This window comes from Mesorhizobium sp. M1409, from assembly GCF_040317535.1.
In the GTDB taxonomy this organism is placed as follows: Bacteria; Pseudomonadota; Alphaproteobacteria; order Rhizobiales; family Rhizobiaceae; genus Mesorhizobium.
The window spans coordinates 1-57,671 of the sequence record NZ_JAMYKV010000009.1 but is presented as its reverse complement, the minus strand read 5'-3'; the positions used below and the strand labels follow the sequence as shown (position 1 = coordinate 57,671).

Here is a 57,671-nt window from a genome sequence, read left to right as displayed (position 1 = left end):
TTCGAGGCCGAGCGCATCGAAGCGCTGGGCTATCCGAGCTCGGCCCTTCCCGATGCTGCCTCATGGCTGATCGATGAGGAACGGCGCGCGGCCTTCGAGGGCAAGGTCGCGCATTTCGAGAGCATCTATCATCTGACCTTGGTCTTCCTGCCTGGGCCCGATGGCCAAGCGCGCGCGGAAAGTGCTCTCGTCGACTCGCATCACTTGGGAGGGGAAAGAGACTGGCGCCAGGAGCTTGCCCGGTTCCGAGACGAGACTGACCGCGTTCTCGATCTTCTTTCGGGCTTCGTGCCCGAGGTGCGCGCGCTCGACGATGCCGAGAGCCTGACGTACCTGCATGGCACGATCTCGACCCGCCGTCATCCCGTTGCCGTGCCTGAAACGCCAATGTATCTCGACGGCGTCCTGGTTGACGCGCCGCTGACCGGCGGCCTAGAGCCGATGCTGGGCGAACAGCATCTGCGCACGCTGACAGTTCTCGGCTTTCCGAACGTCACCCGGCCAGGAATCCTCGATGCGCTCAATAACCAGGATTTCGCCTATCGCTGGGTGACGCGCTTCATTCCACTCGATAAGGCGGAAGCCACGAAGACGCTGACTCGGCTCCGCCGACAGTGGTTTGCCAAGCGCAAATCGATCGCGGCTATTCTGCGCGAGGTGGTGACCAACGAACCGGTGCCTCTCGTCGACAGCGACGCCGACAACAAGGCGCTCGATGCCGATGCAGCACTGCAGGCATTGGGCGGCGATCATGTCGGCTTCGGCTATCTCACCACAACGGTGACGGTGTGGGATCAGAACCGTAAAGCCGCCGCGGAAAAGCTTCGCGCCGTCGAGCGGATCGTCAACGGGCTCGGCTTCACCACCATTCGCGAAAGCATCAATGCCGTCGAAGCGTGGCTTGGTTCATTGCCGGGTCATGTCTACGCCAACGTTCGCCAGCCGCTCGTTCACACGCTTAACCTTGCCCATCTCATGCCGCTGTCGTCCGTGTGGGCAGGTCCAGCGGAGAACGAGCATCTTGCCGAGGTCACCGGCGATTACGCTCCGCCGCTTCTTTTCGCCGAAACCAGCGGCTCGGCGCCGTTTCGGCTTTCGACCCATATCGGCGATGTCGGCCACATGCTGATTGTCGGGCCGACCGGTGCCGGCAAGTCGGTTCTGCTTGCCCTGATCGCTTTGCAGTTCCGGCGCTACGCTGGCGCGCAAATCTATGTCTTCGACAAAGGCAATTCGGCCCGCGCCGCCGCGCTTGCCATGGGCGGCGACCACCATGCGTTGGGTGCGAATGGTGCGCTTGCTTTCCAGCCGCTGCGCCACATCGACGACCCGGCCACACAGAGCTGGGCGGCCGAATGGATCGCCGGCCTCATTGCCCACGAGAATGTCACCGTCACCCCGGAGGTGAAGGAGGCAATCTGGTCGGCGCTCACCAGCCTCGCCACCGCGCCGGCGCAGGAACGCACGCTGACTGGTCTGTCGGTCCTGCTTCAGTCCAATGCGCTCAAATCGGCGTTGATGCCCTACACGCTCGACGGTTCATTCGGCCGGCTGCTCGATGCCGATGACGACCGGCTGGCCATCTCGGATGTGCAGTGTTTCGAGACCCAGGAGCTGATGCACAGCCAAGGCGCTGTGCTGCCTGTGCTCACCTATCTGTTCCATCGTCTTGAGGACCGGTTTGACGGGCGGCCGACGCTGCTCATGCTCGACGAGGCCTGGGTCTATCTCGACCACCCGCTCTTTGCCGCCCGCATCCGCGAATGGCTTAAGGTGCTGCGTAAGAAAAACGTCTCCGTCATCTTCGCGACGCAGTCGCTTGCCGACATCGCCGGCTCTTCTATCGCACCCGCAATCATCGAGAGCTGCCCGCAGCGCATTTTTCTCCCCAATGATCGTGCGGTGGAGCCGCAGGCACGGGCAGCCTATGAGCGCTTCGGTCTTAATGAGCGACAGATCGAATTGGTCGCCCGCGCCACGCCGAAGCGCCACTACTATCTGCAGTCGCGCCGCGGCAATCGCCTTTTCGAGCTCGGGCTAGGCCCGATCGCTCTTGCGCTTTGCGGCGCCTCCGACCCGGCCGCGCAGACCCTGATCGACAATATTCTTTCCGAAGAAGGGCGAGGCAGCTTTGCCGCCCGTTTCTTCAGTGCGCGCGGCCTGGATTGGGCTGCCGAGCTTCTCCAGCAATTTCCTCAACCTAACAAGGAGCAATCGTCATGATCGGACGCCGCCTTTTTACTAGCCTGGTCACCGTTTCCCTGATCGCCAAACCGATGGCTGACTACGTCCAGCCGGCCTATGCGCTCATCGTGTTTGACCCGTCCAACTATACGCAGAATGTGCTGTCGGCAGCACGCGCATTGGAGCAGATCAACAACCAAATCCAGTCGCTTCAGAACCAGGCGACCATGCTGCAGAACATGGCGCGCAACCTTCAGCGCCTGGATTTCTCTTCCGTGGGCCAGCTTACCGGCTCGCTCCAACGGATTGACGGTCTGATGACCCAGGCGAGCGGCCTGAGCTTCGATCTCGATAAGCTGCAGGACCAGTGGCGCCGGCAATATCCGGAAAGCTACGACGCCACCATCAAGGTCAGCGATGTGGCGAGCGCCGCGCGCGAGCGCTGGCAGAGCGCCATGCAGGCGTTCCGCCAGACCATGAGCGCGCAGTCGCAGATCGTCGAGAACGTGCAGGCCGATGGCGACCTGCTTACCGACCTCGTCCATCGCAGTCAGGGCGCGGCAGGTGCCCTCGAGGCAAGCCAGGCCACCAATCAGCTGATCGCGCTTTCGACCAAGCAGCAGATGCAGATCCAGACGCTGCTTGCGACCCAGTTCCGGGCCGAGGCCGAGGATGCGGCGCGCAAGGCGCAGTCCGAGGAAGCCGCTCGCGAGACGACGAAGCGTTTCCTGGGCACCGGCACGGCTTATCCCGGCAACTGATCGGCAGTTCTTCAAGACAACGGAGGAAGGCGGCGACATGAACGACCTCGGAGTCATCGATCGCTTCATGGAGACCTTTACCCGCTACATTGACAGTGGGTTCGGTCTGCTTTCGGGCGACGTTGCCTTTCTCACCACCATTCTGATCGGCATTGACATCACGCTCGCGGGCTTGGTCTGGGCGTTCGGCGGCGAGCCCAACATTCTTGGCCGGCTTGTTCGCAAAGTGCTCTATGTCGGCGCCTTCGCCTTCGTCCTGAACAATTTCAAGAACCTCGCCGACATAATTTACCGCTCCTTTGCCGGTCTCGGCATCAACGCATCGGCCGGCAACCTGTCCGCCGACAGTCTCCTGCGGCCAGGCCGCATTGCCGCGGCCGGCTTCGAGGGCGCCTGGCCGCTCCTCAATCAAGCGAGCCAGCTAGTAGGCTTCCCCGAGATCTTCGGTAACGCGCTCACCATCTTCGTGCTGCTTCTGGCCTGGTTCCTGGTCCTCATCGCCTTCTTCATTCTTTCCATCCAGCTCTTCATCACCATCCTCGAGTTCAAGCTCACCACGCTGGCCGGCTTCGTTCTGGTGCCCTTCGCGCTCTGGAACCGCTCGGCGTTTCTGGCCGAGCGCGTGCTCGGCAATGTGATTTCGTCGGGCATCAAGGTGATGGTGCTTGCCGTCATCGTCGGCATCGGCTCCACGCTCTTTGGCGAGTTCGCTTCCGCCCTGCAGGGCCAGGAGCCGGACCTGGCGGCGGCCATGTCTCAGGTGCTGGGTGCGCTGGCGCTGCTTGGGCTCGGCATTTTCGGCCCCGGGATTGCCTCGGGTCTTGTTTCCGGCGCGCCGCAGCTTGGAGCCGGCGCGGCACTTGGAACAACGGCGGCCGCAGCTGGATCAACGCTCGTTGCCGGAGGCGCTGCGTTTGCCGGCGCGCGCATGGCAACAGGCGGCGGCCTCGCCGCAGTCCGTGCCGGCACCGCCATGGGGTCCGCTGCCACCGTCGCTTGGCAGACGGGGCGCGCGACATCGCCCGAGTCCGGGCTGTCCGGGGTAGCTGCTGGGCTGCAGGGGGTTGCGAGTGCCGCTAGCGGCGCCGCGATGCGGGGAATGCGATCCGCAGCAGAACCATTCCGCCGTAGTGCCGACGCCGGTCGCGATGCCGGCTGGACCGCGACCGGCGGCATGCCGACCGCGTCAAAGACAGGAACCTCGCCCGCTGCAGCCTCTGACCCTGCGCCGGTCTGGGTAAGGCGTCTGCGTTCCGAACAGACCGCACGCGCCCATCGCAATGCTGCCACGCAGGCGGTGCGCGATGGAGATCGGGGCGGAAGCGGCGCCAATCCCTCCCTCAATGACAAGGAAGACTAGATGCTCTTCAAGCGACCCGTTCAGCGTTATGGAAAGACGCCCGAACCCGTAACACCCTACCAGAAGGCCAGCCAACTCTGGGATGAGCGCATCGGCACGGCGCGCGTCCAGGCCAAGAACTGGCGCTTCATGGCCTTTGGCTGCCTGGCTCTGACGACGGGGCTTTCCGGTGGGCTTCTGTGGCAGTCGATGCAGGGCCGCGTCGTGCCTTATGTCGTCGAGGTCGACCGCTTTGGCGAGGCGCACGCGGTCGCGCCGGCAGTCCAAAACTACCAGCCCGACGATGCCCAGATCGCCTGGCATCTCAGCCGCTTCATCCAGAATGTTCGTTCGGTTTCCACCGATGCGGTTCTGGTGCGGCAGAATTGGCTGTCGGCCTACGACTTTGCCACCGACCGAGCGGCGCTCTTCCTCAACGAATATGCCAAGGCGAACGACCCTTTCGGCCAAATCGGCACGCGCAGCGTGTCAGTGCAGGTGACCAGCGTGGTCAGGGCTTCCGACAGCTCGTTCCAGGTCAAATGGACCGAGCAGGTGTTCGAGCGCGGCAGCCTCGCCAGCACGACGCGCTGGATCGGGATCCTCACCATCCTCATCCGCCCGCCTAGGACAACCGAGCAGCTGCGCAAGAACCCGCTCGGCGTCTTCATCAACGCCATCGACTGGTCGCGCGAGCTCGACAGCGCCGCGCCAACCCCCGTTTCCCCTAAGGAGCCCGCCAATGACAAATAGAGCCCCATTGCTTCGTGCTGCCTTGATCCTGTCGGCGTCTGCTGCGGTTCTTTCGGCCTGTGCCTCGAAGCCAGTGCCGCCGCCTCAGATTTCCTATGACCACGAGGACTTCAAACCAGCCGCGATCGAGAAGGCGCCGGAGAAGCCGGTCAAGGTCGTGGAAGTGCCGAAGCCGTTACCGTTGCCTGGTCAGTTGATGCCCGGACCCGGCAAGCCCGCCCCAGATAAGCGCTCGCCGGAAGAACAGGTCGCCGATGCCAACAAGGCGGCGACGCAACAACCCACCAAGTTTGGCTATGTCAATGCGGTGCAGGTTTACCCCTTTGCCGACGGCGCGCTCTACCAGCTCTACGCCGCGCCGGAGCGCGTCACCGATATCTCATTGCAGCGGGGCGAGAAGCTGACCTCGGTCTCAGCCGGCGATACGGTCCGTTGGGTGATCGGTGACACCGTTAGTGGCTCAGGCGATGACCAGCGCACTCATGTGCTGGTGAAGCCATTCGCGCCGGGGCTTGCCACCAATCTGGTTATCACGACGGATCGCCGATCCTATCACCTGCAGCTTCAAAGCACGGAGAAGACCGCCATGGCGGCCATCTCCTGGACCTACAGCGAAGACCAACTCGTGGCGCTTCGGCGGCGCAACGCTCAGGCCGAGGCTGAAATGCCCGCGGCCTCGAACGTAGCACTCGAAAACATCCGCTTCCGCTATTCGATCGCCGGCGACACGCCACCGTGGAGACCGACGCGCGCCTTTGATGATGGCAGCAGGGTCTATATCGAATTCCCGCGCCGTATCGACCAAGGTGAGGCGCCGCCGCTCTTCATCGTCGGAGCCGACGGGGACAACCAGCTCGTCAACTATCGCATGCGCGGCAACTACTACATCGTCGATCGCCTCTTTGCTGCGGCCGAGCTAAGGCTGGGCACCAAACAGCAGCAGGTGGTGCGCATTACGAGAACCGACGGTCAGCAACCGCCGCGCCGGGTTTCGCTGTTTTCGCGTTTTGGCAGGTGAGGGGAGGCTCATGACCGATACTTCCCATCCGAATGCTCCGCCGAAGCTCAATCCCGAACAGCTGCAGCTGCGAGCCTCGCCCCGCCGAGCGGTGCGGTTCAGGCGCGGCATAATCGTCGCGATCGCTGCTGTTGGTTCCGGCGCTGTTTTTGGCGTCACGATGATGGCGCTGCGGGGACCCGCATTGCGCCTGAAACAGCAGGCCGAAGAGCTCTACAGCACGGACCGCAAGCCGACCGCCGAGGGACTTGAATCGCTGCCCAAGGACTATTCCGGGAGCAAGCCGAAGGCTCCGGTGCTTGGACCGCCGCTGCCCGGGGATCTCGGCCGTCCTATTCTCGAGCACCAGCGCCAGCTTGGCATCGCCCCTGGGCAAGACGTTTCCGCCGAGGCGCAGCGGCTTGCACAACAAGCGATTGAGGCGCGCGAGTCGCAAGTCCTCTTCCGCGTCGAAAACCGGCCCCAGCAGACGGAAGCTTTTGGCAATGGGCAGGGCGGACGTTCACCTTTCGAGACGGCGTCTCCGCAGCCAGACACTGAAGGCCAGCGAGCTTCCGTCGCGCCGGCTGAGGGCGACCAGAACAACCAACAGCGCAAGCTCGATTTCATCGATCAACGGAACACCGGCGGGATCTACAACCCGCATGCACTGCAGACGCCGGCTTCGCCGTATCAGATCATGGCCGGCAGCGTGATTGCGGCAAGCCTGATCACCGGCATCAATTCCGATCTGCCCGGCCTCGTCGTCGCGCAGGTTACCGAGAATGTGCGCGACAGCGTCACCGGCAGCATCCTGCTCATCCCGCAGGGCTCCCGGCTGATCGGCACCTACGATAGCGTTGTAGCCTTTGGCCAAAGGCGCGCTCTGTTGGTGTGGCAACGCATTGTGATGCCGGACGGCTCATCGATCGAAATCGACAATCTGCCCGTGACCGACGCGGCCGGCTACGCCGGGCTCGAGGACAAGGTGGATTTCCATACTTGGCAGTTGATCAAGGGCGTCGCGGTGGCCACATTGCTGGGGGTTGGTACCGAGTTGAGCTTTGGGGAAAATGAAAGCGACTTGGTCAAGGCAATTCGTGAATCCACCCAGCAGAACGTCAGTCAAGCGGGCCAACGGATCACTGAAAAGAACCTGAACGTCCAACCCACGATCACCGTGCGCCCTGGTTGGCCGTTGCGCGTCATCGTGCACAAGGACCTCGTGTTGCGGCCATACACGGGGTGAACAGGAGGACTTCATGGCTAACCTGAAACTCGGAAAACTTCCGGACCGGACACCTTCGAAGATCACCATCACCGTTGGCGCCGACTTGAGCCAAGCACTCAACGACTATGCCGCACTTTACCGTGAGACCTATGGCGAGTCCGAAACGGTGGCGGAACTGATCCCCTTTATGCTGGTCGGGTTCCTGGAAGGCGACCGGGCGTTTGCCAAGGCCAGAAAGGAAGGTCTGCCGGGCGCCGGCGCGTCGGAGAAACCACGAAGGCAATCATCTTCCACACTGGACAACGGTTAGCGCTTGGTGTCGTTTTGGAGCACGCTAGGTTCTTGATCCTACCGCGTTGCCGCCGGTCCGTACTCCACCAGTTCGAGTGCCTCCTCCTTTGTGCAGGAATTCGCCTGAGCGAGTTCGAGCGCCTCTTCAAGCAAGCGATGATTGCGCTCCTGTACATCGAGGTGCGCCGGCGTCGGAAAGCACGCGACAATCCATTGCCAGACGCGGTGTTGAAACGAGCCTGAAGGCATGTCTAATTCCCAGCGGTTACCCTGAGAAGACACTGAGTCTGAGGGAGATTCAAGTTTCAGGGGAACAACTAAGCCTGCTAGACAATAAGTGCATAAAAGCCGTGGCTTTTTCTTGCGGCCGGCCTCGTTCTCTTCGGAATCGATCTTGTCACGATGCCGCCAGACCGGATGCTGAATGACAGCTTCTCGCCAACAGTAATTGAATAGCGGACCAGACCGCTCCCGGCCCCGACAAGTTGTTGAGTTCTCGACCAGCGGTCATTCTCGATTGTACCGTAGCGAAAGGTCGATCGCACATTGTTGCGTGGCGCAATGATTTTATATAGGTTAGTATATGAAGGTCGCCGATATGTGAACCTATATAGCGTTAAATTGATATAGTGACGTATATTGACACCCGTCATATACGAGCCTATATCAGGCTAGCTCATACAGAAATCGTATACGCCATGAAGATCAGAACAGCTCGCGACATTGGAATCCTGATCAAGGAGGCCCGCACCCGGCGCGGCCTGTCACAGGCTGCCTTGGCCAAAATGATCAACACGACGCAGACGTGGGTGTCGTGGATCGAGAACGGCAAGCCCAGCGCCGAGATCGGCAACGTGCTGCTGGCGCTGACCACGCTTGGTGTGGAGATGGACTTTCAGATCCCGCCGGCGCCGACGTCGGCTGATCATCATCATAATGCCGATGAACGGCATGTCGACGATGACGACGACGAGATTCCCTACAAGCTCTAGATGACGATGATCATGATGAACCCGATCGACACCCTCGACGTCTATATCGCTGGCAGACCGGTTGGGGGGCTCCACCACCTGCAGGGCGGCAAGCTTTCGTTCTCCTATCACGAGGCATGGATGGAAGGCCGGGTGGCGATCCCGCTCTCCCTGTCCATGCCGACGATCACCAGGACCTACGAGGGCAAGGTCGTCGAGGCATTCCTCTGGGGCCTACTGCCGGATAATGAGCAGACCCTCGCCAGATGGGCGCAGAGGTTCCAGGTCTCCACCCGAAACCCGTTTGCCCTGCTCAAGAATGTCGGCCGCGACTGCGCCGGCGCCGTCCAGTTCCTTTCGCGTGGCGACCAGATTTCCCGCGGCGAGAACGTGGAGTTGCTCACCGAGGCGCAGATCGGCGACCGCCTGCGCGATCTGCGCAAGGATGGTGCAGCGACCCGGCGAATCGGCGATCCTGGTCAGTTCAGTCTCGCTGGTGCGCAGGCAAAGACGGCGTTCCATTTCGACACGGGCAGCAATCGCTGGGGTATTCCTCTAGGCGACACGCCCACGACACACATCTTAAAGCCGCCTTTGCCGCACTTGCACGGGCATACTGAGAACGAGCATTTCTGCCTGCAGCTTGCATGCAAGCTCGGCATGGACGCTGCACACAGCCAGGTTCTCGACTTTGCAGGCGAAAAGGCGATCGTTCTCGAGCGCTACGACCGCCGCAACATCGACGGCAAGACCATCCGCATCCATCAGGAGGACATGTGCCAGGCCCTGTCGGTGATGCCGACGCTAAAGTACGAGAACCAGGGTGGGCCAGGTATCACGACGATCTCCAAAAAGGTGCTGTCGGCCTCCCTCGACCCCGTCCAAGACCGTCAGACCTTCATGGCCGCGAACGTTTTCAACTGGATCATCGCCGGCACGGACGCGCATGCAAAGAACTACTCGATGCTGCTCGGTGCCCAGGGCGAGGCCCGCCTAGCTCCGCTCTACGACATCTCCTCCATTCTGCCGCACCTCGGCGAGGGAGAGATCCAAGCTGAGATGCGCGACCTTAAACTGGCGATGAAGATCGACAGAGTCTACCCGATCGACGAGATCATGCCGCGCCACTGGGGGCGCTGTGCGTCCTCAGCAAAGGTCGGCGCCGAGTACACGGTGCGGACGATCCGCCATCAGCTCGCGGTGATGCCCGATATGGCATCGGAGTGCGCCCAAGAGCTTCGCCAAGAGGGGATCATCCATGAGATCGTTGCTCGCCTCGTCGACGCGATCGCGACGCGCATCAAGAGCTTGTCCCGGATCTATGGAGAGGAAGCCGCCGCGGAGCCCCTGGAGGTTGTGGAGGTGAAAGTCGGGCGGGGATAGCGGATCCACGGACTAATGCCGGCGAAACGGACGGACCGCACACTGCCCAAGGGATTCTCGCTCTAGTAGCGCGGCCCCGGGCCGGGTAGATGGCCGGTTTCGGAACCGGCCATCCGGCATCTTGAATGACGGGAATGGGGTCGGCTGCAGAACGGCAGCTTCCCGCCGAACGTTGCCCAAGAGCGGCCAGTCCAGTCCGCTCTCGGCCAACCGTCATCATTCACGAACCTTATTGATTCCCCGGAGAGAAAGTTGATCCTCCGGGCCGACGATTTGGCGCGAGTTTCGGCGTTTTTCGACGGTCAGTATGATTTCCGGCGGTTAGAGATTTGCATCGGCGTTTGGTGAACGGCCGCTGTTGGGTTCAAAGTGGATGGTCGCGTTGGCTTGCGGCGTCCCTCGATTGAGATCACCCGCGGGTTTTTGCTCTTGAGTTCATCCAGATAGTCGGCCCACCATTGCATCATTTTCACGCGCTCGTCCCAGTGCTCTGCCCGGGCGTAGGCGCGCCGAACGTCGTTGTTCTCAATGTGGGCCAGCTGCCGCTCTATGGCGTCCGGATGCCACTTGCCGCATTCGTTCAGCAGAGTTGATGCCGTTGCTCGAAAACCATGCGCGGTAGCTTCTTCCTTGCTGTAACCCATACGACGCAGTGCGGCGTTAAGGGTATTGTCGGAAATCGGACGCGAAGCCGATCGAACACTAGGAAACAGCAGCGATCCATCACCAGAGATTTCTCTCAGTGAAGTCAGGACGCTGATCGCTTGCTTTGATAGGGGTATGCGGTGCGGCCGTCGCATTTTCATGCGTGCTTCAGGGATCGTCCACACCGAGCTTTCAAAATCGAACTCTTCCCATTCCGCGGCGCGAAGCTCGCCTGGGCGGGGAAACAGCAGCGCTATCAGCTTCAGACCGGCTCGGGTTGTAGGCTGTCCGTCAAATGCATGGATCGCCCTCAGCAAACCGCCCAAGGCCTTCGGATCGGTAATCGCGGCGCGAGACGTTACCTTCGGACTGATGAGTGCGCCTCTGAGGGCGAAGGTCGGATCTGTCTCGGCGCGTGCGGTCGCGATCGCGTATCGAAACACGCTGCCGATGGTGGAGCGCAGTCGCCTGGCCGACTCATACCGACCGCGAACCTCCACGCGACGGAGGGCGGTAAGGATGCTGGCCGGCTCGATCTCCCGAATGCACTTGTCGCCGATTATCGGATAGGCAAAGTCGAGCAGCCATTTGACCTTGCTGATCGTCCGGTCGGCACGTCCCTCCTTCTTCAACTTGTCAACATATTCGTCCGCGATTGAGCGAAAGGAGTCCTTTGCCGAATCGGCCTTCCGCAAGCTGCGTTCCTTTCCAGGGTCGACGCCAGCTAGCAGGAGCCTTTTAGCATCATCGCGCGCCTCCCGTGCCTCGGCGAGAGAGATAAGGGGATAGCTGCCCAGCGCGAGCAGTTTCTGCTTGCCGTCAAAGCGGTAGGCGAGCCGCCAGAGGCGAGAGCCCGTGGGCTGTACCCATAGCTGCAGCCCGCCCCCGTCAGACAATTTCGCGAGTTTGGAAGCAGGGCGGGCGTTTCGACATTTCACGTCGGATAGGGCCATTCGTCAGGTCTCCCTTGGCTGTTTCGATACCATCAGGATGTCGAATACCAACGGAAATACCATCCCCCCGCCTCGTTGGATCAAATGCGCCCGAAGCGCTCTCTGTCACGCCTAAATGCGCAATGCGACAGCAAAAGATCAATAATTCCAGTCGCTTGCAGAAGCTGCAGCGTAGACGGTTCGGCTAAACGGAGTGTCGGGAGAAGAGGGGATGGTGCCCAGAGGCGGAATCCAAGTGAGGAAAGTATGCCAGTACTTTCAGGATGTTACTACCCACGTAGCCTGCGAACAACCAACATAAATACCAACAATATATTTCTGTGGATTACTATCATTCCTCGTGGAATGCCCGACTGATTTGGTCCGACAGCGGCTTCACAAAATAGGAAAGCGCCGTACGCTCGCCCGTCTGGACCATCGCTTCGGCCGGCATGCCGGGCACGAGCGTCAGGTCCTTGAGCTTCGTCAGTTCCGCATGCGGAACCGATAGACGCACCAGGTAATACGAAATGCCGTTTTTTTCGTCCGTCGCCAGATCGGCTGCGATCCGGCTGACATATCCGTTCAATTCCGGCGTGGTTCTCAGATTGAAGGCTGACATCCGCAGCACGGCCTTGTGACCAAGCTGGATTTGGTCGATGTCCTTCGGGGTGATCCGTACTTCCAGCGCAAGATCGTCGCCTTCCGGCACGATTAGCATGATCGGATCGGCGGGCGTAATCACTCCGCCTAGCGTATGAACTGCGAGTTGTTGAATGGTGCCTGACTGCGGCGCGACGATATCGATCCGTCGCAGTTCCTGTTCAGCCGCCACCTTGCGCTCACCATACTCCCCGATCTGCGCCTGAACCTCTCTGAGCTCCTGGCCGACTTCGGTCTTGAAATCCTGATCGATCTGCGGGATCTGCAGGCGCGTTTCGGCTATGCGGGCTGCTGTCTGTGCCTGATGTGCGATCTTCTCACCGCGTTCGCCACCGAAAGTGGCAACCTGGATCTTCAGGCTGTTCAACCGTTGGTCCGAGACAATGCCTTGGTCGCGCAGCCCACTCAGAACAGCAATTTCCTTAAGGAGAACCTCGATCCTTTTTTCACAGGCAATTTCCTGCGCCTCGAATCCTTCGATCTCGTGGTGATATTGAGTAATGTGTTCCGCCAGTTGCGCCTGCTTTCCGTCGCGGGATTGTCTGCGGAATTCGAACAGCAGCGTCTCGCTATGTATTGCCGAAGCTACGTCCGGAACATCTCTTCGGACGAGCAGCCAGTCCGGGAAGGCGATCTCCGCGAGATCGTCACGTTCAGCATCGAGTCTTGCCTGGTAGGCGGCGAGCTCATCGAGCCGCTTGGTGACTATGGCGAGATTGGCGCGCGTCTGGGTGGCATCGAGCCGCATGAGGATGTCGCCGGCTTTCACTTTATCGCCTTCGCGCACCAGGATTTCTCCCACCACCCCGCCGGTCGGGTGCTGCACCTTCTTGACATAGGAATCGACGACAAAGTGTCCGGACGCGACAACCGCACCGGAGAGATTCGTGAAGGCCGCCCAGGCTCCGGCTCCTCCCACAAAGATTACGCTCGCCAGAAGGCCCGCCACCAGGTGGCGGCGAATGGAGCTGGAAACGTCATTGTTCTGATGAATGCCGGACACCGGGATCCTCCATGTCAGCGCGCTCTCCCACATGATCCTGTGTAGATTCGATGGCCTTGACGCCAGCGCCTCGTGCCATCGCTGTCCCCTTCAGGACTTTGGAAAGTGCTTCATCACGCGCACCGAATGTTCGCTGCCGTCCACCTTCCATCACCAACACCAAATCCACGGCGCGGATGGCGCTCGGCCGATGGGCGACGACAACCGCAATGCCCTTGCGCTCGCGCACGGAGGCGATCGCCTTAACGACCGCAGCCTCGCCTTCCGCATCGAGATTGGCATTGGGTTCATCCAGCACAACAAGGAAAGGGTCTCGATAAAGAGCACGGGCAAGACCGATACGCTGGCGCTGCCCGGCGGAAAGTGCCGATCCGGCCTCACCGATCGGAGTTTCGTAGCCGTGCTCAAATCGGAGGATCAGTTCGTGCGTGCCCGCTGCTTTCGCCGCGGCGACAATAGCCTCAGGGTCAGGATTATCTTCAAAACGAGCAATGTTTTCGGCAATGGTGCCGTCGAACAGTTCAACACCTTGCGGCAGATAGCCGATATGACGGCCTAGTGCTTCCCGGTCCCATTGATCGAGGCTTGCGCTGTCGATGCGAACCTTTCCGGCGACCGGCGCCCATGCGCCGACGATGGCGCGCGAGAGTGTCGACTTGCCCGAGCCCGATGCACCGATGATCCCGAGTGCGCTTCCCGCCTGAATGGCAAACGCAAGGCCGGTCACGGTCGGCTTCCTTTCGCCGGGCGGAACGATTGTCACGCCTTCGAGGCGCAGTTCGCGTTCAGGTGCAGGCATTGGCATAACAGGAGCGGATTCAGGAACCTTTTCCAAGAGGTCCTCCAGCCGCGCCCAACCCTGGCGCGCCATGAGGAAAGGTTTCCAGCTTGAAATGGCCAGATCGACCGGAGCCAGCGCACGCCCCATCATGATCGAACTGGCAATCATAACCCCGGCCGTAGCCTCCTGTCTGATGACAAGGTACGCGCCGACGGCAAGAATGGCCGATTGCAGCAGCACGCGCAGCGATTTTGAAATGGCACCCAGCCCACCTGCCACGTCCCCAGCTTTCCGGTTGGCGGCCAGATACTTGGCATTGGCCTTTTGCCATCGGGCAGCGATCCGCTTTCCAAGGCCGAGAGCTTGCACGACCTCGGCATTGCAACGCGCTGCTTGCAGCAGACCATTGCGTGCCATGTTGTGGGCAACGGTATCGCTTATTGGCCGTTGCGAGAGAGTGTTGGCAAGGAGTGTCAGAGATGTGAGGCCGACCGCCCCGATAAGTGCCGTCATGCCGATCCAGAAATGAAGGAGGAAGCAAATGCCAAGATAAAACAGCATCCATGGCAGATCGAAGAACGCTGTCGGACCGTTTCCACCCAAGAAGCCGCGAACATTGTCGAGATCGCGAAGCGGCTGCAAGCCGTCGCCCGGCATGCGCGTTGAAAGCGGAAGGCGAACGATCGCATCGTGAACGCGTCCGGAAAACTCTCCATCGAAACGCTCGCCAATCCGCAGCAGCACGCGGGCGCGCAAAATGTCGAGCAGGCATTGGAACGCATAAAGCCCCGCAGCAAGCACGACGAGCCCCACCAGCGTCGATACGCTGCCACTTGCCAGAACGCGGTCATAGACCTGAAGCATGAACAGCGGCGAGATCAGCGCAAGCACGTTGACCGCGCCGCTGATCAACACAACGCCCCAAATAGCGGAACTCAGAGGGAAAGGTCTCAAAGCTGAATCCTTCAAGGAATGGCTTCTCACGTAAGTTCCGGAGGCTGGCGACTCAGCCCCATATTGCTCCCCGACCGGCGACCGACTGCATCCGCTCGCTGGTTCAGGATCAGTGCTCCCGCCGAATATGTTTGGTCCCGGCATTTAATGGAGCGGGTCAACAAACCGTCCGGCTGAAGGTTTGGAAGGGCAACGTCATCGTGGCCGGCCGCAAGGGCCCGGACAGGCTTCCGCCTCCACACTTTCAGGAGATTTCGGTGCACGACCAGCGCGACGCGCAGGGCTTCGTCAAGCTATCCACGCTGCAACTGCTCCCGGGCGCCCCTCGGCCGCCCCGGCCCATGGCAAGTAGCGGAAACGGGAAAGCGCCCGCCCAGGGGGGCGGGGCGCGGTTCCGTATCGGTTTTCTGGATCAAACGAAGGTGAAGTCCGACGCGGTCAGGCCTAGGTCGGCCACGGTGACCACACCGCCCAGGTGGGCGAACTCGTGCGCGCTGCCGTCGGCGGTGACATAGGCCAGAGTTGCGACTCTGTCGGTGTAGCTGCTTTGGTAGACAATGATGTCGCCGGCGTGCTCGCCGGAGATCGCACTCGCTGCCTCATTAGCAGAGTTGAAAGATTCGCCAGTGATTACCACGACATGTTCGCCGTTCGCACCCGAGGCCGCGCCACTGTAGAAGCTGCTCACCGGGTAGCCGGACTGTATGCTGGCGTTGTTGACGAAGTTCGCGCCAAAACCGTCGTTGTAGAGGCCCACCGCATCGAAGGCGAACTTGTCCTCCGCCGGGTTGAAATCGGTGATAGTGGTAATGTCCGGCTTCGACCCGACACTCGGATCGACCCCAGGCACCGGATTGTGGAACTGGAACACGAACGTGTCATTGTCGGTGCCCCCGGTCAACGTATCCTGGCCGTCACCCACGTAGAGGACATCCTGGCCGGGACCGCCGCTGAGCCTGTCATTGTCCTCACCGGAGACGCGCGCGTTGAAGCGGCCGTTGTCGCCGGAGAGATCGTCCCAGCCATCTCCGCCGAAGATGCGGTCGTTACCCTCGCCGCCAAGGGCTCGGTCACTGCCCGGGCCAGCCGAGATCTCGTCGTTGCCGCCACGACCGTCAATCCAGTCACCGCCCTGGAAACCCTCCATCCAATCTTCACCCTTGGTGCCGAGGAGTGTTTCGGCATCCCGGCTACCCTCGATAATGTTTGCCATCGAAAAATACTCCTAATGATGCACCCTGCCTGACGCGTTCATATTGCCCATCGGGTAATTAGAGAAATCGATTGCTTGGATAGACACACATTTACGAAATGGATGCATTCACGTTCACTTCGCCCTTCCGCTGAGCAGTAGCGGGCTCGCAGGCGGCGGGGACGCGCCCAGACGATCGACCCGAACATTCACACTCAAGCGGACGAGGAAAACTTGGTAACCGGCCGCCCTGGTTGGGCCCAAACCTCTCTCTGTTTGCTCGACGCCGGCATACCCGCACCGTAAGCGCTGGACGTGGACAAGTTCCGGTGGCGGCGGGTACGGCGCGGCTCAGCGATGAATGGGGGCCGGAGACGGTTCCTTCCCCGACACGCATGCTGCTACCGCGCAACAAGGGGAGGGCAATTTGCCGCCAATGGTCTCGTGATAGCGCCTTTCGCCGACAGGCTGTCGAAGTTGACCGAAGCCCAGCTGAAACGACAACTGACGGGTCCTCACAGCTGCGTTACGCATTCGCTCACCGTCAAGCCGGCCTCGGAAGAACAGGCATAGGGCTGTGTTGCCGAGTATCTCGCCAGCACTGCCCATTGCGAGCAATGGAACATTAGGGAGCGCGTTCGCGCGAGCCGAGAGTTCAAGGATCTCGGAACGACAGCTTCCGCACGTCGGCCGCACGGGCTCTACGCGACGCGGCCTACGCCAAGCTAACAGAATTACTTTCATTACTCGTGGAATGCTCGACTGATTTGGTCCGACAGCGGCTTCACAAAATAGGAAAGCGCCGTACGCTCGCCCGTCTGGACCATCGCTTCGGCCGGCATGCCGGGCACGAGCGTCAGGTCCTTGAGCTTCGTCAGTTCCGCATGCGGAACCGATAGACGCACCAGGTAATACGAAATGCCGTTTTTTTCGTCCGTCGCCAGATCGGCTGCGATCCGGCTGACATATCCGTTCAATTCCGGCGTGGTTCTCAGATTGAAGGCTGACATCCGCAGCACGGCCTTGTGACCAAGCTGGATTTGGTCGATGTCCTTCGGGGTGATCCGTACTTCCAGCGCAAGATCGTCGCCTTCCGGCACGATTATCATGATCGGATCGGCGGGCGTAATCACTCCGCCGAGCGTATGAACTGCGAGTTGTTGAATGGTGCCTGACTGCGGCGCGACGATATCGATCCGTCGCAGTTCCTGTTCAGCCGCCACCTTGCGCTCACCATACTCCCCGACCTGCGCCTCGCTGGACGAGGACAAGTTCCGCTGGCCGCGGGTGGAGAACGGCGTGATCCGGCTTGCCGCGCCCAACTGATGGCGCTCGTCGAAGGCATGGACTGGCGCGCTTAAGCCGAACGGAGACGGCGTCCGACGTCGGCCGGATAGGCCGTGGCGAAGTGACTCAGGCGCAAAAGGCGGGCCTCTGGCCGTGCAAAATAAGCTTTTGTCGGCGTCATGAAGAGAAGCGCTTTGGCCCGTCTCCACGAAATCGTTCCGCTCAAGGCGATATTCGTCCCCATGGCGGCGGAGAAGGCCGAACTGCAACAACTCCGGAGCGAACACTCAAGGCCGAGATCGTCCGGATGGCGACACTCAACGAGCGTGCCCAGGAGAGGCTCGCCGACCTTCAGGGATCGTCAAGCAGCTGGAGCGCGGCGCTTCGGTCGCAGCTCCGAGAAGCTCGAACGTGCCCAGCAGGCCTTCGCCTTCGAATCCAGACCGGGCTCGGCGCGATTGAGTCCGAACTCGAGGCCGCAAGGCCGCAAGACCGACAGGCGAGCCGCGACGTGCTGCGCGACCGCGCAAGGCGTTCCCGGTGCATCTGGAGCGGGTCGAGATCGTCATCCGGCTCGACCCATGGGGGAAGAAGCGCTCCCGCAGCCAATCGTCCAGCCCGTCAAACGCCGTCGGCCGCACGGGCTTGCGAAACGGAACAGTCCCGCCCTCGCTTAGATGCCGATGCACGGTGTTGCGCGCGCCCCCGAATTCCTTCGCCCGTCGGTTCCCCGCCAACCTCATGCCGCCGCAGCATCGCTGCCACCTCTTCAGGCTGAAGGATCTGCTCTCCCTGCATCGTTCTCGACAATGCAGGAATCGCCCAATCCCAATCGCCATCCATGCCTCCTCTCATAACCGAGGGGTCAGTTTCTCAATTCGGCCGACAACTGAGACGTCCGGTGCTATTAGGCAGGGCAATCATACGAGATGCCTCCTGCAACATCATTTCCCGCATCCATAGGCTTGCCGGATCATTATTGTGAAGCGCAGGCCATTGGACGGCCTCCGTGAATGCGGCAGGAAGTGGCGGCGGAAGTTCGACAATCCGCAAGGGTGTTAATTTCGCGAAATGCTGCGCCAGCCGCAACGGCATAGTCCCGATGCGGCTGGTGCCTGATAGAAGGGGCGGGATCATGCTAAAGCCGTGTACGACGACCTCGATACGTCTCTCGAAACCGTTCTCGAGCAAATACCATTCCTCGATGGAGGGCTGCCGGGTGTCCCCGAATTTAAGCACAACCTGCCCCATCGACAAGTATCGGTCGAATGTAAGTGGCTCTGACAGCTGCTTGTTCGTGCCGCAGCCTACGCATACGAGCATATCTTCGAACAGGGCTGCGCGAGGATGTTTCGACATGAACACTTCCGGCATAATCAGAAAATCAACGTCGCCGCGCCGGAGAAGCTCCTCGGGGTCGTCGGAAATAGGCAGACATTCGAAGCGGACGGCGGGAGCTTCCCGCGCAGCACGCTTTACGATCTTCTTAAAAAATACGAGTGTGAGGTAATCGGAAAGGATGATGCGGAAGCGACGATCCGATCCGACCGGGTTAAAGGGGTCCCAGGAAATAATCGACAGCTGGATGTGCAGCAATGCCTCCCGGACTGCTGTGGCGAGCCCCTCCGCGCGCGGTGTCAAAATGAGTTCGCGGCCGTTCATCGTAAATAGCTCATCGCTGAAATAGGCGCGTAACCGACCGACGGCGGCGCTCATGGCCGGCTGACTCAGGTTAATACTGCGGGCTGCGGCGGTGACTTTACGCTCCCTGATCAAAGCGTCCAGCACAACGAGGAGATTTAGATCGAGTCCCTTAAAACGCATGCATTGACCTATCCGACACGTGGATGGGTATCGCCCAAAGAATCAATTTCACGAATGGTGAGAGCGTCAACGCATCAGCCGACGACGAAACAGAGCAACCGATAGGAAGAACGGCAAAACCGTGTATATGCAAAGCGCGCCGATATGCAGGCCCATGCTGCCGGCGGGACGGCCAAGCATCGCCGGACGAATGAGGTCAATTGCATGTGCGAGCGGCAACAAGGAGGCGACGTCCTGAAAAGCGCCGGGCAATTGGTTGACCGGAAACATCGCGCCGCAAAGGAACAGCATGGGCGTTATAACAAGCGTATTATAAAATATGAAATATTCATAACTGGGCGCAAGCGCCGTGACGACCATCGCTAGACTCGCGAAGGCGAGGCCACTGAGAGCGATGACTGGCAGCAAGCAGAGGATGGATGGCCACGATGCGTAGCCTAGCGTGGTCGCAACAATAGTGATTGCTGTGCCCGCCATCAGGGCCTTGGTGGCTGCCCAGGCCAATTCGCCGAGTAAGATATCGCCGAGCGTCAGCTGAGTGCATAGCATTCCTTCCCAGGTGCGCTGGTCGCCCATGCGGCCGAAACTCCCGTAAACCGTTTCAGCGGTCGCCGATGCCATCGCGCTTGTGGCAACCATGCCAGCCGCGAGAAACGCAATGTACGAAGTGCCCTCAACAGGCCCTATCATTGTTCCGATTCCAAAGCCGAGACCGAACAGATAGATCATCGGATCGGCGAGGTTGCCGAGCACCGATGCAAGCCCGATTTTCTTCCATCCAAGATAGTTGCGGCGCCAAACCGCGACCCAATTCCACGCATTGGCGGGCATGCCCGCCGCATAACGTTCGCCCATTGTTCAGTCCTCCATCTCGCGCCCGGTTAGCCGCAAAAACACATCCTCGAGATTGGGGGGACGCTGCAGAAGGCGTAGACCCGCGCGCCCGCGTAGCTGCGCCAGCACCTGCTCCGGATCGGGTGCATAGCAAAAAAGCGTCTCACCGCTCACCTCGATGCGCTGTGCGTACGGCCGGATCAGCGCACCCAGTTCATGCGGATTGCCGCCGTAGACCTCGACCACGTCACAGCCGATCTGCTCGTCAATGAGTGCGGACGGGCGGCCTTCGGCGATCTTGCGCCCCTCCTCCATAACGCACAGCCGATCGCACAGCCGCTCGGCCTCTTCCATGAAATGGGTAGTCAAAAGAATAGTCTTGCCCCGCGCCAGCAGCGATCGCAGCCGTTCCCAGATCAGGTGGCGGGCCTGCGGATCGAGGCCGGTGGTCGGCTCGTCCATCACCAGCAAGTGCGGGTCATTGATCAGCGCACGCGCGAGCGTCAGGCGCCGCTTCATGCCGCCGGACAGTTCGGCGACGCGCGCATCCGCTTTGTTCTCGAGGCGGGCGAACTCAAGCAGCGATGGTATGACCGCATCGATCTGGCGTCTGCTCATCCGGAAGTAGCGCCCGAACACCAACAGGTTCTCGCGTACAGTGAACGCGGTATCAAGATTGTCGAACTGCGGGACCACGCCGATGCGCATACGTGCCAAACGCGCGCGCGCCGGCACTGGAACGCCGAGCACAGTAATCTTCCCCGCATCGGGCGATGTCATGCCGAGGACCATACGCGCAATCGTGCTTTTGCCCGCGCCGTTCGGTCCCAAGAGCCCGAAGCATTCCCCCGCCGCAACGCGGAACGACAGTCTGTCGACAACGAGCTTGTCATAAGTTTTGCTTACGTCAGTAAGATCGATCGCTACCATGGACATGGGTTCATTTTACCGAGAGGGACGCCAAGACTGGCGGTTGCTTGGTTGCCTGCCGGACCTGAAACTGTGACTCGTCTTCGCCATCCCAGCCGTCGATAACGAACTGATCGACGTCACAAGGATTTAGCCCCTGTTCCGGTAAAGCGGCGACAATTGCGTAGAGATTATCGATGGCTTGGTAACGCGGATCGTTGTGCCGCTTTTCCTGGTCAACGCAGAAGACGAGCCGTCCATCCTCGACCAGGGCGATCGCCCCATCATGGGTCAGCTTGATACCAAAGATGCGCATAGTGTCTCCAGGTTAACGGCGATAGATTCGATCATCAGGAAGCGGAAAGCGGGTTTCGGAAACGGACGAGCAAGCAGTCTTCGTTGACCGACTCGCCCCGACACTCAAGACGCTCTACCTCGATCAACGTTTCGTTCAGCATGGCGATGACCGGCTCAGCACCAGCGGCGTGACCCCAGCGACGGCAATTAGCATCCCTTGCCGATCCGAAGATCAGATGCCCGCCAGGCGCAAGCACCCGCACCAGGTTTTTGACGGCCGCGCGCATCTCGGCTATGTCTTCGAGATAGTAGAGGACCTCCGCCACAACGATCAGGTCAAACAACTCGTCGGTCGAAAACTGTTGAACATCGGAGACTATCCAGTTGATGCGCGACGGCTCGTTTATCCGTTGACGTGCTCGAGCAATCGCTTGCGCCACGACATCGATGACGGTGAGCCCTTGGCAGTAGGGGGCTAGTTTTTCCGTGAATGCGCCGGCAGCGCACCCGACTTCGAGGGCATTTGAAATGGAGCCTTGGGCAAGCGCCAGCTGGAGCATTTGCGTGTGGCGCTTCCGCTCGAACGGATTGCCGTCGAGAAGCCACGGATCGTCTGCGGCCAATTCCCGATCAAGCAACTGATGATTCACGTTCGGGGTCAAACTCGTGCACCTCTCGTCCACTAGGTAATTAGCGATCACTCGTCGCCGCAAATGTTGCCCGACAGCACTAATTCCGAAGAATCCCGCGCAAGATTGAGCCTGCGAAGCGGAGCCGCATGCGGCGAGAATTCTGCCCTGCTGGAACCAGTGATCGGAGTTTGGGTGGGGGCCTGTTTTCCCCCAGTGTTCGATGTAGCGACAGCAGAGCCTCGCGACAGCCAATCGCTATTGCTCAATGTACACAGCGCGTAGGCTTTCAACGGAAGCAAGAGAAAGATGTTGATGAACGTGTGCAGCGAAAAGCCCAGAAATCGAAACTGTCGGGCACGAACTGCTACCACGCTGCATCGGAGCATGGTCATGGACACAATCATCAGTCCTGTCCACCAAGGCACAGAGCCTGTCAGTGCGAAATGTGCGAGGCCCGTTAATACCGATACGGCGAGGAGTAGCGCGCCGAGATTCTGTCCGACCACGTCCAACGTGAGATAGCTATTTAGGCTGGGCAGCAAGCGCAGCCCAAGCAGCGTGTCCCGGAATGTGCTTCGTGCCCAACGGAGTTGTTGGCGCAGATACGGTCCGAGTCTGTTCGGGACGACTGTGGCCGCGATGGCGCTCGGAACGTACTCGGTTCGAAAGCCTGCTTTCAGCATCAGGATAGTAAGATGGCGATCCTCACCGAAGTCGCTTGGCTTGCCCCGAAAAAACTGCGACTCGTACTGGTCCAGTAATAAAAGGAGCGCAGACCGGCGGTACATGGCACATGGGCCGCAACAGCACATAACGGCACCGAAGCGAGCCTGCGCCGCGCGCTCCTCGTTGCAAGCCAGCCAGTACTCCATGTCTATCAGCCTGGTCAGCCAGCTCTCGGTCCGGTTACTGGCCGTCAACTGACCCATGACTGCGCCGACCGCTGAATCTCGCATCTTCGGTACAAGCTTGGCAATGACGTCGGACGCGAGTAACGTGTCTGAATCAACGTTAAGCACCAGATCCCCTGATGAGCGGCGTATCGCGGCGATCTGCGCCTTGCGCTTTCCAACATTCTCGGGAAGCAAAATGATGTCGAACCTGGGGTCGCGCGCGTAGGCTTCGTGGACAGTTCCTAAGGCTTCGCGATTTCCAGAACCGTCATCAACCACATAGACCCGAAGTCTTCCGGCGTATTCTTGGTCGGCAATGGAAGCCAGGCACTCTGAAAGCGTGCGCGGATCCTCGTTGAAGCAGGGGACGATGACATCCACGCTGGGCAGTTGATCGGAGCCGACGAGAACCTCGAACGCCGATGAGTCGTTTGTCGGCAGAGCATAAATCCCCTGCATGCTCTTATAAGCAGTCGAGAGCAGCGCATAAAGCGATATGGCCACAGTGCTGGTTGTACCAAGAAGAGTCATGGGATCTCGTTTGTTCAGTGATGTTGAGGAAGTGAGCGGATTACAAATCCGCGCTCACGCAATGCTGGAATCAGCCGGGACAGCGCCGTGACCGTCTGGTCGCGCAGACCGGCGTGAGCGCCCCGGCCCAACTCGCCGGGAGGGCATCCGTCGTGCAAGAGTACGATTGCGCCCGGCCGGACAGAGGCGAGCACTTTATCGATAATCGCGTCGACCCCAGGGCGAGACCAATCTCGAGGGTCGACGGACCAATGGAGGGCCGCCAGCCCGGCGATCTGTGAGGCTGTGAAGACTTCTTCGCTCCAGGCGCCGTAGGGCGCGCGAACATAGCGCACCGAGGCCTGCGGGCACGCTCTCATGATGGCGTCGTTCGCTTCAAAGACCTCACGTTGCACTTCGCCGAAACCGCATTGGTACAGATCCGGATGAGACATCGTGTGGTTGCCTACCTCGTGCCCTTCTGCGACCATCCGTTGGATTAGATCTGGGTGCTCTAAGGCGTAGGCGCCGATGACGAAGAAAGTCGCCGGCACCCGCTGCTCTGCCAGCACATCGAGAATCTCCGGTGTGAAAAGTCGATTGGGACCGTCGTCAAACGTCAGATAAACGCTGCGACGGCCGGTGCCGTCAGAGCACTCACGGCGCACTTCGTACAAGCAATCGGGACGGCTCATAGCTCTGGTCCGTTCCGATCTATCATCGTGCCCGTGGGCCATTCGCTGATCGGCCGTCCAACCGGCAGAACAATGGTGAGTGCGTCATCGATGCGTGTGGGCGGCAGGTCGAGGCGGGCCTCTGGTCGGGTCGAGCGCACGCGAATTCCCGACAAAACGGCCAAAGGCCTGTATCGCCGCCCGAACCTCTCAACATGATTCCGCAGCGCGTCCCGGACCGTTCCGAAAGCGAATGGAACGCCAAGCTCCTGCAGTATTGGAAGCATGACATGGATTGAATGGGCGATTCCGAGACCCTCAAGGTCCGGGCGTACCCCGTACAGGCCCAGCTCAGCCACCAACAGGTCGACCGCGTCAACCTTGATGAAACGGCGCAGTATGCCCATGTGAGCCGCTACACCACTTGAATCATAGGCGATCACGCGGAGTTCAGGCCTGGCTCCGGCCCAGCTTCGACTACCTTCGAACGGTTCTGCGTTGGACGCCCCAGTCGGCCCGTACGTATCACGAAAGAACTCGGCGAGCTCAACGTGATCGGAGAGCTGCAATTCGTTTTCCCAGCACAACTTCCACTGCACCTGGTGGCGCATTCAGGACCTCTCTTCATATTAGTTTTTGCGGCCGCATTACCCGACCAAAGCGGCGCTGTTGGCTGCATTCAGCCGTTGTCGTTGGCGAAGGTGAGCCAGACGCTCTCTCGAAGTTCCGGCCCGTGTCGTCGATTTGAGCTTGACGTCGCTCATTAACGTTCCTCTAATGCATGGCTCGTAAATTCGTAAAATTGATTGTTTGAATGATACGCATCCACACGTTGGATAGAACATGACATGCGTTTCAAGGGACTCGATCTAAATCTCCTCGTTGTGCTGGACGCTCTGATGAGGGAGCGTAAAGTCACTGCCGCGGCTCGCAGTATCAACCTGAGCCAGCCGGCCATGAGCGCCGCCGTTGCTCGGTTACGCGCCTATTTCAACGATGAGCTATTTACGATGAACGGCCGCGAGCTCATTTTGACACCGCGCGCCGACGGGCTCGCCACAGCAGTCCGGGAGGCATTGCTGCACATCCAGCTATCGATTATTTCCTCCGACGCTTTCAACCCGGCCCAATCGGATCGTCTCTTCCGAATGATGCTTTCCGATTACATCACGCTCGTATTTTTTAAGAAGATCGTAGAGCGTGCTGCGCGGGAAGCACCCGCCGTTCGCTTTGAATGTCTGCCTATTTGTGACGACCCCGAGGAGCTTCTCCGGCGCGGCGACCTTGATTTTCTGATTATGCCGGAAGTGTTCATGTCGAAACATCCTCGCGCAGTCCTGTTCGAAGATATGCTCGTATGCGTAGGCTGCGGCACGAACAAGCAGCTGTCAGAGCCACTTACATTCGAGCGATACTTGTCCATGGGGCATGTCGTGCTCAAATTCAGGCACACCCGGCAGCCCACCATGGAGGAATGGTATTTGCTCGAGCACGGTTTCGAGAGACGTGTCGAGGTCGTCGTACAGGGCTTTAGCCTGATCGCGCCCGTCCTGTCAGGCAGCAACCGCATCGGGACCATGCCGTTGCGGCTGGCGCAGCATTTCGCAAAAACAACACCCCTGCGGATTGTCCAACTTCCGCCGCCACTTCCTCCTCCCGCATTCACGGAGGCCGTCCAATGGCCTGAGCTTCACAATACTGATCCGGCAAGCATGTGGATGCGGGAAATGATGTTGCAGGAGGCATCTAGCCTGGCGCCTTTGCCTGAAATCAATGAGCGTCTCGGGCACGCCGATCCGACCTTGCGGTTGTTGGTACCGACTGCCACCTCGATTTCGCGTGCGAAGTCCCGGAAGATGTTAAGCCCCACTTAAACACCGGGCCTTTGCCCAGCAGAGCGGCGCAGTTGATTGTCAAGTACGAGGGCCAGGAACGAGCAGAACACACGCCCGGGGTTGCTACTGAATTGACTGCCGCCTCCGATTTTGCTTGCGGAGTCCCAGAAGATGCTCAGCCCCACTTAAATGCCAACGTCGCAGGCGTTGCCGCGGCTTTTCACGCGCGGCCAGGCGAGGAGATGGCGGTCCACGTGGTCGATCATCTGTGCCAGCCTCGCTCGGCTACTGGCGTCGACGACAGTCCCCTGCACCGAGAAAGTCGGGCACTTGGCAATGAAGCCGGTCGAGCTTGACGCTGCGGACCCAGGCAATTGACCCCGCGCTTCTGCCTGAACGCGTGGCCGATCCGTTCATCTAATCGGCGCTACATTCTGCCCGGCTGAGGTCCGTGGGTGCGGCCACCCCGCGGGATGGGATCATCATTCAACTTTCTCTCGTTTATGAAAGGAAACTCCCCGCTCACGATAGAGTCCATGAGTTTCATATATTTTCCGGCAGATGGATGTCGAACGGGAGAAATGTCTGTCCGGGCGTTTCAGCGGTGCCGGTCTCGATAGCCCGCGTCATCAGCGTTATCAGCTCCCGGCAAAGTCGGCGCATTGGCGTGGCGACCGCCATCGTGACGATATTATCTGCGAGCGCCGCCCGAGACTCCGGTGTGATTTCATTCACGATCGCGACGAGATCGCGACTTTTGCCCTCTTCTCGGAGCGCGGAGATGGCGCCCTCCATGCCGCCGCCGGCGACATAGAAGCCGACGAGCTCGGGCTCTCGCTGCATGAGATCAAGCGTTGCCTCGTAGGTGATCTGCCGTTTCTCGAGGTTCATGACAGGATCCAGCACCTCGAACGTGGGCGCGTTCTCACGGCAATAGGAGCGAAAGCCGACGTCACGGAGCTCGTGCCCCTGGAAACGATGGCTGCCGACAAAAACCGCCACTTTGCCGGGCCGTTTTGCGACCTTCGACACCATCCAAGCGGCCGTGCGCCCCACCTTGCGGTTGTTAAGGCCGATATACCCCTGTCGCACGCCGGCGGCGAAGTCGGAAAGCAGCGAGAAAACCGGAATGCCTTTGGCCTTGAGGTCCTCAACCGCTGCTGTAATTTTCGGGTGGTCCGGTGCCACCATCGCGATCGCATGGCAGCGTGCGCCCAAATCCTTGAGCCGCGCGATCAGGTCGCTCGGCATATGTGACGGGGCGAATTCGACGAGCGGAATGCCGTGGAAGGACTGGGCCAAATTGACCGATGCTTCGACCTCGCGCGCAAAATCTTGGTAGAAATGCTGGGCCGGTTTTCTCAAGATGAAGCCCAGACGGTAGTGCGGTAGGTCTCGCCGTAAGCGCTGCTTGATTAGCCCGGCAGCATGATAGCCGATCGCGTGGGCGGCGTCGTGGACCCGCCGCGCGGTCTCCTCGCGCACCGGATGGCGGGCGTTCAGAACCCGATCGATCGTTGCTACGCTGACTCGGGCTTCGCGGGCGAGATCGGCAATTGTGGGGCGCTTGGTCATAGGTCCCTATTCTGATCGGTTTTTGACGCGGGCCGGCTCTCTGTCGCCTAACGCGTTTCGGTTTCGGGTGGCAAAGTGAAAACGTCCCATACGAATGGCCAACAGCGTGTTGGACGAACATCATTCCAGACGTAAACCGGCCGGGTATACTGAAAGGCTCATTCGCTTAAAGGGCGGTGACGGTTTGCACTCACACATTTAGCGCTTCGGCTACATGGTCCGTGAGGAGCCGTTTAGAGGCTGCGGGTCGGTCGTTCAGTTCATGTGACCAGCTAGGCGACTTAACAGGTCGTGGGCCGCCCACCTTACTTGGAGGAGGGTAGCCGGTTTGATGCCTCGGCAAGCTGATGACCGCAGAAGGCGGCTTTCATCTGTGCTCGGTCCAATTCTCCTTCCCAGCGGGCGACGACGAGGGATGCCACTGCGTTGCCGACGCAATTCGTCAGCGCCCGGCATTCGGACATGAAGCGGTCGATGCCGAGTATCAGTGCCATCCCAGCAACGGGAACACTCGGAACTACGGCGAGCGTAGCCGCCAGGGTGATGAAGCCCGCGCCTGTGACACCTGCAGCGCCCTTGGAGGAAAGCATTGCTACGAGCAGCAGCAGCACCTGATCGCCGATGGACAGATCCGTGTTCGTCGCCTGAGCGATGAAGAGGGCCGCCAGCGTCATGTAGATATTCGTGCCGTCCAGATTGAATGAGTATCCGGCCGGGATGACGAGACCCACAACCGAACGCCTGGCGCCCGCCTTCTCCATTTTCTGCATCAGCGAAGGGAGCGCCGCCTCCGAGGAGGACGTTGCGAGGACAAGCAGCAGCTCTTCCTTGATGTAGCGAATGAGAGAACAGATCGAGAAGCCGTTGTAGCGACAGACCGCGCCGAGAACCCCGAACACGAAGAGGAAGGCGGTGAAATAGAACGTCGCGACCAGCATCGCGAGGTTGACCACCGAACCGATGCCATATCTGCCGATGGTGAAGGCCATTGCGCCAAAAGCGCCGATCGGCGCGGCCTTCATCAGAATTCCAACGAGCTTGAAGACAGGCGCGATGAGCGCCTGAAGGAAGCAAACGACAGGCTTGCCCGGCTCGCCGGCCATCGCAAGCGCCATGCCGAACAGAACCGAGAAGAACAGCACCTGCAGGATGTCGCCTTCCGCGAAGGCACCGACGATCGTTGGCGGGATGATGTTCATCAGAAAGCCGGTGACCGACTGCTCGCTGGCTTTTGCGGCATAGGTATTCACGGCCTGGACATCGAGCGAGGCCGGATCAATGTTGAGGCCGGCGCCAGGCTGGACGACATTGGCGACGATGAGGCCGACGATCAGCGCGAGTGTCGAGAAGGTGAGGAAATAGACCATCGCTTTACCGGCGACCCGGCCGACCTTATGAAGATCGTTCATGCCGGCAATGCCGGTGGCAATTGTCAGGAAGATGACAGGCGCGATGATCATCTTGACCAGCTTGATGAAGGCATCACCCAGCGGCTTCAGGCTCTCGCCGGTCTCCGGATAAAAATAGCCAATTGCGACGCCGAGCGCGATGGCGGCAAGCACCTGGGCGTAGAGCTTGGTGTAGAAGGGTTTGCGGGGCGCGGGACTCGCGCCGCGGACTTGTGCAGCTGACACTGGTTCTCTCTCCCTGACCGGATCGAGGTGGCGTGACTTCTCCCGGGCTTCTCCCTATCGCGGCGCTCCGGTCGAACGCTGCACCAACGCCGCCGCAATACCCATGCCAGATGAATCCGCATGACCTGAACTGACGTGGGCTCGCCAATGATGGAGGAATGCGGTGTCAGACCAGCGGGAGGCCGCGGTCCGGCACGCCCTTGATGTCTCTGGCAGAGTGCTGCCGGTCGATCCCTCTGGCTAGCGGTTTGCTGCACAGAGCGTGGTGGGTTCCTCGTTTTAGCCGGCTTTGGACCGGGCCGCATCGGCGCCAGCGCGTACCAGATAGGTCGCCTGTTCATAAGCCCGTCCAGATGACAGGCTAACTTACCCCTGTTCGGAAGCGCTGTGAGAGGCGAGTTTCTTTCGCCGGAACGCCTGCGCCACATGACCAAATCCGTTGGTCTAGAGGAGGCCGAGAGCTTCGCTTTCCCTGACTAGCCGTGGCACCCATGATGGAATGAATGCGCTGGCACAAGGCGGGAACGACGAGGGTCCAGCACGACCCGTTGATGTTCACTGACAGAGTGCTGCCGGTCGATCCCTCTGGCTCGCGGTTCATCGGTGGCATCAGAGCCGAGAATGGCTGTGCTCTTTGCAGCGCTCCCGCTGCATGAAAGCCACGTCGAGACGTAGAGATTGACGCCGTTGGCGCTGACCACGACGATGCGATCTGGAAATTGCGAGCACCGCCTACCAAGCCGTACTCGACGCCAGCTTCGCGCCTTCACACGCGACGCCGCCGCCGCATGATCAACTCGAGCAAAATGGCGTTTCCGCAAACGACCAGTGCCGTTGGCGGTTATTATCACTTCCGCCCCTCCTTCGCGGGCGCTGGTGAATGGCACGGCCCGGCTTTTACACTCGGCGCGGTCAGCCGCTCGGGCACCGCATCGCCGGCGCAAGTATTTCCGTCGTTCAACGGCAAAAACAGAATTGATGAATTCTATCATATGCCGCGAGGTTTCCTTTCACGAATGAAAGAAAGCTCGATTGACTATCCCGCCTCGCTCCAGTCTGTTGAAAACAACGTATGGTTGCCTTGGTGCAAGCCGAGACCATGGCCAAGCTTCGTGGAGGGGAGAGCCAAGCGATGCATCAGGGTTCGATCCGCTTTGCACTCGACCAAACGGCGGCGGCACGAGTTCACGTCCGAGTATTTTCGCGCTTGCTCGCGACGTCGCGGGCGCACATGCCGCCGGCCTACGTTTGATGGCGCGAGATCGAGGATCACATGCACCACAACATTCGCAAATCAGAACAAAATGCCAGCGAGTGCGGCATATCGCTGCCGGATGCGATAAGAGGTTGTCCAACGTCCGAGACGAATCCTGCGAATGGGGTATTGCACGAGCGCGCCCTCACCGGAATCTTTGAAATATCGAAAATACTCACCGGTCCCGCCCGGCTCGAACTCACGTTGGCCAAGGTCGTTGATCTCCTGCACTCGTTAGTGCAGATGCGGCACGGCATCATCACTCTCTGCGATGCCGAGGCCGGACTGGACATCACCGTGGCCAGCGACTGCGACACGAACAGCAATGAGCACTCCCGGTCGCGCGTGCCGCGCAACGCCATCGATCAGATTGTGACGACGGACACGCCGCTCATCGCCGAGGATATAGCGATGCATCCGGCCTTCACTGCCGCTGACATCGAGGTGCTTGGGGCCTCCGACACCGTGTCCTTCATCGGCGTTCCCATTCGTGTTGATGGAAACGCCGTAGGCGCGATGACTATGGACAGGGCTTTGGAAAGCAGGTCAAGCTGTCGGCTCGATTACGATGTCCGACTGCTCACCATGATTGCCAACATGGTGGGACAGACAGTCAAGTTGCACCGCTTCTGCGCGGGGGACCGCGAGCGACCGCCGGAGTTGGAAGATCGGCTGCAAACGAAATTTTCCGATGTTAAGCGCCCTGCACCCCGGCGCAAAAAGGTTCATGTCGAGGGGATGATTGGTGACAGTCCGGCGATAAGCGCGCTGCTGGAGAAGATTGCGATCGTAGCCAAGGCAAAAACCACGGTTCTGTTGCGAGGCGAGTCCGGTACCGGGAAGGAGCTGGCTGCCAAGGCAATTCACGAGTTGTCGCCGCGCGCCAAGCGGCCCTTCGTTAAACTCAATTGTGCAGCGCTCCCAGAGACAGTCCTGGAATCCGAATTGTTCGGTCATGAGAAGGGTGCCTTCACAAGCGCATTCAATTCCCGCAAGGGGCGCTTTGAGCTCGCTGACAAGGGGACGTTGTTTCTGGATGAGATTGGCGAGATCTCGGCCTCGTTCCAGGCAAAGCTGCTGCGCGTGCTGCAGGAGCAGGAGTTTGAGCGCGTCGGCAGCAATCAGACCATCAAGGTCGATGTTCGCGTGATTGCCGCCACGAACAGGAACCTGGAAGAGGCGGTTGCAAGGAATGAGTTCCGCGCCGACCTATACTACCGCATCAACGTGGTTCCCTTGCTGGTACCAGCATTGCGCCAGAGGCGCAGCGATATTCCGCTGCTCGCAGCTGAGTTTCTCAAGAAGTTCAACGACGAGAACGGCTGTACGCTTACCTTCGATCCGTGTGCGATTGAAGTGCTGATGAAATGTGAGTTTCCCGGCAACATTCGCGAGCTTGAAAATTGCGTGCACCGGACAGCGATCCTGGCTGAGGGACTATCAATCGGGAGAGACGACTTTGCCTGCTCCCAAGGCCAATGCTTTGCCGAGGCGCTGTGGAAGTGCAGATCGGGCCAGGCCGCGCTGCAACCAGCGCCGATCCTGCCGGAGTCAGTGAATCCGGCCACGCCGCCGGATGCGGCGGCCTGTTCGACCGCGACCACAGTCCCCCGTGCCGGCGCAACACACCCAATTGGTGCGAGGACCCCCGACATAGAGCGCGTCATTGCTGCCATGGAAAGATGTGGCTGGGTGCAGGCAAAGGCAGCGCGCCTCCTTGGACTGACCCCGCGCCAGATTGGCTACGTGCTGAGGAAATACGGCGTCGAGATCAAGCGTATCTGAAACCGAGGAGATGAGCTGAGCTGCTTAGCGCCTTGCGGCAGCGATGCAGGTCCGCGTCCGCTTCCACTCGATTCATCGAGGACAGCCTGGCCGAATTCCCGTGTCTGCGTTGCGACCATCGTGCGAGAGGCAACGCTCCATCGTCAATCCTGTCCGCCATGTTGCTCTCGTTGCGAGCTCATACGGATGCCCCTGGTGAATGAAACGGAGTTAAAATATGTCCGATGCAAAACTGCAAACTGTGCTTTCGGCTCTTCCGCCAGTGACGCGACAGTTAGATGCTCTGCCGTCCAACGGACCAGCGCCGGACGGAAATTTTGTCAAGCTGAATACGAATGAGAACCCGTTTCCGTTGCCGCCAATCATAATGCAAAGTGCAGTGGCGGCCCTCAAGTGCCAGTATCTATATCCGGATGACGATAACATCAGCTTGAGGGAAGCGGCGTCCAGCACCTATGGCGTTTCGAGGGATCAGGTCATCGCAGGCAACGGGTCGTCTGAACTGCTCGGACTCATCTACAGAGCTTTCCTCGCGCCTGGCGATAAGGTTGCGATGATGTCGCCAGGGTTTTCGTTCAACCGCAAACTTGCCATGATTCAGGGCGCCGAGTTTCTCGAAATCGGATGTCAAGCTCATTCCCTGCCAATGGAGCAATTGCTTTCCGGTCCGGCAAAAGACGCCAAGTTCATTATGTTGGCCAATCCAAACAATCCGACCGGAACATTCCTCCCGATAAGCGATATCGAACGCCTCGTAGCACAATCGGACCGCTTGGTTGTCCTTGATGAAGCCTACGTCGACTTTGCACCCGATCATGGCCTGCGCCTCATCAACCGGTATCCGAACGTTCTGATCTTGAGGTCATTCTCGAAAAGCTATGCCGCCGCCGGCATTCGCGTCGGTTTCGGTTTCGGTCACCCTGAAATTATTGGCAGGCTGCGAAACATCCAGAACGTCTTCAACATGAACGTCATCGGGCATGCCGTTGGTATCAGCGTGCTTGCGCATCGCGGCGCCTACGCAGAGAACCACAAGCACATCAAGGATGAACGAGAGCGAGTGACAGTCGCGCTGTCGCAACTCGGATTTTCCGTAACGCCCTCCCGCGCAAATTTCTTGCTGGCCCGTGTGCCCGCGGGACAGGACGGCTCATGGTGGCAAGCAGCATTGGAAAGGCAAAAGATACTTGTCGCGTTTTTTCCGGACAAAGGCTTGGAACACTGCATCCGCGTCAGCATCGGCACAAAAGAGCAGATGGATGCATTTCTTGCTGCCGCTGGCGACATTGCTGGAAGCTTAATGGTGCCAAGCTCCAAGGGCAGGGAAGCGTCAGGCTCTGCTTCTTCGTTACGCTGACGCAAATCGGCGATCACACACATCTCTTCCGACTTGCTTGGTCATCCCAGCAAGAGAACAGCCTGCCTTTTAAAATCGGGGACTTATCGAGTGACAAACGTCTTTCCTTCAAACCTAGCGTTCGGCATCTTCGATCATCTGGACGAGGATGGCCGCGACATCGGTCGGCAATACGAAGATCGCCTGATATTAGCAGAGGCGTGCGATCAGCTAGGGTTCTATGCCTATCATCTCGCAGAACATCACTGTACTCCCCATGGGAGAGGTCCATCGCCGAATCTGTTCTTATCGAGCGTCGCCCAGCGCACCCGGCGCTTGCGTCTCGGACCCTTGGTGATGCTGCTTGCGCTTTATCATCCGCTGCGTGCGTTCGAAGAGATCTGTATGCTGGACCAGTTGAGCGGTGGCAGGTTCGAACTGGGCATAGGGCGCGGTGCTCTCCCGATCGAATTGGGCTACTTCGGGATTGGTGCGGACGCGGTGCCGGGCCGTTATGCCGAAGCCAGCGAAATCCTCATGGAAATACTTGTTAATCCGATGAAGGTCGGCACGCTATGCTATCAAGGCCGCCATTTTGATCTCAATGACGTTCCTTTGACGTTAAGACCTCATCAGCGTCCACATCCGCCGACATGGGTTGCTGCCAATCGACCCGAGTCCGCAGCTTGGGCGGCTGCGAATGGAACCAATATCGCGTGTGTAGGACCTTCCTCTTCTGTTCGCAAAACTACTGATGCGTTCCGCGCCTATCGAGAGGACAACGCTGGCGCGGGGGATCAGGCGCAATTTATCGGATTGCTCCGCATGGTCGTGGTTGGGCGTTGTGACACACACGCCTATTCGCTCGCGGCACCTGCTTACGAACGCTGGCTCAAGAGCTTCCAATTCCTTTACGAGCTTAACGCTATCCCCACTCCACCAAACCTGCCGCTGACCTTCGATGCGGCAGTCGAGAGTGAATTGTGCGTGGTAGGATCAGCAGAATCTGTGCGAAAAGCTCTGTTAGGTCAGTTGGAAGTGGCAGGTGCCAACTACCTGCTTTGTCAACTGGCATTTGGAAATCTGCCGCTAGATGCTTCCCTGTACACCGCGACGACCATTCAATCCGAAATCATGGCTCGATTTGGCTGACCATGAAATTCGCGGTCTGAGGTTGAATCGTTGTACAGCGCTCCCTCACATCCACGTGCTCGAGCGTGCACGTGATGGGGACGGGCAATCGGGAGGGAGGCCAAACTGACGACGAGCCGGCGGCACAGAATACCAGCTTTGTGCGTTGGCTGGCGTCCGGGCCATCGTGTGAACCTGCATGATCCTAAGGAGATGATGGCCGAGCGCGTCACGATGCAGGCACGCGTCTGCTCGTCGCGCTCGCGCTACCCGTTGCCGATAGCCCGCCGCAGAGGTTCTTCTCGCCCGGGGCGGCGTCGGTGCGGCGCCTCCAGCTTCATCAGCGGCCCGGCGGTAGCAAAGCCGCCACTCGCTACGGCGCTGTTGAGGGCGCGCTCGCGAGCGGCTTTGCTACGCCCAGCCACCAACGGGAGCGAGCTCGCCCGATGATGGGGTGCACCGCGGTCGGGATACGATGCTGAAGGAAATCGTTCGCAGCCGGTCTTCACGAACTGCGAGGAGTGCTTGTCCTTGAATGCTGCCTGCTGGCCGTCTGCGGTGGCCTGAGTGGTCCGCCGACACGCCCGAAAGTCAACGCCACTACCACAAGGCCGCCAAAAACTCAGGTCTGGGAGCCAGCTTGGACGGTGGTCTCGTGTTCGGGGATGTCGTCGAAGGAGGCGTAGTTGAGATAGTAGAGTTTGGAATACAGGCCGCCCATAGCTATTAGCTCATCGTGGTTGCCAGTCGCAACAACTTGGCCATTCTGAAGCACGATGATGCGGTCGGCCCCCCGGATCGTGGCGAGACGGTGGGCGATGACGAGGCCAGTCCGCCCTTCAAGCAGCTTGATCAGAGCCTTCTGAATCTGCAATTCCGTATAGCTGTCGATGTTGGCGGTCGCTTCGTCGAGCACGAGGATCTTGGCGTCAGCGACGAGGGCGCGGGCGAAACTGATAAGCTGGCGCTGGCCGAGAGATAAGTTGTCGCCGCGTTCGCCAAGTTGGGTCTCATACCCGTCGGCGAGGCTCATGACGAAGTCATGCGCGCCGACCGCCTTCGCCGCCTCGATCACCTTGTCGCGCGTGGCTTCCGTCTTCTGGTATCGAATGTTCTCGAAGACCGTCCCGGTGAACAGGAATGGCTCCTGCAGCACCATGGCGACCTGGCGGCCGAGCGATTCCTGGGTGAGGTCGCGCACATCATGCCCGCCGACCAGCACCTGACCCTGCTGAACATCATAGAAGCGGTGGACCAGGGCCATCGCACTCGATTTGCCAGAACCGCTCGGTCCGACCAGTGCGACCGTCTCGCCGGGATTGACCCTGAAGGAGACATTTTTCAGAACCGAACGGTTCGGATCGTAGCCGAATGTGACGTCCCTAAACTCAACCGAGCCGTCCATTTCGGGCGAAAGTACCTCGGCATTGGGTTTGTCCTGAACATCGATCTTGACATCGAGCACATCGGTCAGGCGCTTGCCTGAGGCCATGGCGCGCTGCATGATCGAATATTGCAGGGTGAGTGAGCGGATCGGGTCAAAGAAGCGCTGGATGTAAAACAGGTAGGCTACCAACACGCCCACATCTATACGGCTATTCACGACCATCGAGCCGCCGACCACAATAACGGCGGCCAAGGCGAGGCCGGTGAGGCCATCGACGATAGGCACCATGACCAGTGCATATCTGGCAGCGATCAGTTGGGTCCTGAGGTTGGCATGGGCCCGGTCGTCGAAAAGAATGAAATTCACCTGCTGGCGATCCATTGACTGTATGGTCCGCACGCCGTGAATGGCTTCGGCCAGCGCGCCATTGACAACGGAATTGGTTTCGTGTGCAGCCATGAAGGCGTCGCGGGCACGCGGCAGCCAGACAATGCGGACGATCACCAGGATCGGCAGAACCGACAGCGTCAGGAGGCCGAGGCGAAAGTCGAGCCACAGCATTACGAAAACGATGCCGAAGAGAAGCGCAACATCACCTAGGGAATATACCGAGGTTTCCAGGAACTCCTGTATGGAGTTCACGTCGCCTTGCAGCCGCGACATCAGGCGTCCGACCTCAGTCTTGTCCATGAAAGAGAGCGAAACCTTTTGCAGATGGCCAAACATGGCGCGGCGGATGTCGAACAGGACAGTTTCGGCAATTTTCCCATCCATGGTTTCCTGCATGTAACCGGCGGCGAAATTGACCAAAATCGCCGAAAGGAACGCGCCGACGGCCGCAAGCTGGGCTGAGCGATCGCTCCCTGCCGGGTTCATGCCGTGGTCGATCGCGTAGCGGATGATCAAGGGGATGAGAAGCTGCGTCCCGGTGAAGATCAACATCGCGACAATCGTGACAACTACCTTTGCCCGATAGGGATGGACGAAGTCCCAGATCCGGCGGAGGATGCTCTTGTCGAAAGCCCGGCCGAACATCTCCTCCTCGAGCCGGTGCGAGCCGACGACCGCGCGCGGAGGGCGTCTGCCGTCGTCACGTTCGGCTTCGAGTTCGCCGGGGCCCTGGTCCATCAGCGGACGCCCCCATACTGGGTCATATGCTATCACCTGGGCGCGTCTGGAGATCGTAAAGGGCCCTGTAGCGTCCCCGCTTCGCCAGAAGCTCTTCATGCGTGCCGCGTTCTACGATTTCGCCGTTATCGACAAAAAGGATCTGATCGGCATGCATAAGCGCACTCAGCCGGTGCGCGATGATGATCGTCACCCGATCCTTGGCGAAGCGCCGCGTCGCCGCGCGAATGCGCTGCTCGGTGCCGGCATCGATCGCGGCCATCGAGTCGTCGAAAACGACGACAGAGGGGCGCAGCATCATGGTGCGAGCAATCGTGAGACGCTGGCGCTGGCCGCCAGAGAGAGAGACGCCGCGTTCGCCCACGACCGTCTCATACCCTGCTGGGAGCCCGAGGATGTAGTTGTGGAGCTGGGCGAATTCGCCAGCGCGTTCAATTCGCTGTCTCTTCGCCCAGGGGTCGCCATAAGCGATGTTGTTCTCAATCGTGGTGGTGAACAGGAACGCATCCTGCTGTACAACGGCAACCGCCTTGCGAAGGCTCTCGAGGGTGACATTGCGTATGTCCTGGCCGTCCAACGTGATGGCGCCACCGGTCACGTCGTAAAAGCGGGGGATCAGATGAGCCATCGTCGATTTGCCGGAACCCTGCGGACCGACGATCGCGATCGTCTCGCCTCTCCGGGCCTCAAAGCTGAGGTTCTTCAGAACGGCGCGGTTTTCGACATTGGGGTACGCAAATGAGACATTGTGGAAGCGCAGAGTGCCGTCGCTTATCTCAAGCGGTCTGGCCTCGAGAGCATCCCTGATCGTGATCTCCTGATCGAGGAGACCGAAAATCCGCGAACCGCAGCTGGAAGCGCGGGCAAAGGCATTGACCATGAGGCCGATCTGGCGGACTGGCATTTGCAGGATGGTCATGAAGGTCAGGAAGGTCGCCATCGTTCCGACGCTGATCTCGCCAGCGATGAGCTTGTTGCCACCGATCCAAAGCACCAATCCCATTGCGAAAAAGAAGGACAAGGTCATCGCCGACGTGCTGGGTACGTAGATGTCAACGAGATCGTTGGCGAGGCCGAGCGCGGTCTTGGAAGCGCGGTCGAACTTCAGCATCTCATAGGATTGAGCCGCAAAAGCGCGGACCACGCGGATGCCTGCGAGATTTTCCTTCATCACGCGGCTTAGTACCGAAAGGCGCTCATAGAGGTCGAGCCAGGTGGCGCGCAGCCTAAGCTGTGTGGTCGATGAGCGCCAGGCGACAAAAGGCACGAAGCTCAGCGCGACCAGGCCGAGCATGAGATCGATCGAGATCATCATGTAGGCGCCGATCCCGATCAGCATGGTGAGCAGGACCACGCGAACGAGCGCGGTGGAAAAATACATCCGCACCCCTTGGAGATCGAGCATTCCGATGGTGATCAGATCGCCTGAATGGACCCGATCGTGAAAGGAAAAGCTGAGACGCTGGATCTTGTCGTAGTAGGCGAGCCGCAGTTCGTACGCGACATGATGCCCGACGGCTTCGGCAAAATAGTTCTGCGCCATCGTGAAAAGGCCGCGTAGCGCGCTGACGGCGAGCAGCAGGAGAGCCGGGGTCCAGAGCGCTTGTCCTGCCGCGCTCCCGGCGACACCGCCCCCGATGGCTGTCTGGGCCTGGTCGACAGCCCGGCCGAGAAGCTGGGGAATGAGCAACTGGAGGATTGCCGCCATGATCGTCGAGCCCATAGCGAAGGCGACCTGCCAGGGATGCCGAAAATTCATGCGCGTTATGCGCAACAGCGTACTCAAATCCCGGCCCCAGCGCGCCGCTTCAACATGGGTCAACGAATTCAGAGCGTTCGTTGCGCTGCCGACAGCATCACTGTTCACGGGTGTATTCCCGACTGCATTTTGCGCCTTCGAGGAAAGCCGAAGGACGCATCATCAAAGGCGACCGCCATTTTAATCCTGTCCACAACCTGCAGCCTTGCCCGTTCCCAGAAGCCGAGCCGCCGCTTGACTAAGTGGCATGTCGATCACCGTGATTCCGCTTGCCGCAAGGAAACGCGCTTCGTTTCTGGTCAGGGTTTCCGCGTCCATTACGGTGCAATAGGGACCGCGGGAGCGCTTCATGATCTGTCTGGCGTAGGTGCGCAGCATCTGATCGTTGAAGCGGCAGCCAACGAAGAAAAATCCACGGGTGATGCGCCGTTCCTTCACCAGGTCAGGAATAGGTGTCTGGATATCAATTTCGGTCAGGACTTCGACATAGTCGGAATCTGCGACGAGAAAGTTTTGCGAGGGCCTACTACTCCCGTGAGGTGCATAGAGGACCGTCTTTGCCCCCGATCGGGCGTCGAGCTCCCTCCCGGACAAATCGTAGGTTTTTGTCCAAATGTTGCCGATTTCGTTCGCCCGCGTGACGCCTTGTATCTCAACGACGTCCGTTCGGCCGGTCTCCACGAGAGCCGTGCGCATCGCGCTGTCATACCAGCTGTCGATGATGAGGGAGAGCGGCAGCCTTGCGAGCCAGGCGTGGAGGAGGGTTGGCCTCACCGGCGCTGCGAATATCTCGGTCATCCAAGCTTGAAGCGTCCGGCGATGCCGGCGCTGTTCGATGAACTGCGCAACCGACCACATATTGGTGCGGATCCTGGAAGGGGCGGGCGCCCGTGCATTGAGTGCCGCGGCAACGAACTCCGGAGTATGCGGCACAGGCGGTTCCGCACAGTTGAACCCAAGAAGGCCCGGACCGAGATAAGGGATCACCTCATCGGCGGCGAGCGCTGCCTTCGCCAAGTCAAGCAGCTTATCGGCAAAACTGTCCCGCACGATGACGAGGTGGTCCGATGTCAGGATCGTGTTCATGCTCGTTTCCTCGCGACGCACCTAGGAGCAGCATCAGTCCTCTTCGGAAACTTTCCTTGCCTCGACAGTGATCGGCAGACGCGTATCCCGTGGGAGATCGGGTAAGACGAGCCGCCACCCGTTCCGGAGCGTGATAGTTCCGCCCCACAACTCTTCCTTCTCGAGCTTGATGATCGGCTCTTCGAGGTCCTTTTTGGGGACATAGGCCGACAAGCCAGCATCGGTCCTGCGGATCATGACTTTCATCTGGCCGTCCCTTCATTGGTATTGCTTTCAGCACTGCAGGACTCGGCTTTCTCGAGGCTCATCAGTTCACGCGCTCGCATGCCGACGACGGTGCCACGGTCGATCCACTCGACCGCATAGATGAAGAACTGCTGGAGAAAGGTGCCGATGTCGCGCACATATCCCTCGTCGCCCTTCCGCACGAGATTTTCGCCGATTTCCCTGCCAGGATAGGTGCCGTCATTCTTTATGTGGCGAGTAGCACGTACCCGCTCTCCCGGCATGAAGCGTGGCGGCCTGCGGATTTCGATCTCCTCTTCGCGTCTGAGCGGCATGTCCGTTCCCTGATTTCTCGTGGGGCTGCAGATTGTGAACAAGGCGCTCCAGGCGTCCTGCGTAGGCAGCCCCAACCATGTCGGCAGCCCATGTGGTCACGCAGGAACGCAGGTCTTCGGCACCGGGCATACCGAGGCACATTGCTGCGCATCGAAGACCCCCTCGCATTCGGTGCACTTCTGTGACTCGATCACGTAGCTCTCGCCTTTGAACTTGATCGCGCCGGAAGGACATTCGAATTCGCAGGCGCCGCATTGGGTGCATTGGGATGCGATGATCTTGAAAGCCATTTTAACTCCTGGTCCGAATGAAATGAGACAGCTCAGGCCGTCGCCGCGAGTGCGGGGGCCCCTGACGTGGCGGTGTAAATCGCGCTGATTGCCGTCTCGATATAGTCATGGGCATAAGCATCGGTCGCTTGGATTCCAGCCTCCGCGAGCTGATCCTGCGGGCAAGTTCCGATCCTGGCGCACAGCACGATATCTATGCCTTGAAGGGCTGCGATGATGCCATCGAGGGCGGCTTCCTTGCCCAAGCCGCCGAGGCAATACTTCTCCACCTTGCGATGCCCGACAAAGCTGATCCCCCTCGGCGAGGCTTGATAAACCTGGAATTCCTTCGCATGGCCGAAATGTTCGTTGACGCGGCCGCCGCCCTTGGTCGCCACCGCGAAGAGGACGGATTTGCCGGGCCTCGCTGCCTTGACCAATCCGATCGCTTCACTTCTGGCCGCCACGTGATCACGGCGCTCCTGCGCGACCAGCTCCCGATAGGCCTTACGCTTGCTGGCATCGTAGGTGACCTCGCCGGGAATCCGGTCGGCCGTGAATTCCTGGCCACGATCCTCGCCAAGCATGCCGACGGCATCTGCCCGGCACTGCCGGCAGTGGCGCATCAACTGGGCGCCGCCTTCGAGACGATCCTGAAGAGCCTTCAGCTCCTTTGCGTTTGGGCCGCGCTGACCACTCAGTCCGTAGTGCGTGCCGTGCGCCGGGTCCGAAATCAGCGGCATGAGGTTGTGCAGGAACGCGCCTCGCTCCTTGACCCATCTATTCACCTCGATCAGATGCTCATCGTTCACGCCAGGAATCATCACCGAATTGATTTTGGTGAGGATGCCGCGCGCGGTCAGCATCTCCAGGCCCAACATCTGCCGCTCGTGCAGCATCCGGGCGGCTTCGAGGCCGAAATAGCGGCGATGGTCGTAAAAGATCCAAGGATAGATCTTTGTACCGACCTCAGGGTCGACCATGTTGATGGTGATCGTCACGTGATCGACATTCATGTCGGCAAGCTCATCGACATGGTCCGGTAGCGCGAGCCCATTCGTGGAGATGCAAAACTTGATGTCTGGGATTTCCCTGGCGACCCTGGCGAAGGTCGCCTTCGTCTTCTTCCAGTCGTAACAGGCATCGCCCGGTCCGGCGATGCCGAGCACGGAAAGCTGCGGCACCTCGCTGGCGACCGCGATCACCTTGCGTAGCGCCTGGTCGGGCGTCAGCTTTTCAGAGGCCACCCCAGGCCGGCTTTCGTTGGCGCAGTCATATTTGCGATTGCAGTAGTTGCACTGGATGTTGCAGCCCGGCGCGACCGCGACGTGCATGCGCGCGAAATAGTGATGCGCCTCTTCTGAAAAGCAGGGGTGATCCTTGATCTTCTCCCAGACAGCCGGATCCGTGTCGTCGGGCTTTGTCGACGAGCCGCAGGATGACGCGCAACCACCGGGTTTCATGGTGCCAAGCAACTGGTCACCGAATGTCGTGCTGAGGCTCTCAAGCGAAATTGCCGGTGCAGACATGAACGGCTCCGTTGCTGCGTGATGTCGCAGTTCAAAGCGCAAGAGCTATGCCAGCTCAAAGAGCTGTTTCGGTTCACGAATAGGCTTGTCGTGTCAGATTCCTTCGGATTGCTCCGACACACCTTTGTCGGGCTTACGACAGTGGACACGCAAATAGGGTCGCGAGGCTACCAGCCTTGGGCGCGCAAAGTGTGAGCGAGACCACTCCGGGCTGCTTACGGTTGACGTCATCACGACGTCTAGAATTTCTTCACCACGATACCATGCCGGCGCAGGGCGTAGCCGACTTGCCGCGGCGTGAGCCCGAGGATACGAGCCGCCCTGGCCTGAACCCAACCGGCCTTGTCCATCGCGTCGATCACCCGGTCGCGTTCCGCCAGACGCGGGGGACAAGTGGGATCGTTCGGATCGCCTGCCGTAAAGGGAGATATCTTGCCTGCGGAGGCACCGATGCAACTGGCCGGCAGCCGCAATCCGACCGGCGCTGCGTTGACCCGTGCGAGATCGTCGATGGCATTGCCGCCATTCGAGCGGTCGGCTCGCTTCCAGAGGAGCCAGGAAAGGCACTGGCCCTTCTTACAGGCGAAATCGGATGGAGTGATCGTCCTTGAGCGCGCAAGTGTGGCCGTCCTTTGGACGCAGTTCTCCAGCTCGCGGACGTTACCAGGGAAGTAACATTGCGAGATCAGGTCAAGCGCCGGCGCCGCGAAGGCTAGTGCGCGATCGTTCTCCTTGTTGAACCGGTTGAGGAAGGCGTTCGCAAGGCGTGGAATATCGCCGGTTCGCTCTCTGAGCGGAGGCAGGATAATTGGCACGACATTGATGCGGTAATAAAGGTCGGCCCTGAACTCCCCTTTTATGACGGCCGTCTCCAGGTCCTTGTTGGTGGCGCATATGAGGCGCACGTCGACCTGTAGCGTTTTGGTGCCGCCGACTCGCTCCAACTCGCCTTCCTGCAAGACACGCAACAGCTTGGCTTGAAAGGCCGGCGAAATCTCGCCGATTTCATCAAGTAGCAGCGTTCCCTCATTTGCCAATTCAAACCGACCGGCGCGCTGGGAGATAGCACCCGTGAAAGCGCCCTTTTCATGCCCAAACAGTTCTGACTCCAGAACACTTTCAGACAGTGCGGCGCAGTTCAATTTGACGAAAGACTTCTTCCTCCGACGTGAGAGCTTATGGATGGCCTGCGCAAAGAATTCCTTGCCGGTGCCGCTTTCACCCCGCAGAAGCACGGTGGAATTGGTCCCTGCTACGACCGAGACGGTTTCGAGCACCTGCTTGAGTGCGGGGCTTTCCCCGATGATCCCGTCGATTTTGGCATCCGCATGCCGGGCAGGGTCGTAGGTCCTCCCCTCGTTGGGCGATTTCTCCGGTCCCGATTGCTCATGGCCACACCGCTGACGATCTGTACTCAGGGCGCGATGGAGGCGGATGGTCCGGCCGACAAGGTTGGCGACCATCGTCAGGAAATAAATGTCCTCGTCGTCGCGAAAGTCGGTGGCGCCGTCTCCGGCGCGGTCGATCGACAATGTCCCAAGGATATCATGATCAGCCTTTAGCGGGATACCGATAAAGGCAATTGGGATGGTTCCGATGCTCGAAGACGTTTGAAGGTCAGCCTGAAATAGTTGGGACTTGCGCACGTCCGGTATGAAGAGCGGCGTCCCCGTAGCGACGATTTGATCTGCTACGGCCTGTGGTATGACGCGGCGAGTGCCTGATTGACGTACGTGGGTATTGCCGGCAGTCGCGGCAATCTCCAGCTCTCCTTCAGCGTCCAGGACGACGATTGCTCCGTGACGCATCTGCAGAAATGAAGGCAGTACGTTCACGACATTGGCGAGCGTAATCTCCAGCTCGCTGGGGGCGGTCAGCACCTTCGATATCTCGTAGAGTCCTCTGAGCGCGATATCTGATTGGGGCATGCTTTTGATGGGCGGTTCAGGGCGGGTCTCCCGAGGTCCAACCTCGTCGACCCGATCTTGCGGTCCGTGGGTCATGGAAACACCTCAGGGGTTGTCGTCCAGAGTGCTCCTCCTTTTTTATCTGAATTCTGAAAGCACAGTATTCACGAGCTTCTCTTCGTCAAAGCGACGATCGAAGCAAAGAAAATAGACTTGGCGTTGGGCGAGACCTAAACTGTATCAAGATCAACCCTCTTAATACGTGCGTGCGTCGGTCATCCGAATTTGAAGAGGACTCCGAAACCGCCGCGTGGATAGTTCCACTCGATCTCGCCACTGGTCTCACACAAAATCCGGCAGGTGCCGCACTCCATGCAGCCGTCAGCAGTGATCTCCACTTGACCTTTGTCGTTCAACTCATAACATTTCGCCGGGCAGACGTGGGTAAGCGCGAGCAAGTTCGCGCTTGGCCTCTCGTGCGGTCGCACTTTGATATGCGGACGGCCGGAATCCACCAAGTAGCGGTTCTGGTAAAGCTTGTCCTCGACACGTGACTTTGTCACTGCGATCGTCATTTCGTCTCCCTTCAGCGCCACGCCAATGCAAGGCGGACCGCGTCGCTGACCAGCCCCCAACGCGAGCGCGCCTTGATGAAGGCCGCCGTGGTCGCCTTTTCCTTGTCGATCTTCGGCGTGCCGTCGACACGCATGAAGTTCTGCGCGGCTTGCGACATCAACCGCGGATAAGTTGTGAAGTAATTGCAGGAATTGGTGTGGAGCAAGGCCGGCATATCTTTGTATTTCTTTAGGTCCTTGACCACGAAGGACCTGTCCAGCATGGCTTTGTAAAGAGCGAGATTTCGTTTGGTCATAGGAGCGTTGCGGCTGTTGACCTCGATGATTGCCTCAGCCGCGATGCGGCCGGAGGTCATGGCGAGGTTCGAACCCTCGCGGTGAATGGCGTTGTTCAGTTGCGCGGCATCGCCGACCACGACCCAACCATCGCCAAACAGCTGCGGAATAGCCTTGTAGCCGCCTTCGGGAATGAGGTGTGCGGAATATTCTTTCACTTCCGAGCCGGCGATCAGCGGCCGGATCGAAGGATGGCTCTTTAAGGCATCAAGGAGAACGTAGGGGCTCTCGACCATCGCGGCAAAATCGGAGACGAGGCAGCCAATGCCCAGTGAGATCGACTCCTTGTTGGTGTAGAGGAAGCCGAGCCCGGCCATGCTGCGGGAGGTCGTGCCCACCGCCTCGATCACGCAGCCTTCATCGCCCTTGACGCCGAACCGCTGCTCAATGACCTCTTCGGGCAGGAAATGCATTTCCTTAACGGCGAGCGCCACGGTTTGTGGCTTCGGCATCTGGCGCAGGCCGGCTCGCGTGCCAAGCAGTCCGCAGACACCTTCTGCGAGAACGACCACGTTCGCGTAGATGGCTCCGCCGGCCCGATCTGTGCGGACGCCGACCACCCTGTCCTTGGCGTCACGGATGAGCTCCGTCACGGTCGTCTCGCACAGAACCGTCGCGCCGGCCTCGCGCACCTTACGCGAAAACCATTTGTCGAACTGGGCACGGATGATTGTGTATCGGTTGGGCTTGGCCTCATTGAAGTCGTCCGACCGATAGTGAATCCCGGTATGGGATGTGTCGTCCATCACCCAAAGCCGCTGTTCAACCAAATGCCGCTCGAGAGGCGCATCGTCCCTGAAATCCGGGATGATCTTCTCCAGCATGTTCGCGTACATGATGGCACCTTGGACATTCTTGGAGCCCGGATATTCACCGCGCTCCAACTGCAGCACCTTCAGGCCATGGCTGGCCATGGTGTAAGCAGCTGCGTTTCCGGACATGCCTGCCCCAACAACAATGGCGTCGAAGTTTTCCTCGATCATGTCCGTCCCTTAGCTCGCAAGCTTATCGCGACTGTGGGGCGACAGCCGCCGGGTGAAGGCTTCCGTCAGTGCGGGCAGGAAGCGGATCGCGTCGGTGACGATTCCGAGGTGAGCGAAATCGAAAATCGGCGCGTTCGGGTCGGTGTTGATGGCCACGATGAGATCCGCCCCCTCGACGCCAACCCGATGCTGGACGGCGCCGGAAATCCCGGCCGCTATGTAAAGCTTCGGCCGGATGGTCTTGCCAGTTTGGCCGATCTGCCGATCAGCTGGCATCCAGCTCTTCTGGACCAACGGGCGCGAACAGCCATGCTCGGCGCCGATTGCTCGCGCGAGGTTCTTCACAAGCTGCAGGTTCTCCGCCGCGCCAAGACCAAGGCCTCCCGCAACCACGACGTCGGCATAGGCAAGGTTTGCCTTTGCCGACTGATTGTCCGGCAGGAAGCCGAGGACTTTGGTAGCGATCTCGTCCTCGGCAAGCGAGAGCTTGTGCCGGATGACACGCCCGACCGGTTTATCCGTCCGCTGCGGCATGGGCATGACTCTTGGCCGCACTGTCGCCATCTGAGGGCGGAAATTGAGCGTATAGATCGTGCACAACAAGGAACCGCCGAAAGTCGGACGCGTGGCGGCGAGCGAACTGTCGGTATCCACATCGAGTTCGGTGCAGTCGGCCGTGAGCCCTGTCTGCAAGGTCGTCGCCACGGAGCCGGCAAGATCCCTGCCGAGTGTGGTGGCACCGAGAAGAAGGATTTCGGGTTTGTGGGTATCGACCAGATCCGTCATCGCCTTGGTGAAAGGCTCGTTCCGATAGTCGGCGAGCAGGGGCGCCTCGGCGATGTAGACAAGGTCAGCACCATAGGCGAATGCTTCGGCAACGGCGTTCCCGACGGCCTCTCCCGGCGGTCCGAGCACGACGCCTGCAAGCTGGACCTGAAGCTTGTCTGCTAATTTGCGGCCTTCGCCGAGCAGCTCGAATGATACGGGATGGACCTGGCCGCGTTCGAGCTCGATGAAGACCCAGACGTGCCGGTAGTCCTTGAAATGGGCGGGCAGCTCCTTCTTTATGCCGGCGCGGCCGGCGGCAGGGCGAGGGGTTTCTCGGTTCGCGGTCGACATCGTTTTGCTCCTTGCCGTCACGCGCCGCCGTTAAAGGCGAGCTCATGTTCCAGCGCCGGCTGGCGGGTGAAGATTGCGGTGATGAGTTCGTCAGCGACATCGCGCAAGGCCTTCTCGGCGGTGTCGATTAGTGCCGCCTTTTCAGCTCGAGCAGGAGGGGCGAAAACACGCTTGACGACCGTCGGTGAGCCGCGCAGGCCGCATTTGGTGAGATCCTCAATGCCGGCGTCAGCCGCACTCCATTTCAAGACCTGGCTGCGCGCGGCGCACAAGGCGTCGTGGATCGAGCCCCGGCGGATCTCGTTTGTGCCTTCCAGCATGGTGATGAGGCAAGGCAGCCTGCTCTTCAGCATCTGTGTGCCGCCTTCGGAGCGGCGCTCGACCTTGATCTCGCCTGCAGCAAGATCAATAGAGGGGATCTTCGCGACATAGGTCAGTTGCAGGAGTCCGAGGCGCTTGGCGATGCCGGGCCCGACCTGGGCGGTGTCGCCATCGATCGTCTGCTTGCCGGTGAAGACGAGGTCTGGCGTGCCGAACGTTTCGCCGACCTTCGCGATTGCCTGTGAAAGGGCGAACGAGGTCGCCAGCGTGTCGGAGCCGGCAAAATAGCGGTCGGTCAAGAGCACCGCTCGGTCGGCGCCGTAGCCGAGCGCCTTGCGCAGCGCGTCCTCTGCCATGGGCGGACCCATGGTGAGCACGGTGACTTCGCCGCCATACGCATCGCGCAGTCTGAGCGCTTCTTCGAGGGCGAACAGGTCGTAAGGGTTGATGATGGTCGGAACACCCTGGCGCATGATTGTGTTCGTCACCGGATGGACCCTTATCTGTGCCGAGTCCGGCACCTGCTTGATGCAGATTACGATGTGCATTGGCGGTTTCTCTAGGCTCCTGTCCGGGTGCGGGCATTGCGGTTATCTCCTTGATCCGCATAATTCGTGCCAAGTCTCTTGCGCTGCCCCCTTTCCTACAACTTCGGCTGGTTGCTTCTGACGGCGCTGTGGTGATGACCGGATTTGTCGGCTGCTCGACATTGTCGCGTCGCAACCCTTGTCGCCGCTCATTCCCGTCCGAACCGCTTCAGTACCGAGTCGAACGGGACAAAGGTGTGACCCGGCGCGGCAGGTTTGTTCGGATCGTGGTCTTTGAGCACCTTGAAGACCCGATGCGTGAGCGGCGAGGAAATCGCAAAGTCCTCGTAAGCGCGTTCGAGCCTCGCGCGCACCCTCGCGGCAATCACCTGGTCGGGCAGACCGGAGAAATCTTCTTCGGCAAGGTATTGGCCCACGCGCTTCATTATATGGAGCCGCGAGACATTCAGCACCTTGGGGTCATAGGAGACGCCAAGGACTGAGAAGAACTCCTCCGCGGCCGACAGGCGCTTCAGTCGTGCGAGGATGTCTGTGACATCGATGGGGCGGCTGTCAGCGGAACAATTCATTGCATTCTCCCTGGTCGCAAAACTGTGGCCTTTGCGCGCGCGCGCACGGCTGACCTGGACCCGCACAGCTCGAAGAGGGCCGCCTCGCTGCACATTTTATCGTAGAGCTCGACCAGTTGAGTTGCAGTGAGCGTCGATTTGGTCTCGGCCGCCTCGCGCCGGACGCGGGCCACCATCGCGGCTGCCAGATCCGGGTCGAGATCGCGACCGCTTTCGCTCAGCACATGGGCAATCGCAGTGGCGCCGGAATGCTTGCCGATGACGATCCGCCGGCAGCGGCCCACGAGAGCCGGATCAAGCCCCTGATAAGTACGCGAGTCCTTCAGCAGCCCTGCGACGTGAATGCCGGATTCGTGGGTGAAAACATCGGCGCCGACGACCGGCTTAGTGGCCGCGGTCTGCCGGCGGGCGGCCCAGGCCACCTCGGCGGCGAGGCCGGGCAATGCGGTCAGCTCGATGCCGGTATCTGCGCCGCCGAAGACCGCCATCGCGGCGGCCACCTCTTCCAGCGCGGCATTGCCCGCACGCTCGCCGAGCCCCAGGACGGTGACGGAGGCATGGCGCGCGCCTGCGCGGATCGCGGCTAGCGTGTTGGCGCCAGCAAGTCCGAGATCGTTGTGCGCATGAAATTCAAGGTCGATTGGAGACTGCGCCACGAGCTGGGCGACAAGTTCAAAGGTCGAAAACGGGTCGAGAACACCGACTGTGTCGGCTAGCCTGACGCGGCTTGCGCCGGCGCGTGCGGCCGTATCGATGACGCGGGCGAGATGATCCCGATTGGCCCGCGAGGCATCCTCGCACCCCACCGCGACGAAGAAGCCGGCGGCGGCGGCGCGCCTGACCATATCATCGATGACCTGGAGCGCTCCCGCCTTGTCGAGGCCGAGCTTGGCGGCAAGTTGGATGTCCGACGCAGGCAGCGACAAATTGACCGCTTGGACCCCGCTCTCGATCGCTGCATCGAGATCCAACGACGTCATCCGGCACCAGGCCATGAGCCGAACCGGAAGACGCCGCGCGACCACGGCGCGAATTGTTTCGATCTCGTCGACCCCCATGACCGGCGTGCCGATCTCGATCTCTGTCACGCCGGCCGCCGCAAGAGACTCAGCGATCTCCAGCTTTTCCGTCGTGGTAAAGGCGACGCCCGGCGCCTGCTCGCCATCGCGCAAGGTCGTATCGTTGAGGGAGACATGACGGGTCATGACCGGTAGCCTGTTCTTCTGCCGCTCACGCATAGACCGGATTACCCGGCCCAGAACCGGAAAAGCTGCGCAGCTTCCCCACGATTCCCGGCATGACCTCGAGCACCCGGTCGATATCCTCTTCGCTGTTGTCCCGCGCCAAGGAGAAGCGGACTGCCGCGTGCGGCGTTTTCATCGCGCTTAGGACATGGCTTGGTTCCAGAGAGCCGGAGGTGCAGGCCGAGCCAGAGGAACACGCGATGCCAATGCGGCTGAGGAGAAGTGGAATTCCATCACTGTCCACATGTTCGAAGGAGATGTTTGCGGTGTTGGGCAATCGTTGCAGGGGATCACCAGTGACACAGGTGCTTGGGATGCGCTGGAGGATCCCGCCCTCCAGGCGATCGCGGAGCGACTTTACCCGTGTGGTCTCGTCGTCCATGAATTTCAAGGCGAGTTCGGCCGCCGTGCCGAGCCCGGCTATGCCGGGCGTATTCTCGGTGCCAGCACGCCGGTTGTGTTCTTGGTGACCCCCCTTGATCAGCGAATGGAAGTTGACGCCGCGTTTTACGAAAAGGGCACCGATCCCTTTCGGCCCGTGCAGCTTGTGGCCGGAGAGCGACAGCATGTCGATTGCGGTCGACTTCAGGTCCATCGGAAGCTTGCCGACCGCCTGCACAGCATCGGTATGGAATAGGGCGCCCACTTCCTTGGCCAACTCGGAAAGCCTGGCCACGGGGAAGATCACACCAGTCTCGTTGTTCGCCCACATTATTGATACGATTGCCACCTGTGGGGTGAGGGCGGCCATATAGGCGTCGAGGTCGAGCCGACCACGGCAGTCCACCGGGATCCTGTGCACCTTGACGCGGCGGGTCTTCTCAAGATGCGCGCAGAGCGTCAGCACGGCGGGGTGCTCGACCGCGGACGTCACGATCTCGGTTCGGTTGGGCGCCGCCTCGAGCGCTGAAAGAAGCGCTGCATTGTCGCTTTCTGTCCCACCCGAGGTGAAGGTGATCTCATCGTCGAACTCTGCGCCGATCAGCGCTTGCAATTGCCTCCGCGCCTTTCTCACCGCCGCACTGACTGAGGCGCCAAGAGCGTGCGCCGACGAAGGGTTGGCGAATTGATCCCTAAAGAACGGCAACATCGCTTGCAGGACCGCAGGATCGACCCGTGTGGTTGCGTTGTTGTCGAGGTAGACAGGCTTCATAGGTGCGATCCTCAGTTGACCAGAATGACGCGGCGCGGACCGACTCGTTGAGCCTCTGGCGCATGCCGTTGATGATAATGGGCCTGAACTGGCAGCCCCCGCAGACGCCCGGAGTGTTTGACGCAGACCGGATCTCCGTCGAGATGGACATGTTCGCAGTGGCCGCCGTCAGCCCGCAGGTAAGGACGCCCGAACGCGATGACGTTATCGATGAGCCGAATTTGGCGCAGCGGCGCGATTGTCCGCAAGCAGCTCGGGTGACACCAGGACCCGAGCTGTTTCGGGAGGCGACGTTCTTTGCATCCCAGGGAAGCGAATGGCTGTCCCGAGATCGGCTTTGACCTTACCTTGTTCTTTAGGACTGTTGTGCCGGCCATATAAGTCTCCTCTGCCGCAAAATCAGTCTGTCGGCTGCACAGGCGCTTCGGGCGTTTAACTGAAGGACTTGCCGCAGCCGCACTTTTCGCGCGCATTGGGGTTATCGAATACAAAACCGGAAGATTCGAGCCCGGTGAGGAAGTCGACGGTCATGCCAGCTACATGGGGTTGGGAGCCCGTGTCCACGAACAGCTTGATCCCATCGGTGTCAGTGATCGCGTCGCCCTCGCGCGACACGCTCTCCAGGCCCATTAAGTATTTGAAGCCGGCGCAGCCGCCGGCCTCGACCATGATGCGAAAGCCTTCCGCCGGCTCGCTGGCGCGGGAAAGAGCAGTCTTGAAGGCGGCAACGGCGTTGTCGGTGAGCGTAATCATGGCTCCATTCTCCTCAGTCCAGGACCGGCTTGCGCATCACGCCGCATGCACCGTGCCAAAGCGAAAAAACGTTTCAACACAGCGCGGCATCTCTGACACTGCCGTGCTTCTTGTGAGTGCATTGCAGCGAAGGTGTCGGCAAACCGACACGTACTGTCGGTTTGTCCGGTCCCGCCACCAGGGATGTTGGGCCTGAGTTCCCGGTTGAACTCACATCACCAAGTACAGAACTTCTTCTGAGCTTGCTTCGGCGCAATTGGCACGGTTTTTGAAGCTCCGTTTGGCGAGACGGCAAGAGCATGCCGATCCACAACCATGCCGTGGGTGCCCGCGCGATGGATGGGGCGAAGCAGGGGAGCAACATGTCAGGACCGGGTCAGACACGCGTTGTTTGGCAAAGCAGCGCCGCCCGTGGCATCCGAATGCCCGCTTGGCCGATTGCGACAACACCCACACTCGCTCACCCACCGCCCAGTAGCGGCCGACCGGCTCGATGGGATGCCATCGGCATGTGCCTGCTCGCCGGTTTTCGCACGGGTGCGACGCCGTGCGCACGCTGTCCAGACACCTTGTTCATGGGCCAGCAGCAGATCAGGATCGAGCATTTCGGCGCGCCTTATCGGCTGAAGATTCCCGGGCAGGCAGATGATCCTCACACGTCGGTAGAAACAGGGGTAAGCATGGACCAACGCGAGAAACCGTCGCCGGACGAAATCCGGCGGGCGTGCAAAGACAATCCGAAGATCCGGGAGCATGATCTCGCCGCTCGATTGGGCATTTCGGAAGTCGAGTTGGTCGCGGCGCATTGTGGTCATGGCGCGGTGCGCATCGAGCCGCGCGTTGATGATCTGCTGACCGGCCTCGAAGCGGTCGGCGAGGTGATGGCAGTCACCAGCAACGATAGTGCCGTGCACCAAAAGATCGGCGTGTACGGCAAAGTGGTCACCGGCAACCAGCATGCCATATTGCTCGGCGACGGGATCGACCTGCGCATCTTCCCGAAAGCGTGGGCGTATGGCTTCGCCGTCGAGAAGCGCGAGGGAGCCGAGATCCGCCGCAGCCTGCAATTCTTTGATGCCACCGGCGAGGCGATGCACAAAGCTCATCTCAGGCCCGCCTCGAACCTGCAGGCCTATCAGGATCTGACGGCAGAGCTTGTATCCTCCGATCAGGAGCCGATCATATTGCTCGAGGCGAGCGGGGCGCGCGATAACACCGTGAGTCCAGACCACGCCGCCACGGTCGACGACCTACGCGAGCACTGGGGCCGGCTAAGCGACGTGCATCAGTTCTACCATATGTTGAAGACACTGAAGCTCAGCCGCTGCCAGGCTATGCGTACGGCCGACGAGGATAACGCCTGGCTGCTCGACAATGATGCCGTTGGCGCCCTGTTCCAACAGGCGGCCGAAGACGAGATGCCGATCATGTGCTTTGTCGGCAATCGTGGTTGCATCCAGATCCATTCCGGCCCGATCAAGTCGGTCAAGCAGATCGGGCCGCGGATCAATGTGCTCGACGAGACCTTCCATCTGCATCTTAGGACCCATCGCATCCGCGAGGTCTGGGCCGTGCGCAAGCCGACGAGGGACGGTCACGTCACGTCCATTGAAGCGTATGGCGCGGACGGCGAGATGATCATCCAGTTCTTCGGCAGGCGCAAGGAAGGCGAACGCGAGGGCAGCGACTGGCGGTTTCTGGCCGAGAGTCTGCCATGTGTTCCCGGTCCGGATGTGGAGAGTGCCGACAGGCCCTCGGATTGAACCGGCCGCCATAGGACTCGGCAGCACGTTCCGACAGCGGCTCGCGAGGAATTTAGGTCCATGTGCGGAAAGGCTTGCCTTCATAAGCGCATACGGACGGTTGGGTGTGCACGCCGGAAATTGACCGCATCGATACAGTCAAGCTCGTCGCGGGCCGGACTGCTGCGCACGAGTGCATCGCCGTCTGACCGAAAATCCTTGCAGCGCCTGCGAGCGATAAAACGCATACGCCATCATCGCCGAACCGAAGCGCGGCTCGATCTTGTTGATATTCCCGATCAAACGCCGTCGGGTCTTGTCGGATCGCACCCGATCCTTGCGCTGGATCGCATCGTTGCTCAATCCGGGCCGTGCGAGGCGATCTCCTCGCTCATCGACCGGAAGGCTGTGCAGCAGCAGCCAGGCCGAACAGCCCGATGTCGCGGACTCGACAAAACCGACCACGGATGTCGGTTGTCGGACGTTGTCCTAAGAATGATGGACAGGTGATCATCAACTTAGCGGCGGCGGGCCAGTTCAGGCTGGCGTCGCTTGGTACAGGCCAGGGGCACGCCTATCCGGCACGCGACTTGCTTTGACAATTTGGCCAGCGGGGTGTCAGCAGTGCGTCACGATCTCAGAGGTGATTGATCGCCTCTCAACCATAACGGGATAAGCGGCGGCTTTGCTTCTGACGGCAGCGCGGCGGAGATGCCCTTCTGATTGACTTCGCAACCGATCTCATCGCGCTGGCAGTGGGCTGATCGGGCGACAGATCTCGAACGCGCCCGACAAGAGACGCACCCATACGGAAATCGATTTTATCAACAGCGGTGCAATCTCAATCGAGCCATGAACGCCAATGTAGAGAAAGCAAGATGGCGACCAACCCCGTTCCAGATCATGTCCCGCCCGAAATGGTGAGGGATTTCAGCCTGTTTACATCGCCAGGGATGCCACCAACACTCAACGGGGATCCACACGCAGCTGTCGCTCGCGTACATGACGGGCCTCCGATCTTTTACTCCCGCTACAACACGCAAGATGGCCGGGGTACCTGGGTCATCACCCGTGCCGCGGACCAGCGGAGGGTGCTGCAGGACGCAGAGACTTTTTCCAGCCATCGCAGCATCTTCTCCTCCATACTGGGTGAAAACTGGCCGACGATCCCGCTTGAGCTCGATCCACCGGCCCATGGCGTCTTTCGCTCACTGCTCAATCCGCTGCTTTCGCCAAAGCGGGTGTTGGCTTTGGAACCGGCTGTCCGCGAACGGGCGGTCGAGCTGATCGAAAGGATCGCCGCGTCGGGCACAAGCTGCGACGTGATGAAGGATTTTGCCTTTCCTTTCGCGGTGAGCACCTTTCTTCGCTTTCTGGGGTTGCCCGATGACCGACTCGATACATTCGTCGGCTGGGGGAAAGATCTGCTCCACGGCGACGATAAGGAACGACCTGTGGCTGCCCGGACGATCGTGGCATTCATCGACGAACTTGCAGCCATGCGCCGCCAGGAGGCGGTTGACGATTTCATGACCTTTATCGTGCAGGCACAGGTCGAGGGCCGCCGGCTGACGGACACCCAAGTCCGCGGCATCGGCGTGCTTGTCTTCGTCGCTGGGCTCGACACGGTCGCAGCAGCTATAGGCTTTGACTTGGCGTACCTCGCGCGCAACCTCAAAGATCAGCAATTGCTGCGGAGCGAACCGGACCGCATCCCGCTCGCAACCGAAGAATTGCTGCGGGCCTATCCGCCCATTCAGTTGATCCGCGTGGCTACGAAAGATATCGACTTCGAAGGCGCGCCGATCCGGAAGGGGGACTATGTTTCCTGCGCCACGATGATTGCCAATCGTGACCCGGCGGAATTCGCATGCCCCAACACGATTGATTTGGAGCGGGAGGACAACCGCCACGCAGCGTTTGGCTATGGTCCCCACCGTTGCCTTGGCTCACACCTTGCCCGGCGGGAGATTGTCATTGGCCTGGAGGAGTGGCTGGCGCGCATCCCGGCTTTCAGGATCAAGCAGGGTACGGCACCGATAACTTCTGGCGGCCATGTGTTCGGGATCGAGAATTTGATCCTGGACTGGTCTTAGGCCCGCCCCGAGCCGGGGCACCGACAATGGAGGCAGCGCCATGCGCATCATCGTCCAAAAGGCCAAATGCCAGGGTCACGCGCGATGCGCGGCGCAAGCGCCGGACATCTTCAAGCTTGATGAGGAGGGCTACATCCTGCCTGGTGACATTGAAGTTGCGGAAGGGGAGGAACTGCCTGCATCGCGAGGCGCGCGATCCTGTCCTGAACGTGCGCTGGAACTCACTCGCTGACGCTCTGAATCAGACGTCATCCAACCGTGAGTCTGGCGGCTTGAACCATGTGGCCGCACTCAGCACGCGACCTCTGTCCCGCACGGTCCACGTCCAAGGGCCGGGGTTCGCGAAACGCCTCCTTCCAATCACAGAATCTGCGACAGAGCCGAGTGGACCAGACGAAAATTGCCGAACTACTCGACCGAGAGGCGATCCGCGACTGCCTCTACCCGAAGAACTCCCCCACCCAGTTGCGGCCGGCCGGGTCGCTGCATGACTTGATAGGACAAACCAGGAGAACGCACCATATTTGCCCAACATTATGCCCGGCTCAGCACCGGCCAATGGCCGCAGATCGAGCTGGAGAGGAGGTTCGACCAGCATGTACTTGCCTGTGTGCTCTCACGGGCGCTCGAGGAGATCGAGGCCGGCGAGGCGACTGCGACGGAGGCAACCGGACTCTCGCGCGCCGAGCTGCGCGATGTCCTGGCCCGCTGTTTCCCTGCTATTCCTATCAACGCGTTTGCCTTGAAAGAGGTGAGCGAGCCCGAGCCGGATCTGGAGGAAGAACTTCTGCACGGACTGCTGCTGGCGCATGCCCGGCCGGGCGACAAGGCGAGCGCCCGTTTCGCCAGGATCATCGCCCGGCGTGCCATGCGCAATGACCACCTCTGGCAGGACCTTGGCCTTTTTAATCGGACCGAGCTCGGCCGCCTGCTCGCCTCGCATTTTCCGACGCTGGCGGCCGGCAACACCCAAAACATGAAATGGAAGAAATACTTTTACCGCAAGGTCTGCGAGGCCGAAGGTTTTTCGCTGTGCAGCGCGCCCAGTTGCCGGGAATGCAATGATTTCGAAAGCTGCTTCGGCCCGGAGGAAGGCGAAAGCCGCCTCACACGGATCAAGAACGGCGTCGCCTCGGATTGAGAACCGCTTTCGTTACAGCCGCCGCGCTCGCGCCGCGCCATATGTCTCTTGTCGAATGTCGACTGACGCCTTCGGGGATTGAATGCTGTGCCTGCTGTCCGATTACTCGCCATGCTCGCTTCGGAGGGCGCCGTCATGATGGCGGTGCAGGATGCGACCCGCACCATCGCCGCCGAGCAACTGGTGTTCTCCGGGTCGTTGCTGCTCGCCTGCCTGGCGGTTGCGGCGCCTGGGCGGCCGCGGTTCACCGCCGTCATTGCTCGCGCTGGTGCACAGTTTCGCCTCGATCACCCATTGGGGCGGCCAGATTGTCTCCGGCGTCGCCATCAATTTCGTTGCTGCCGGCTCCGCCATAATTCTCGGCCAGGTTCCGGCAGGGCGCGCGCTGGGGTTCCTGGAAGCTTTACGAATTTTCTGGATCCCGCCTCAACCCGAATTGCGTGTGCTTGTTGGACAAATTAGGTTACTGGATTCGGAATTAGGATAGATTCGAGGCTTCGAATTTCTAACGCTCGCGAACTCGCAGGTCGTTCACGTCAGCACGAAGGCGTTTAACTCTACGTGTCGTATTGGCAGCTATGCGCCCTATACTGGACGCCTGGCAGGCTATTTCCAGGTCTTACAAGCGGACGGCAAAAGAGGCACCAGCGAGCCCTGCGCCAGGCGCGTTCTACACCCACGTGACGACGCCGCACTTTGTTTCGGCCCCAGCACGGAGACGCTCGGATCTATCGTACAGTAAGGCGGTTGAGTCGACCGTGAACTATCCGCAAGCCGTTGATCTGGCATGTTGATTGAGGCGGATAGTGGCTTTTGGGTTGCAGGATTAGCGGTTTATGGGGGCTGTTTTCCTGCAATTCGTTTTGCGATTCCCTTGTGCTGCGGAGCGTGATTGAACTAAACCGCTGCCGCGGTAGCTGATGCGCGGGTCTGGCCTGAGGAGGCCCCTGTCTGAGAAGATTTGGTGTCGAGCC

At 60.0% G+C, this 57,671-nt stretch carries 49 protein-coding genes and 3 pseudogenes (1 of these 52 running past the window's edge); 19 read left to right on the top strand and 33 right to left on the bottom strand.

Annotated features, from left to right (window positions below):
• The 7 genes in view from trbE to NKG99_RS10245 are tightly spaced (at most 37 nt apart) and all read left to right on the top strand, a layout consistent with a single transcriptional unit that may run on beyond the window.
• On the top strand, window positions 1-2,223 hold the 3' portion of the coding sequence (gene trbE, locus NKG99_RS10275; protein ID WP_352866975.1) for a conjugal transfer protein TrbE. It extends 228 nt beyond the left edge of the window; the window shows 2,223 of its 2,451 coding nt (coding positions 229-2,451); the start codon falls outside the window, past its left edge; the stop codon is at window positions 2,221-2,223.
• Entirely contained in the window at window positions 2,220-2,945 is a 726-nt protein-coding gene (trbJ, locus tag NKG99_RS10270) for a P-type conjugative transfer protein TrbJ (protein ID WP_023735759.1), read from the top strand. Before trbE ends, trbJ begins: the two co-directional genes overlap by 4 nt.
• A gap of 37 nt (window positions 2,946-2,982) precedes the next feature.
• A complete protein-coding gene (gene trbL, locus NKG99_RS10265) occupies window positions 2,983-4,305 on the top strand; it encodes a P-type conjugative transfer protein TrbL (protein WP_352866972.1) in 1,323 nt (440 codons plus the stop codon).
• A complete protein-coding gene (gene trbF / locus NKG99_RS10260) occupies window positions 4,306-5,037 on the top strand; it encodes a conjugal transfer protein TrbF (protein WP_023724108.1) in 732 nt (243 codons plus the stop codon).
• Window positions 5,027-6,055, top strand: a complete 1,029-nt coding sequence (gene trbG / locus NKG99_RS10255) for a P-type conjugative transfer protein TrbG (RefSeq protein WP_023735757.1) — start codon at window positions 5,027-5,029, stop codon at window positions 6,053-6,055. The genes trbF and trbG overlap by 11 nt, the downstream gene beginning before the upstream one ends.
• 10 nt (window positions 6,056-6,065) lie before the next feature.
• A complete protein-coding gene (locus NKG99_RS10250) occupies window positions 6,066-7,283 on the top strand; it encodes a TraB/TrbI/VirB10 family type IV secretion system protein (protein WP_352866969.1) in 1,218 nt (405 codons plus the stop codon).
• 13 nt (window positions 7,284-7,296) lie between these two features.
• The gene (locus NKG99_RS10245) at window positions 7,297-7,575 is read left to right on the top strand and encodes a DUF2274 domain-containing protein (RefSeq protein WP_023689356.1); all 279 of its coding nucleotides are present in this window, start codon (window positions 7,297-7,299) and stop codon (window positions 7,573-7,575) included.
• Window positions 7,576-7,613: 38 nt separating this feature from the next.
• Here NKG99_RS10245 and NKG99_RS10240 read toward each other — a convergent pair whose 3' ends face one another.
• Window positions 7,614-7,805, bottom strand: a complete 192-nt coding sequence (locus tag NKG99_RS10240; RefSeq protein WP_352866965.1) for a hypothetical protein — start codon at window positions 7,803-7,805, stop codon at window positions 7,614-7,616.
• Between the two features lie 449 nt (window positions 7,806-8,254).
• On the opposite strand from NKG99_RS10240, the gene NKG99_RS10235 reads away from it, so the two are divergent.
• Both NKG99_RS10235 and NKG99_RS10230 read left to right on the top strand, forming a co-directional pair.
• Window positions 8,255-8,548: a helix-turn-helix domain-containing protein gene (locus NKG99_RS10235; protein WP_023735755.1), complete on the top strand. Its 294-nt coding sequence runs from the start codon at window positions 8,255-8,257 to the stop codon at window positions 8,546-8,548.
• Window positions 8,549-9,910 carry a type II toxin-antitoxin system HipA family toxin gene (locus tag NKG99_RS10230; protein WP_352866962.1) on the top strand — a complete coding sequence of 454 codons (1,362 nt, stop codon included), beginning with the start codon at window positions 8,549-8,551 and terminating at the stop codon, window positions 9,908-9,910. It begins immediately after the preceding gene.
• 302 nt (window positions 9,911-10,212) lie between these two features.
• Here the strand turns inward: NKG99_RS10230 and NKG99_RS10225 are convergent, their stop codons facing one another.
• From NKG99_RS10225 to NKG99_RS10160, 13 genes and pseudogenes are all read right to left on the bottom strand, one after another.
• A complete protein-coding gene (locus NKG99_RS10225; protein WP_023735753.1) occupies window positions 10,213-11,508 on the bottom strand; it encodes a tyrosine-type recombinase/integrase in 1,296 nt (431 codons plus the stop codon).
• 331 nt (window positions 11,509-11,839) lie between these two features.
• The gene (locus NKG99_RS10220) at window positions 11,840-13,153 is read right to left on the bottom strand and encodes an HlyD family type I secretion periplasmic adaptor subunit (RefSeq protein ID WP_352675652.1); all 1,314 of its coding nucleotides are present in this window, start codon (window positions 13,151-13,153) and stop codon (window positions 11,840-11,842) included.
• Window positions 13,128-14,903: a type I secretion system permease/ATPase gene (locus tag NKG99_RS10215; protein WP_352554106.1), complete on the bottom strand. Its 1,776-nt coding sequence runs from the start codon at window positions 14,901-14,903 to the stop codon at window positions 13,128-13,130. Before NKG99_RS10215 ends, NKG99_RS10220 begins: the two co-directional genes overlap by 26 nt.
• A 397-nt stretch (window positions 14,904-15,300) precedes the next feature.
• A complete protein-coding gene (locus tag NKG99_RS10210) occupies window positions 15,301-16,101 on the bottom strand; it encodes a calcium-binding protein (RefSeq protein ID WP_352866959.1) in 801 nt (266 codons plus the stop codon).
• 722 nt (window positions 16,102-16,823) lie between these two features.
• A pseudogene (locus NKG99_RS10205) lies at window positions 16,824-17,336 on the bottom strand (beta-barrel domain-containing protein); the annotation flags it as partial.
• A 904-nt stretch (window positions 17,337-18,240) separates the two neighbouring features.
• The gene (locus NKG99_RS10195; protein WP_023766917.1) at window positions 18,241-19,191 is read right to left on the bottom strand and encodes a LysR family transcriptional regulator; all 951 of its coding nucleotides are present in this window, start codon (window positions 19,189-19,191) and stop codon (window positions 18,241-18,243) included.
• A 66-nt stretch (window positions 19,192-19,257) separates the two neighbouring features.
• Complete coding sequence (locus NKG99_RS10190; RefSeq protein WP_023736275.1) at window positions 19,258-20,046, bottom strand: ABC transporter permease; 789 nt, start codon at window positions 20,044-20,046, stop codon at window positions 19,258-19,260.
• A 3-nt stretch (window positions 20,047-20,049) separates the two neighbouring features.
• Window positions 20,050-20,961 carry a nodulation factor ABC transporter ATP-binding protein NodI gene (nodI, locus tag NKG99_RS10185; RefSeq protein WP_023736276.1) on the bottom strand — a complete coding sequence of 304 codons (912 nt, stop codon included), beginning with the start codon at window positions 20,959-20,961 and terminating at the stop codon, window positions 20,050-20,052.
• A gap of 43 nt (window positions 20,962-21,004) precedes the next feature.
• A pseudogene (locus tag NKG99_RS10180) lies at window positions 21,005-21,250 on the bottom strand (carbamoyltransferase N-terminal domain-containing protein); the annotation flags it as partial.
• Window positions 21,251-21,284: 34 nt separating this feature from the next.
• Window positions 21,285-21,932, bottom strand: coding sequence for a nodulation methyltransferase NodS (nodS, locus tag NKG99_RS10175; RefSeq protein ID WP_502910919.1), 648 nt, complete (start codon window positions 21,930-21,932; stop codon window positions 21,285-21,287).
• Entirely contained in the window at window positions 21,929-23,287 is a 1,359-nt protein-coding gene (gene nodC / locus NKG99_RS10170; RefSeq protein ID WP_352866955.1) for a chitooligosaccharide synthase NodC, read from the bottom strand. Before nodC ends, nodS begins: the two co-directional genes overlap by 4 nt.
• 14 nt (window positions 23,288-23,301) lie before the next feature.
• Window positions 23,302-23,961: a chitooligosaccharide deacetylase NodB gene (gene nodB / locus NKG99_RS10165; protein WP_352866954.1), complete on the bottom strand. Its 660-nt coding sequence runs from the start codon at window positions 23,959-23,961 to the stop codon at window positions 23,302-23,304.
• Complete coding sequence (locus tag NKG99_RS10160) at window positions 23,958-24,551, bottom strand: NodA family N-acyltransferase (protein WP_023736281.1); 594 nt, start codon at window positions 24,549-24,551, stop codon at window positions 23,958-23,960. The genes nodB and NKG99_RS10160 overlap by 4 nt, the downstream gene beginning before the upstream one ends.
• 237 nt (window positions 24,552-24,788) lie before the next feature.
• On the opposite strand from NKG99_RS10160, the gene NKG99_RS10155 reads away from it, so the two are divergent.
• The gene (locus NKG99_RS10155; RefSeq protein ID WP_023736282.1) at window positions 24,789-25,814 is read left to right on the top strand and encodes a LysR family transcriptional regulator; all 1,026 of its coding nucleotides are present in this window, start codon (window positions 24,789-24,791) and stop codon (window positions 25,812-25,814) included.
• A gap of 504 nt (window positions 25,815-26,318) precedes the next feature.
• Here NKG99_RS10155 and NKG99_RS10150 read toward each other — a convergent pair.
• Window positions 26,319-27,350 carry a LacI family DNA-binding transcriptional regulator gene (locus tag NKG99_RS10150; RefSeq protein ID WP_023736284.1) on the bottom strand — a complete coding sequence of 344 codons (1,032 nt, stop codon included), beginning with the start codon at window positions 27,348-27,350 and terminating at the stop codon, window positions 26,319-26,321.
• A gap of 305 nt (window positions 27,351-27,655) precedes the next feature.
• On the bottom strand, window positions 27,656-28,984 hold the full coding sequence (locus tag NKG99_RS10145) for a dicarboxylate/amino acid:cation symporter (protein ID WP_032923201.1): 1,329 nt from the start codon (window positions 28,982-28,984) through the stop codon (window positions 27,656-27,658).
• Window positions 28,985-30,257: 1,273 nt separating this feature from the next.
• Here NKG99_RS10145 and nifA (NKG99_RS10140) point away from each other — a divergent pair.
• The 3 genes from nifA (NKG99_RS10140) (at window position 30,258) to NKG99_RS10130 (ending at window position 34,512) form a co-directional block, all read left to right on the top strand.
• On the top strand, window positions 30,258-32,024 hold the full coding sequence (gene nifA / locus NKG99_RS10140; protein ID WP_352866951.1) for a nif-specific transcriptional activator NifA: 1,767 nt from the start codon (window positions 30,258-30,260) through the stop codon (window positions 32,022-32,024).
• A 217-nt stretch (window positions 32,025-32,241) separates the two neighbouring features.
• Window positions 32,242-33,381, top strand: coding sequence for a histidinol-phosphate transaminase (gene hisC / locus NKG99_RS10135; RefSeq protein ID WP_031257920.1), 1,140 nt, complete (start codon window positions 32,242-32,244; stop codon window positions 33,379-33,381).
• Between the two features lie 90 nt (window positions 33,382-33,471).
• The gene (locus tag NKG99_RS10130; RefSeq protein ID WP_352866949.1) at window positions 33,472-34,512 is read left to right on the top strand and encodes an LLM class flavin-dependent oxidoreductase; all 1,041 of its coding nucleotides are present in this window, start codon (window positions 33,472-33,474) and stop codon (window positions 34,510-34,512) included.
• Window positions 34,513-35,113: 601 nt separating this feature from the next.
• Here the strand turns inward: NKG99_RS10130 and NKG99_RS10125 are convergent.
• The 15 genes from NKG99_RS10125 to nifS form a co-directional block, all read right to left on the bottom strand.
• A complete protein-coding gene (locus NKG99_RS10125) occupies window positions 35,114-37,006 on the bottom strand; it encodes an ABC transporter ATP-binding protein (RefSeq protein WP_352867075.1) in 1,893 nt (630 codons plus the stop codon).
• A gap of 22 nt (window positions 37,007-37,028) precedes the next feature.
• The gene (locus NKG99_RS10120; RefSeq protein WP_352866946.1) at window positions 37,029-38,873 is read right to left on the bottom strand and encodes an ABC transporter ATP-binding protein; all 1,845 of its coding nucleotides are present in this window, start codon (window positions 38,871-38,873) and stop codon (window positions 37,029-37,031) included.
• Between the two features lie 72 nt (window positions 38,874-38,945).
• Window positions 38,946-39,851: an SIR2 family NAD-dependent protein deacylase gene (locus NKG99_RS10115; RefSeq protein ID WP_352866943.1), complete on the bottom strand. Its 906-nt coding sequence runs from the start codon at window positions 39,849-39,851 to the stop codon at window positions 38,946-38,948.
• Window positions 39,852-39,884: 33 nt separating this feature from the next.
• On the bottom strand, window positions 39,885-40,097 hold the full coding sequence (gene nifT, locus NKG99_RS10110) for a putative nitrogen fixation protein NifT (RefSeq protein WP_023813715.1): 213 nt from the start codon (window positions 40,095-40,097) through the stop codon (window positions 39,885-39,887).
• The gene (locus NKG99_RS10105; RefSeq protein ID WP_352569653.1) at window positions 40,094-40,411 is read right to left on the bottom strand and encodes a nitrogen fixation protein NifZ; all 318 of its coding nucleotides are present in this window, start codon (window positions 40,409-40,411) and stop codon (window positions 40,094-40,096) included. The genes nifT and NKG99_RS10105 overlap by 4 nt, the downstream gene beginning before the upstream one ends.
• 96 nt (window positions 40,412-40,507) lie before the next feature.
• The gene (locus tag NKG99_RS10100) at window positions 40,508-40,702 is read right to left on the bottom strand and encodes a 4Fe-4S dicluster domain-containing protein (protein WP_023672218.1); all 195 of its coding nucleotides are present in this window, start codon (window positions 40,700-40,702) and stop codon (window positions 40,508-40,510) included.
• Window positions 40,703-40,734: 32 nt separating this feature from the next.
• A complete protein-coding gene (gene nifB / locus NKG99_RS10095) occupies window positions 40,735-42,210 on the bottom strand; it encodes a nitrogenase cofactor biosynthesis protein NifB (protein ID WP_352866939.1) in 1,476 nt (491 codons plus the stop codon).
• A 239-nt stretch (window positions 42,211-42,449) separates the two neighbouring features.
• On the bottom strand, window positions 42,450-44,213 hold the full coding sequence (gene nifA, locus NKG99_RS10090; protein ID WP_502913084.1) for a nif-specific transcriptional activator NifA: 1,764 nt from the start codon (window positions 44,211-44,213) through the stop codon (window positions 42,450-42,452).
• Window positions 44,214-44,392: 179 nt separating this feature from the next.
• Entirely contained in the window at window positions 44,393-44,692 is a 300-nt protein-coding gene (locus tag NKG99_RS10085; RefSeq protein WP_023678245.1) for a ferredoxin family protein, read from the bottom strand.
• Window positions 44,693-44,703: 11 nt separating this feature from the next.
• Window positions 44,704-46,011, bottom strand: a complete 1,308-nt coding sequence (locus NKG99_RS10080; protein WP_352866935.1) for an FAD-binding protein — start codon at window positions 46,009-46,011, stop codon at window positions 44,704-44,706.
• A 9-nt stretch (window positions 46,012-46,020) separates the two neighbouring features.
• Window positions 46,021-47,130 (bottom strand): electron transfer flavoprotein subunit alpha/FixB family protein, encoded by a 1,110-nt coding sequence (locus NKG99_RS10075; protein ID WP_023766900.1) that lies wholly within the window; start codon window positions 47,128-47,130, stop codon window positions 46,021-46,023.
• A 17-nt stretch (window positions 47,131-47,147) separates the two neighbouring features.
• Window positions 47,148-47,999, bottom strand: a complete 852-nt coding sequence (locus tag NKG99_RS10070; protein ID WP_023795975.1) for an electron transfer flavoprotein subunit beta/FixA family protein — start codon at window positions 47,997-47,999, stop codon at window positions 47,148-47,150.
• 188 nt (window positions 48,000-48,187) lie between these two features.
• On the bottom strand, window positions 48,188-48,568 hold the full coding sequence (nifW, locus tag NKG99_RS10065; RefSeq protein ID WP_352866933.1) for a nitrogenase stabilizing/protective protein NifW: 381 nt from the start codon (window positions 48,566-48,568) through the stop codon (window positions 48,188-48,190).
• Window positions 48,565-49,773, bottom strand: coding sequence for a homocitrate synthase (gene nifV, locus NKG99_RS10060; RefSeq protein WP_352866931.1), 1,209 nt, complete (start codon window positions 49,771-49,773; stop codon window positions 48,565-48,567). Before nifV ends, nifW begins: the two co-directional genes overlap by 4 nt.
• 25 nt (window positions 49,774-49,798) lie before the next feature.
• Window positions 49,799-50,965 (bottom strand): cysteine desulfurase NifS, encoded by a 1,167-nt coding sequence (nifS, locus tag NKG99_RS10055; protein ID WP_352866929.1) that lies wholly within the window; start codon window positions 50,963-50,965, stop codon window positions 49,799-49,801.
• Window positions 50,966-51,012: 47 nt separating this feature from the next.
• On the opposite strand from nifS, the gene NKG99_RS10050 reads away from it, so the two are divergent.
• Window positions 51,013-51,306 (top strand): hypothetical protein, encoded by a 294-nt coding sequence (locus NKG99_RS10050; protein ID WP_352866927.1) that lies wholly within the window; start codon window positions 51,013-51,015, stop codon window positions 51,304-51,306.
• A gap of 91 nt (window positions 51,307-51,397) precedes the next feature.
• Here NKG99_RS10050 and NKG99_RS10045 read toward each other — a convergent pair whose 3' ends face one another.
• The gene (locus NKG99_RS10045) at window positions 51,398-51,718 is read right to left on the bottom strand and encodes an iron-sulfur cluster assembly accessory protein (RefSeq protein WP_352601193.1); all 321 of its coding nucleotides are present in this window, start codon (window positions 51,716-51,718) and stop codon (window positions 51,398-51,400) included.
• A gap of 680 nt (window positions 51,719-52,398) precedes the next feature.
• Between NKG99_RS10045 and NKG99_RS10040 the strand changes: the two genes are divergently transcribed.
• Entirely contained in the window at window positions 52,399-53,481 is a 1,083-nt protein-coding gene (locus NKG99_RS10040; protein ID WP_352867069.1) for a hemin-degrading factor, read from the top strand.
• A gap of 138 nt (window positions 53,482-53,619) precedes the next feature.
• Here NKG99_RS10040 and NKG99_RS10035 read toward each other — a convergent pair whose 3' ends face one another.
• The gene (locus tag NKG99_RS10035) at window positions 53,620-53,925 is read right to left on the bottom strand and encodes a hypothetical protein (protein WP_352866924.1); all 306 of its coding nucleotides are present in this window, start codon (window positions 53,923-53,925) and stop codon (window positions 53,620-53,622) included.
• Between the two features lie 413 nt (window positions 53,926-54,338).
• On the opposite strand from NKG99_RS10035, the gene NKG99_RS10030 reads away from it, so the two are divergent.
• From NKG99_RS10030 to NKG99_RS10015, 4 genes and pseudogenes are all read left to right on the top strand, one after another.
• Window positions 54,339-55,556 carry a cytochrome P450 gene (locus NKG99_RS10030; RefSeq protein ID WP_352866921.1) on the top strand — a complete coding sequence of 406 codons (1,218 nt, stop codon included), beginning with the start codon at window positions 54,339-54,341 and terminating at the stop codon, window positions 55,554-55,556.
• Window positions 55,557-55,596: 40 nt separating this feature from the next.
• Window positions 55,597-55,788, top strand: a complete 192-nt coding sequence (locus NKG99_RS10025; RefSeq protein ID WP_352798761.1) for a ferredoxin — start codon at window positions 55,597-55,599, stop codon at window positions 55,786-55,788.
• A 288-nt stretch (window positions 55,789-56,076) separates the two neighbouring features.
• Window positions 56,077-56,697 (top strand): nitrogen fixation protein NifQ, encoded by a 621-nt coding sequence (locus tag NKG99_RS10020; RefSeq protein ID WP_352867067.1) that lies wholly within the window; start codon window positions 56,077-56,079, stop codon window positions 56,695-56,697.
• Between the two features lie 262 nt (window positions 56,698-56,959).
• A pseudogene (locus NKG99_RS10015) lies at window positions 56,960-57,064 on the top strand (ABC transporter permease); the annotation flags it as partial.
• Between the last annotated feature and the right edge of the window lie 607 nt (window positions 57,065-57,671).

Coding starts and splice junctions, on each gene's coding strand:
- trbJ (WP_023735759.1), top strand. CDS start 2,220: ATGATCGGACGCCGCCTTTTTACTAGCCTGGTCACCGTTTCCCTGATC.
- trbL (WP_352866972.1), top strand. CDS start 2,983: ATGAACGACCTCGGAGTCATCGATCGCTTCATGGAGACCTTTACCCGC.
- trbF (WP_023724108.1), top strand. CDS start 4,306: ATGCTCTTCAAGCGACCCGTTCAGCGTTATGGAAAGACGCCCGAACCC.
- trbG (WP_023735757.1), top strand. CDS start 5,027: ATGACAAATAGAGCCCCATTGCTTCGTGCTGCCTTGATCCTGTCGGCG.
- NKG99_RS10250 (WP_352866969.1), top strand. CDS start 6,066: ATGACCGATACTTCCCATCCGAATGCTCCGCCGAAGCTCAATCCCGAA.
- NKG99_RS10245 (WP_023689356.1), top strand. CDS start 7,297: ATGGCTAACCTGAAACTCGGAAAACTTCCGGACCGGACACCTTCGAAG.
- NKG99_RS10240 (WP_352866965.1), bottom strand. CDS start 7,805: ATGCCTTCAGGCTCGTTTCAACACCGCGTCTGGCAATGGATTGTCGCG.
- NKG99_RS10235 (WP_023735755.1), top strand. CDS start 8,255: ATGAAGATCAGAACAGCTCGCGACATTGGAATCCTGATCAAGGAGGCC.
- NKG99_RS10230 (WP_352866962.1), top strand. CDS start 8,549: ATGACGATGATCATGATGAACCCGATCGACACCCTCGACGTCTATATC.
- NKG99_RS10225 (WP_023735753.1), bottom strand. CDS start 11,508: ATGGCCCTATCCGACGTGAAATGTCGAAACGCCCGCCCTGCTTCCAAA.
- NKG99_RS10210 (WP_352866959.1), bottom strand. CDS start 16,101: ATGGCAAACATTATCGAGGGTAGCCGGGATGCCGAAACACTCCTCGGC.
- NKG99_RS10195 (WP_023766917.1), bottom strand. CDS start 19,191: ATGCGTTTTAAGGGACTCGATCTAAATCTCCTCGTTGTGCTGGACGCT.
- NKG99_RS10190 (WP_023736275.1), bottom strand. CDS start 20,046: ATGGGCGAACGTTATGCGGCGGGCATGCCCGCCAATGCGTGGAATTGG.
- nodI (WP_023736276.1), bottom strand. CDS start 20,961: ATGTCCATGGTAGCGATCGATCTTACTGACGTAAGCAAAACTTATGAC.
- nodC (WP_352866955.1), bottom strand. CDS start 23,287: ATGACTCTTCTTGGTACAACCAGCACTGTGGCCATATCGCTTTATGCG.
- nodB (WP_352866954.1), bottom strand. CDS start 23,961: ATGAGCCGTCCCGATTGCTTGTACGAAGTGCGCCGTGAGTGCTCTGAC.
- NKG99_RS10160 (WP_023736281.1), bottom strand. CDS start 24,551: ATGCGCCACCAGGTGCAGTGGAAGTTGTGCTGGGAAAACGAATTGCAG.
- NKG99_RS10155 (WP_023736282.1), top strand. CDS start 24,789: ATGCGTTTCAAGGGACTCGATCTAAATCTCCTCGTTGTGCTGGACGCT.
- NKG99_RS10150 (WP_023736284.1), bottom strand. CDS start 27,350: ATGACCAAGCGCCCCACAATTGCCGATCTCGCCCGCGAAGCCCGAGTC.
- nifA (WP_352866951.1), top strand. CDS start 30,258: ATGCACCACAACATTCGCAAATCAGAACAAAATGCCAGCGAGTGCGGC.
- hisC (WP_031257920.1), top strand. CDS start 32,242: ATGTCCGATGCAAAACTGCAAACTGTGCTTTCGGCTCTTCCGCCAGTG.
- NKG99_RS10125 (WP_352867075.1), bottom strand. CDS start 37,006: ATGGACCAGGGCCCCGGCGAACTCGAAGCCGAACGTGACGACGGCAGA.
- NKG99_RS10115 (WP_352866943.1), bottom strand. CDS start 39,851: ATGAACACGATCCTGACATCGGACCACCTCGTCATCGTGCGGGACAGT.
- nifT (WP_023813715.1), bottom strand. CDS start 40,097: ATGAAAGTCATGATCCGCAGGACCGATGCTGGCTTGTCGGCCTATGTC.
- NKG99_RS10105 (WP_352569653.1), bottom strand. CDS start 40,411: ATGCCGCTCAGACGCGAAGAGGAGATCGAAATCCGCAGGCCGCCACGC.
- NKG99_RS10100 (WP_023672218.1), bottom strand. CDS start 40,702: ATGGCTTTCAAGATCATCGCATCCCAATGCACCCAATGCGGCGCCTGC.
- nifB (WP_352866939.1), bottom strand. CDS start 42,210: ATGTCTGCACCGGCAATTTCGCTTGAGAGCCTCAGCACGACATTCGGT.
- nifA (WP_502913084.1), bottom strand. CDS start 44,213: ATGACCCACGGACCGCAAGATCGGGTCGACGAGGTTGGACCTCGGGAG.
- NKG99_RS10085 (WP_023678245.1), bottom strand. CDS start 44,692: ATGACGATCGCAGTGACAAAGTCACGTGTCGAGGACAAGCTTTACCAG.
- NKG99_RS10080 (WP_352866935.1), bottom strand. CDS start 46,011: ATGATCGAGGAAAACTTCGACGCCATTGTTGTTGGGGCAGGCATGTCC.
- NKG99_RS10075 (WP_023766900.1), bottom strand. CDS start 47,130: ATGTCGACCGCGAACCGAGAAACCCCTCGCCCTGCCGCCGGCCGCGCC.
- NKG99_RS10070 (WP_023795975.1), bottom strand. CDS start 47,999: ATGCACATCGTAATCTGCATCAAGCAGGTGCCGGACTCGGCACAGATA.
- nifW (WP_352866933.1), bottom strand. CDS start 48,568: ATGAATTGTTCCGCTGACAGCCGCCCCATCGATGTCACAGACATCCTC.
- nifV (WP_352866931.1), bottom strand. CDS start 49,773: ATGACCCGTCATGTCTCCCTCAACGATACGACCTTGCGCGATGGCGAG.
- nifS (WP_352866929.1), bottom strand. CDS start 50,965: ATGAAGCCTGTCTACCTCGACAACAACGCAACCACACGGGTCGATCCT.
- NKG99_RS10045 (WP_352601193.1), bottom strand. CDS start 51,718: ATGATTACGCTCACCGACAACGCCGTTGCCGCCTTCAAGACTGCTCTT.
- NKG99_RS10040 (WP_352867069.1), top strand. CDS start 52,399: ATGGACCAACGCGAGAAACCGTCGCCGGACGAAATCCGGCGGGCGTGC.
- NKG99_RS10030 (WP_352866921.1), top strand. CDS start 54,339: ATGGCGACCAACCCCGTTCCAGATCATGTCCCGCCCGAAATGGTGAGG.
- NKG99_RS10025 (WP_352798761.1), top strand. CDS start 55,597: ATGCGCATCATCGTCCAAAAGGCCAAATGCCAGGGTCACGCGCGATGC.